Origin of the sequence: Desulfosporosinus acididurans (genome assembly GCF_001029285.1) — a bacterium.
Classification (GTDB): domain Bacteria; phylum Bacillota; class Desulfitobacteriia; order Desulfitobacteriales; family Desulfitobacteriaceae; genus Desulfosporosinus; species Desulfosporosinus acididurans.
Genome location: NZ_LDZY01000020.1, coordinates 1 through 57671, shown reverse-complemented (window position 1 = coordinate 57671; position 57671 = coordinate 1). Strand labels below are relative to the sequence as shown.

Genomic DNA, 57671 nt, shown 5'->3' with positions numbered 1-57671 from the left:
TACAGTTCAACAAGTTCCTAAATATTCCTTCTGCAAATGATAATATTCGAAAATAATAAACCAGAAAGTCAAAAAACATTCTGGTTCATTAATCACACAAATTCAAACACAATATGTAGTTTTTAAATCTATTTCTCAAGTATTTCCTTACGTTCTATATCTTCCTGATAAAACTCATTTTTGCCGAGCTGCCCAAGCAGATAGACTGAGGTATCCGCTATTTTGTTTGACAACCCATCAATCTTCAGATAAGAGTCTTTTAAATTTCACAACTCCTTTTCAAAACACATCACCATAAATTTATCTCCTAATTTCTCATGATAAAAGATAAATCCTCTATTAATCCAGAAATTCAACGCACGGTTATTTCCTTTGATAACGCCGAGGCGTACTTTCTTTAAACCTTTATTCCGCATTAAACACTCATATTTTTTCAGTGCTTCGATAGCGTATCCTTTTCTTTGATGCTGGGCATGTATCATCATCAAACCTAACCACGGCATGTTGTCAGACGGATTTTTGATGAGGTAATCAATTACCCCAACGGGGCAACCATCGTAATTAACAAAACACGTTACTGCACCTAGCCTTTTAGATGATTCATACATCTCTAGGATTTCTGCATCACTAAGTACAGCATGACCTTCAGATAACAAGTTATATTCATTATTTGAGTTGACTATTTCTTTAAATACCTCAAGATGCTTAGAGGTAACTGGTTGGAAATCTAGCAACGGCATCATGTTAATCTCCTAAACTTATTGAAATTTGTATTGTGAGTGGCAATTCCGCCTGGTTCTATAAATGTCCGTCCAACACTGGGCTGGTTAGAGCGGACGGATTTAACTACTGGGTTAAAGAATAATTGAACAATAATCCTTCGCTTTTTCTAATTAAAAAGATGTAATCATTGGCAAGTCAATCAACTTTACGTAGAATTAAGTATATATTGGTTACCTCATCAATAATTTAACGTTCATTTACTCTTTTATCTTTCCAATAATTTTTAAAGCATTGTAAATTAGTTTATTTCCTCTTGGGTCAGATTGGTTGTTTGCTGTGTTACCAGGGTATCCTGCTATAATATGTATTGTATTTTGAGCTAACGTCCATGTCCCCGTTCCGCCATACCACATACATGCTATTTCAAACGTTTTTATCTTTCTGTTAAATCACTTAAAATATCAAGTTTTAAGAATTCCTGGTATTCGTCATCCTCTAAATTCATATATGCAAAACGTTCATGAGAACAAATCGCTAATAATAATCTTTCTTCTTTATAAAAAGTTAAGTCTTCAAATTCTCCATCTTCAATTTGATAAGGGAATTCAAATAACTTATTCATATTTAACAATAATTTGCGATAGGTTTCACCTATCATAAAAAAGCACATTTCAAAGACTGGTCCCCTGTTTACAGGTGTCTTTCTTGTATACTTCACATATAAAAAATCGGCACTCATTCTTTTATACGGTTCATATTTCCCGTTCTCAAATCTCTCATAGTTTAAATTACAACTCATAATATCTTGTTCCAGAAGTCGATTAAAATATTTTTCGGCATATTCTTCGACGCTCATATCAGTTCTACAGAAATTATTAATTCTATCTCTATATCCATTCACGTTTTCCTTATAATGTAGTCTTTTCTTTTTATCTTCTTCAAGAATTGATGCTTTATATTCCATTTGCAATTGCTTAAATTCTTCTTCAGTAAGTTTACCTTTATAATATCTTGCAAAGGACATTCTATCACTGTATTTTCCAACAAACAGTAATAATTGTTTAAGATTGTTTCCTTTGATATTATGATATATATAAAACTTTTTCATATGTTCCCTCTGTTATTTATAAATAACTGATATGGACTAACCCCATATACAAACATTAGTGACCGATGGGGTTATTACCTTTATTTTACTTATGCATTTATTTGCCGTAATGGAATTAATCAACTTCATTTAATTCACAGAATTTCTTTTACACTTAGTTTAACAATAAAATTTATAGGTTTACCGTCATCTAGTGTACAGTTAAGAGAAAAACAGAGGTTATCTTTGATTGTTTTGATGTCATTGTCACTGAGTAGTTTCTCTCCACTTATTCCTCCAATATCTCTATTTAGTAATAGCTCATCAGGAAACGTCATCAGCGGGCCGTTATAATCCAACATAGAGTTAGATAAGATATGGTCTTGATGCCCTTGTTTATTCAGATAAATAGTCTTAGAATAAAATTTTATATTTCCTAATTTATTGCCTATATAGTGTATTTGCCCACCGTTAACAATCTGTTTACTAGGATAGATAATTATAATGCCATTGCTTAATCGAATATCTTTATTTTCGCCTTCGAATGTATATACTTTGAATACTTGATTATCAATTTTACTTTTATAGAAAACGGTTGTTGAAATAAATATTAGATTCGTAATAATTAATAAAATAATGATGAACTTGGCACAATTCTTTATCATATTACTTCTCCTCGTAAAATTCGTTTTCCTATTTTGTAATTACATTAATTTACTACGCTGAACAATTTTATGCTAGATTTCACAATTTTGAATACATAAAAAAGTGTCGCATTAGCTAACACCCGCGTCATTTAAATACCACTGTTCAAAATTAAAACCAAATATCATTTGGGTTAAATCATTTAGAGACTTTCTAAGTTCATTGTTTTTTCCATATCTATGAACGAATTCATAGTCTTTCCCATTGATGTTCAGTAACTCCATGAAAATGTTCTCCCTACATAAATTTAAAATATTTTGACTTCGCTCCTTGTATAAACTGGTAATTTACATATGTTTTAGGGGTTCCGTAAGAGTTGCCGACTTCTCTAGACTCCGCTTTATACGTCATGCCTTCAAATTGTGCTTTAGTGTACTCACCACTTGGAATATTGACGAAATATCCAGTATTGCTGGGATATCCAAACAAATAAGCAACTGGTTCCTTGTCTATGACAAATAAAATGTTATTCATTCCTTCGCTTAAGCCCTGTTCTAATTTTGGATACTTTAAGCCAATTTGTCTTTCCATTTCATCCATCGACTGATAAGGCTGAAAAACATACATTTTATCATAGTCAATAGTAATTAAATCCTTTACCTTTCCATTTGCATGATAAGTATTCTGGGATAAAAACCGTTCCAAATTCCTGGTATTCTTACTTGTCAAGGAATTATAATCGACAATTTTTATGGATATTACAGCAACTACAACAATGGCAATAACTAAACCAATCCATCTCATAACCTTTTTCATATTTATCCCAACCTTAATTTTGGAATGCAATGTCCTAAAGTCTTTCAAAGACTGCCAATTATCTCATCGTCATAACTCCCAGTGTAGTAAAAACAATAGCCCCAAACATCACTGCCCCGCCAATTGTGTGAAAGGCTATGTCTCTTTTTTCGATTATTCTTCTGATTAGAAACACGCTATTTATAAAGAACAACATTGAAGTAATTGTGGCTATTATTAAAAGTGCTGCTCCTTCCATACCATCCTCCCCAACTCATGTAGCGTAATACTCAATCCTTATAACAATTGCTCTACGAGTAGGAGTCAAGATGCCATAAATTTCCTTCATCTACAGTTCAACAAGTTCCTAAATATTCCTTCTGCAGATGATAATATCCTAAAATAATAAACCAGAAAGTCAAAAAACGTTCTGGTTCATTAATCATGTAAATCCAAACACTATATGTAGTTTTCCTAAACTATTTTAACACTACATACGGTATTGTTTTTGCAAAATTGTAATTTTGACGGTGTAACAACCATTTCTTTAGTATCTGCGCTGTATCTTGGCATTCCCTTTTTTTCTGACATAAAAACCTCCAATCGTATTTCTACCTACGACTGGAGGTTTTTTCGTTCAATGTCCAGTTTTCGTGCTATTTTTCGTCGTATTCGATACTAACCCCATTGATATAACAGAACACACTAATTTCCGTACTTTGGTCCAAAATATTATATACAGTGCAATACTTCTTGCTCAGTTTTATAGCACTGATTACTTTATTTTCCAAATTTTTATCCACATCAATATGATAGATCAAAGAAATTTTAGTAAATAGCTTCGGAGGTTCTGTTGCTCGCTCAGCTTCGGCTGTGACTTTGAGGCCATGAATATCAACTCTCATCTTTTCGCAAAGCATCGTAAAAACACCGGAACTACATCCTACGAGTCCTGCTAAGACTAAATCTGTTGCTTTGGGACCATTCTCATCGATCACAATTTTCCTGTCCGGATTTAATGATAGGGATACTTTTTTCCCACCTTGCCAAAGGCCGGATACTTTTTGCACTAAGATTACCCCCCGCAAAATTCTACTTTATTCTTATATTCAAAAACCCAAGGACATATAACCCCTGGGTGTCTGAGAATCATTAGACCATATTCATCTTAATCTTTTCATACTTTCGATATAACTCAATAACTCAAAAGTTAAACCAAAAATCGTATCATTTGAACATACTCGTCTTCTTGTAAGTAGACAAATCCGTTATTCCCATAAAAACTGATAAGCTTTTCCTTATTAGCACACTCAATCAAGATGATTCTACCGCCTACGTATTTAACAGCCTGTGTCACTAGGGGAAAAACGTATTTCTCAAGTATTTCCTTACCTTGTATATCTTTCTGATATGGCTCATTTTTGCCGAGCTGTCCAAGCAGATAGACTGAGGTATCCTCTATTTTGTTTGACAACCCATCAATTTTCTTTATTCGGGTTTTAGAAAGTGAATTATCTAACTTAAGAGACTTCAAAGCCAAGCTAAAATACGCCAATATTCTAAAGTCCCCATCATCCAAAGAATCTTCATCAACGATTAAAAAAGTCCTGCTCTTCGAAATTTGTTCGAATAAAATAGATTTATTAACTAGAAAAGACTGCACATCTGGGTCTTTGGCACATGAAAAAGTGGATAAAATAGCTTGAGCCTTATCTGCTCCTACTTCTGATAAGAGTTCTTCGAGCGGGATGAGAACCTTTTTAATGCGTTTTTGCCTCTTTGAAATTCTTGTGTAATGTCAACCGTAGAATAAGAGTTAGCATTCACTGGAGACTCTAACCCTTTCACGATAACATCCACAGCCGTCTTGTCTTTTATTACTATTTTTCTATCGAACGAAGCCGTTGCCATTTTCTTTCACCTCATTTGTAAAGTGCCCAGATTGTAACTTAAGTATAGCATTTTTACTTATTTTATATCAATAGAAGATTATTTACGAAGCATTGACTCGTGCTTCTTTAATATGACAACGTTAGACACGTCAAAAAGAAGGCTAGCATTGACTAACATCCAACTTGCTTTGGGACGCAGGAATTTTCTTCAAGTTCGTTGAATTACAGACATGTATTTGGGGGTATCAATAACCGAAGACTTTAATATTGGAGTGACCCATATGGATAATTTCAAGATTATAAATAACTTTTTAAATGATTTGAAAGAAAACAAAATACATTTTCGCTTAAATAAAATAAGGTCTGAAAGTATCACGATTGAAGTTGCAGTTCCAAGGCAAAGATGGGAAATAGATTTTATGGAAGATGGTACAATTAATATTGAAAAGTTTTTCAGTGATGGCACAATTTATGCAGATGACGAGTTAAAGTTATTATTTAATGAATTCCCAGATAATGAATCAGATTACCTCCCTACCAGTTTAATGGAAGGTGATAATAAACCAAACAATGTACGACCCATGTTTGAAAAAGCTGAAGTAATAACAGCCATGAACACTATTCTAAATGAGCGAGAAAAAAATATCATAATCGATAGTTGGGGTATTAATTCAAAGTTATTAAGACCTGAAGAAGTTTATTCTAAATACAATACAACGAACAAAGAAATGAGAGTAATTCAAAGAAGAGTCATAAATTACATAATATTGAATCGGAAATAGCATTTTTCAGGACACGACGAGGCACGATTATAGCGGAATTACTAATTTACTAATTTACTAATTTACTAATTTACTTATTTTCTTGTTTCCACTAATAAATACTTATGCGTTACTAGTATTTGTTTGGGTATACTAACTGCGAACATACCAAAAAAGGAGGTGTTGCTCATGACTACTACGAATAAACCCAATAGATTATCCAAGGAAAAATCACCCTACTTACTTCAACATGCCAATAATCCTGTTGATTGGTTTCCTTGGGGAAAAGAAGCGTTTGATAAAGCGATAGCTGAGAACAAACCCATTTTCCTTTCTATTGGGTATTCTTAGCGTCAATGTAAAATTCTACCTGTCATTGGTGTCACGTCATGGAACGTGAATCCTTCGAGGATCAAGAGGTCGCAGACCTCTTAAATCGCTATTTTGTCTCAATTAAAGTTGACCGCGAGGAGCGTCCTGATATCGATCATATCTACATGTCTTTCTGTCAGGCCTTAACAGGGTCAGGCGGTTGGCCGCTGACAATCATGATGACGCCTGAGAAAAAACCTTTCTTCGCGGGGACATATTTCCCCAAAAATGCGCATTATGGCCGCCAAGGACTGATGGAACTTCTGGAACAGGTCGGTGCCCTTTGGAAAGGCAACGAATCACATGTCCGAGAAACAAGCGAGCAGATTGTATCTGCCGTTCAATCTCAGCAAGCTGTCCCAACTAAGGCAGGATTCCAGCCTTCTTCAACGGATGGAATCCAGTCCTGGGGAAAAGATGTTATTGAAAAAGCGTATCAGACGTTAGCCCGAAGTTTTGATTCTCGTTATGGTGGTTTTGGTCAAGCTCCAAAATTCCCCTCTCCCCACACACTAACCTTCCTCTTACGTTATGCCCAAGACCATCCTCAGAGCAAAGCCCTTGCTATGGTGCGCAAAACTTTAGATGGAATGGCCTGGGGAGGTATTTATGATCACATTGGTTTCGGTTTTGCCCGATATAGCACCGATGAAAAATGGCTGGTTCCTCATTTTGAAAAAATGCTCTATGACAACGCCTTGCTCGCTTTAGCCTACCTGGAAGCTTATCAAGTTAGTCATCAGCCAAGAGATGCGCAAATAGCCAATAGCATTCTTACCTATGTGCTTCGTGACATGACTTCGCCTGAGGGAGGCTTTTATTCGGCAGAAGATGCCGACGCCGAAGGAATTGAGGGAAAATTCCATGTTTGGACGCCTGAAGAAGTAGAAAACGTGCTCGGTCAAGAGGCTGGTTCAAACTATTGTAAGGTCTATGACATAACTTCACAAGGAAATTTCGAAGGAAAAAACATACCCAATTTACTTCAGGGAGCTTTATGGAAACGTTTAATTGACAGTCCTGATTTAATTCCTGAAGAGCTGGAAGCACTTGAACCATCTCGGCGTGCTTTGTTTGACGCCCGCGAGCAGCGAGTTCATCCTCACAAGGATGATAAGATTCTAACAGCCTGGAATGGTCTGATGATCACTGCCTTAGCCAAGGGCGCACAAGTATTGGGCAACCCAGAATTTTTAGAGGCGGCGGAAGCAGCTGTCAACTTTATCCTTACTAACCTCCGACGCGATGATGGTCGGCTCTTAGCTCGATTCAGAAAAGGAGATTCAGCCTATTTGGGCTATTTAGATGACTATGCTTTTTTAATCGAAGGACTCTTAGAGCTCTATTCTGCCTGCGGAAAGTCCCATTATCTTGAAACTGCCCTTGAACTTCAAGATCAGCTTCAACGACTATTTTTTGACAACAACGATGGGGGATATTTTTTAACTGGTTTAGATGCCGAAGAGCTTCTTATCCGCCCTAAGGAAAGTTATGATGGAGCTCTTCCGTCCGGCAACTCAATTACAGCGCAAAATCTTATTCGCTTAGCGCGCCTCACCGGTGATGAACGGTGGAGTGAAAAAACAGAGCAGCTTTTCTTTTATTTCCGTCCCATACTTGAAGAACACCCCTCAGGCTACACGTCTTTTTTGCAAGCTTTGCAATTTGCCCTACGGCCTAGCCAAGAACTGATTCTAGCCGGATCTTTGAACTCTCCCCAACTTTCAGAAATGCGTAAAGCCTTTTTCTCAGACTTTCGTCCCTACTCATCAGTTCTTTATCATGAAGGCAACCTTGACTCTTTTATTCCTTGGCTCAAGGATTACCCTATAGAGACGGGCCAAACAACCGCCTATCTCTGTCAGGACTTCACCTGTCAACGCCCGGTTCATGCAATTGAAGAATTCAAAAGTCTTCTTACTTCTTAACTTATCATTTGTTGTTATACGAAATACGTTAACCTACAACCCTATGCGGAAAGCATGAAAAACACAGGGCTGTAACAAGTTTGCTACCATACTTGTTACAGCCCTTCATTCCTTGAGTTTGTTCCTTAAATATAAATGTAATAGCCTATTCGTTAAATTCAATTCAAAACTCGAAGTAAAAATTAACGATTCTCAACTGCTATAATCATTATCGACGGACAATCGGCTAAATTATAATCAATAGGTTCGGAGAGTTCTACCTCCCCTTGATAGAAAACTCTTACATAAGGACGATTAGGAAATAACGAATTTTGTTTAACAACATTTCCTCTTTGTCCATTACTTAACAAAATACCCGAACCGGAAGGGTAAACAGCTATATGCTTCTTGAACAGCTCTAACATTCTAGGGTCAAAATGAGAATTTGCTTGAGCAATAATATACTCATACGCCTCATTAGGCTCTACAGCCTTACGATAGACCCTGCGGCTTGTTAATGCTTCATAGACATCAGCAACCGCGGCCATCCTGCCGTATTCGTGAATTTCAGTACCCTTCAATCCCCGAGGATAACCGGAACCATTCCACTTTTCCTGATGCTGAAAAGCAATATGTGCAGAAAGCAAACTAAAATCATTATTTTTACGCAATATATCAAAACCATTTGTTGTGTGTTTTTTAATTTCCGTAAATTCTTCATCGGTAAGGGGCGTTTTTTTATTAAGGATACATTCAGGTATCATAATTTTTCCGATATCATGCATTAAGACACCCATACCAAATTCAAGCAAGCGTTGATCATTATAACCGGAAGCAATTCCCAGAACAAGGGCAATAATTGTTGTATTAATGGAATGGTGGAAGGTATAGTTATCATACCCTTGAATATCCGTCAAGTTGCCCAAAATATCTTTGCTCGACAAAAGATCATTAATCATTTCTTTAATCGTCAAACGAACTCCAGAAACAGGCAATGACTTTTCAGTATTGCACTCAATGTATTTGCTGATATTTTGAATTGTCTTATAAGCGACTTCACGGGTTTTCTCAGAAATAGTCGAAAATAATTCGACATCATCAAGGCGGTCGTCTTCGATAAACAGAACATCGTAACCCATAGCTATTAAGCGTTCAATATATAATGCCGTCACACGAACCCCGGATTGTAACAAAATCCTGCCGGAAGAGTTAATCACAGGACGTGCTAGGACAGATCCTTCTTTGACGAAATGTGTATTCACCAAGCGCATTAATCTACTCACCCTATCCAAATTTAGTGTGATATCACCCCTAAATTTTTTAGTTCGTCAAAATATGCGAAATAACCTCTTTTATTGATGAATCAAAATATAATTTTCCCTTTAGTCCTATTACTTTCTGGGGAATTTTATTTAGACATGAATAAAATTTAAACCTGTTAACAAGACAATGATAATCGCAATAGGGACTATAAACCTTACTAAAAACATATAAACATTAAACAAGCCTTCATTAGCTAATTGGCCTTCATTGGTCATCTCTCGTTTGACATTAGCAAAATTCCATTGCCAACCTACAAACAAGGCAATAAAGATTCCTCCCAGGGGAAGAAGCACATTTGAGGTCGCAAAATCAAAGAAATCGAAAAATGTCTTACCAAATAACAAAACATGTGATAACAAGCTGTTTGACAAAGTAGCCGTTGAACCAAGCAACCCAATCCCAATAATTGTTAATAGCGTTGCTCTGCGGCGCGACCATTGATACTCTTCCGTCAAATAGGCTATAGGAACCTCTAATAGCGACAACATTGCACCAGTTGCGGCGAAAGCAGTTAATAAAAAGAATAAGACCATAAAAATTCTGCCTAGAGGCATGGAATTAAACACTGTCGGAATTATGATAAATAATAACTTGGGACCAGCATCCGGTTTAAAGCCAAAAGCAAACACTGCCGGAAAAATAGCAACTCCTGCCATTAAGGAAACTAAAGTATCGGAAAGAGCAACCTTAATTGCCATTTTTGGCAAGTTTTCTCGGTCATCAACATAACTGCCATAGGTAATCATAGCTCCCATGCCAACACTCAGCTTAAAGAATGCCAAACCTAAGGCTGCCAATACAGCACTGACTGTAATCTTAGAAAAGTCCGGTTTGAACAAGAAGGATAATCCGGCTGACGCTCCCGGCAAGGTTAAAGATCTGATATCGATAATGATGAGCAGGATAAAAAGCATCGGCATTAAAAATTTTGTTGCTCTTTCGATACCTTTTGTGACTCCTGCCATAATAATAATTCCAATCACTATGAGGACAAACACTTGCCAGAATAAGGGTTCGCCGACTCCTGAAACCAAAGAGTTAAAGACTTGAGTTGTTTCCTGTGGTTTAGTCGTCAAAAGTGCGCCACTGGCAGATTTAAAAATATACGCATAAACCCAGCCCGACACCGTTGTATAGAAAGCCATAATCAAGAAAGCACTGACTACCCCGGCTCCGCCAACTAAAAACCAGGGCCGTCTTGGCTCAAGTTTCTTAAAAGCAGTGACGGCATTGGATTTCGTAGCTCGTCCTATGAGATGCTCTGATAGCATTACCGGCAAACCAACCAGCGCTAAGCACAGCAGATATACGAGAATAAAGGCAGCGCCTCCGTTCGCTCCGGTTACATAGGGGAACTTCCATATATTCCCCAAACCAACAGCTGAGCCTAATACTGCAGCAATGACACCAATGCTACTTGAAAAACCTTCTCTTTTTACATGCGACTCTTGTTTCAATAATACACCCTCCATTCTTTGCTCAAAAATCGTTTATTCGACGTATTATTCTCATAATCCTTCAATTGCTCAGACCTAAGCCTTCTCAAATCATTCCTACTCGTTTCATGACTCGATTTAAGCTTTGAGTTGCGCTTTTTTTAAGTTCAGGAACGTCGATTGTCAGCAACTGACGGTCTTTCATCACAATTTGCCCATCCACCATCGTGAGACGAACATCTGAGGGATAAGCCTGATAAACTAACTGAGAGTATACGTCCACATGTTGATTGGGCCAGGTATGCAGTCCCTGAAGGCTGACAACTGCCAAATCAGCTTTTTTCCCGACCTCCAGACTGCCAAGATCTCCTTCGCGTCCCAGAGCACGAGCTCCCGCAATAGTTGCCAGTTCAAATACTTTTTGAGCCGGCATTGCAGTTGGACCATGTAAGGGTTTTTGCATTAAGGCTGCGTGGCGCATTTCCCGAAATCCATCCAGATTATTGCTGCAGGGGGCTCCATCGCAACTGAGGGAGACTTCAGCGCCTCGCTCTAAGAGCTCTGGAATGGCAGCTATTCCAGAAGCCAATTTCAGATTTGATGACGGACAATGTGAAATTCGCGTTTTGCTCTGAATGAGGATATCTTTTTCAGTCTCATCCAGCCAAATGCAGTGAGCAAGAATAAGTTTCGGGCCAGTTAAGCCGACCTTATCTAAATAGACAACATTGCGCATTCCTCGAGTACTTTCCACGACTTGAATTTCGCCCCTGTTTTCAGAAGCATGGGTATGTACGAAGGCCTTCTTTTCCCGTGCCAAGCGTGAAACTTCTTTTAATAGGGTATCGGTACAAGAAACGACAAAGCGCGGTGTAAAGGCAACTTCCAGGCGTCCGTTTCCTTGTCCATTAAATTTCTCAAATAAATCCACACTTTCTTGTAAAGAAGCCTCTGTCGTTTCCTGCAAGGAAAGAGGGACATCCCCGCTGGGATCATCCATCATGACTTTCCCGGCCAGAGCTCTCAAACCGCTGGACAGTATAGCTTCGAAAGCATGCTCTGTATGATGTACTGTTTCCATATCGACTATTGTTGTCGTTCCGCCTAGAAACAGTTCTCCAATTCCCAGCAAGGCGGAATCGTAGATCGATTCTGGATCATGTCCGCCTTCCAAGGGCCAAATTCTAAGTTTAAGCCAATCCAAAAGTTCCAAATCATCGGCCTGTCCCCGAAACAAGGTCTGGCAGAGATGAATATGAGTTTGAATCAAACCAGGAATGAGCAAGTCACCATTTAGATCAAGCACTTGATCCGCAGAAGGCTCCTTAACCTCCCCAACCGCTGCAATCCTTGAGCCATCCACCAACAGATCGCCCTTAATAACATCACGCTGAGCATTCATAGTAACAATAGTCGCGTTTTTAAACAAAATACGCATTTAAAATTCCCCCTTTTTCCTAAGTTTTAAACACGCCTCTCCACATTTCCCATAACTTCTTAACCGCCGCCAAGGATAAAGTGAACGATAAACAAGACAGTTAAAATATAGGTAACAGCATTATTCTCTTTATGCCTTCCGGTAATCAATTTAATAATGGTATAAGACATAAATCCAAATGCCAAGCCTTGAGCAATAGAATAAGTTAAGGGCATCATGATGATGGTGATAAAGGCAGGAAATGCCTCTGTAAAATCTTCGAAATTGATATGAACCACTTCGCTCATCATCAAGACACCAACAAGAATAAGAACTGGTGCTGTTGCTTGACTTGGGATCAAGCCAACAAGTGGAGCAAAGATAATGGAGAAAACGAAAAGAACTGCAACGGTTACTGCGGTTAAACCACTTTTACCGCCCTCAGCTACGCCTGCCGTACTTTCAATATAGGACGTTACTGTTGGAGTTCCCATAATAGAGCCAAACATCGTACCTATCGAATCGGACATCAAAGCTCTGCCGACTCTTGGCAGATTGCCGTTTTCATCCAAAAGTCCGGCTTTACGGGAAATCCCCAGTAAGGTCCCTATATTGTCAAATAAATCGACAAAGGTAAAAGCGAAAAGAATTGAGATTAAGCCATAATTAAATACGCCTTTAAGATCAAGCTTGCCCATAATCGGTGCTACAGCATGGAAAGGATTGGAGAAGACAACAAAACTCTCTAGGCCTGTAGGAAACGGCTTAACGCCCATAAACATACTAAAAATAGTAGTCAGAAAAATCCCATATAATAAGCCGCCTTTAATCCGTCTAGCCATAAAAAATCCGGTCACAATTAACCCAAATACGGTCACAAGGACACCAGGAGACTTCATATTGCCTAATTGAACCAAAGTATCTTTATTGGCTGTGACAAGTCCGCCATCTTGCAAGCCGATAAAGGCAATAAATAAGCCAATGCCGACACCGATAGAAAGTCGTAAAACCGTGGGAACTCCTTCCATAATCCATTCCCTGACTTTAGTGACGGTTAAGAGAAAGAAAATCAATCCGGAAATAAAGACCGCTCCGAGAGCAGTTTGCCAAGGAAGTTTCATTCCAATGACTACGGAGTAAGTAAAAAATGCATTAAGCCCCATCCCGGGAGCCATAGCAATAGGATAATTGGCATAAACGCCCATGATTAAGGTTGCTACCGCCGCGGCGATTGCAGTGGCCGCAAAGGTTGCATCCATGGGCATACCGGCATTTTTTAAAATAATAGGGTTAACAAACAGAATATAGGCCATAGTGACAAAGGTTGTCACTCCGGCAAGAATTTCGGTCCGTACATTGGTACCCAGTTCCGATAAATGAAAAAAACCATCGAGAAAGCCATGATCGGCTGGAGGCGAAGAATTTTTTGACACGCTTGACATGAAATAGCCCTCCCTAAAATCGACATATAATGCCGCATTCTGACTGACTTTGATGTCAAAACATAAAGTGCAGCTATTTTATATTCTACCCCAATTCCTCCTTTTTTTCTGCAAGGGCCTGAAGGATTTTTTCCGGCGTCGCTGGTAACGAAGTGATCCTTACACCTACAGCATCATCAATAGCATTAATAACTGCTGCAACCGTCGGCAGCATTGCTGGTTCACCGAGGCCCTTAGCGCCATACGGGCCGCTCTCTTCAGCTTCTTCAACAAAGTATGCTTCTATTTTAGGCACATCCAGTGCTGTGGGGATCAGATAACTGGAAAAGGCCGGATTTTTAATCATTCCCTTTTGTAACTCAAGTTCTTCCAGCAGGGCATAACCGATACCCTGCGTCACTCCGCCTGCTATTTGCCCCTCAACTTGGGTGGGATTTAAGGCCTTCCCTACATCATGAACGGCTATAACTTTAAGAACTTTCACTTTGCCAGTTTCCGTATCCACTTCTACTTCTGCTGCCTGACAGCCAAAGGAATAGGGCCAGTAAGGCGCTCCTTGTCCGGTAGTGAGATCGACGGGAGTCGAACGGGCTGTGGAACTTTCCGCGCTGATCAAGCGCTCCCCATTTAATCGAGCTTTAAAGACCATATCGCCGAGAATCATCCGCCGGGATGGATCACCCTTGACTCCGATATATCCTGACTTAAGCTCAATGCCCTCCGGTGTCGGGCAGGAAAACTCACGGGCAGCATAGATCAGCAAACGAGATTTCGCTTGTCGCACTGCTTTGAGAACTGCATTACCGGTATTGTAAGTTTGGCGGGTTGCGGCAGAAGTTCCCGAATCAGGAGTTACATCCGTATCAGCCGTATTGACACAAATATCTTCAGCCCTAAGCCCTAGTTCTTCGGCAGCAATTTGGGCAAAAATCGAATTGCTGCCCTGTCCGACATCCACAGCCCCGGTAAGAACCGTAGCAGAACCATCGTCATGAATTTCCACAAAAGCACTCGAAACATCCGGGAAGCCATTGCCATACCCGGTTCCATACCAGGCACAGCCTAAACCTATTCCCCGTTTTTTCATGGAGTTTCCACCTCCCTTCTGAAATATGGGGCTATCTTGGCTAAACATTGGTCTAAAGGAACGCTGCTTGTCAGCTCTTGTCCCGTTGCCGTGATGCTTCCCACTTGGAAACAATTGCGCAAACGAATTTCTAAAGGTGATATTCCCAACTTCTTTGCTAAAAGATCCATTTGGCTCTCATAGGCCAGAACCGTTTGAGCCGCACCGAAACCCCGCATTGCTCCAGTATAAGGATTATTCGTAAAAACTGCAAAACTGTCAATTTCGACGTTGGGTATCTCATAGGGCCCTGTGGCATGAACGGCGGATTTGCGCAGAACATTGATACTCCAAGAGGAATAAGCGCCTGCATCACCTATAATCTTAGCCTGCATAGCAACGAGCTTTCCATCCTTGGCAGCCCCTGTCTTGTAATACATAGTCATAGGGTGACGTTTACTATGTGAATAAAACGATTCTTCCCGAGTATTCTCCATTTTGACAGGTCTCTGGGTCTTCAAGGCCAGCAAGGCCGCGATAATCTGCAGAGAGATATCTTCTCGTCCACCGAAAGCACCACCGACAGCCAAAGTCTTCACTTGCACCTGGCTGTAGCGAAACCCGAGGGCATGAGCAATTTCACCTCGATCATAGTGGGCATATTGAGTTGCGGTCTGAACCACCATATGCCCACGTTCATCCAAATACGCAAGAACAGCCTCAGGTTGTAAAAAAGCATGATCCACATGCTGGGTCTTATAGACTTGTTCGACGACAACATCTGCTTTGGCCCAGCCTTCTTCCATCGATCCCCGGCGAATAGGCAGATGGTATAGAACATTGGTGGACTGAAGTTCCGGGTGCAGAGGCGGAACCTCCGGCTTCATGGCCTCTTCAGGATCAAAGATGGCCGGCAGAATTTCGTAATCGACCCTGATTCGCTCCGCTGCTTCACGGGCGATCTCCATGGTTTCGCCTCCCACTACGGCAACCGGGTCCCCTACCATGCGTACATAGTCGGCGATAACCGGCTGATCCCGGAACAGAACGCCATGTGAATTATGGGGCACATCGTTAGCCGTCAGGACAACTGCAACACCTTCAAGCTTCATTGCTTCTTCGCTGTTAATGTTCAGAATCCGAGCATGGGGATGAGGACTGCGTACAACAACACCGTAAATTTGGTTGGGAAGGTTGACATCTGCCGGAAACTTCGTCTGACCAAAGACCTTTCCCCAAGAATCTTCCCTCAATGCACGAGACCCTACTACTTCAGTTTTCATTATTTTCCCTCCTCAGCAGCCAGCTTAACAGCGCGCAGAATCTTATCATAACCTGTACAGCGGCAGAGGTTTCCGGATAAAGCAACTCCAATTTCTTCATCGCTGGGATGAGGATTCTTATCCAGTAAATTTTTCGCGGAGAGAACCATCCCAGGAGTACAAAAACCACATTGTACGGCGCCAACTTCTACAAAAGCCTTTTGAACAGGATGGGGACTCTGACGATTCCCGACGCCTTCAATCGTCGTAATCACAGAGTTATGCGCTTGGCCCGCTAGAACGAGACAGGAGTTGACGGTTTTCCCGTCTAAAATCACGGTGCAGGCTCCGCATTCTCCTTCTCCGCATCCTTCCTTTGTTCCCAGCAGGCCTAAATGATTGCGCAGCACATCCAGCAATCGTTCTTGCGGGTCTACTTCTAAGACATACTTTTTATCATTAACGATACATTCGATGACCATCATTTATCCAACCCTCCTTGCCTTCTCAAAGAAGCAACAGCTTCGCGAAAAACGCCGGCCACAGCAACCCGTTTATAAGGAGCTGAAGCCCTGTCCCCCAAAGCAGCGCGGACAACACCTTGGATTTGACTTATCCCCAATTCCAGCCATGATTCATTAAACTCCCGCTGGCTTAAAACGTGAGCCAGCGAGTCACTAAGAAAAGCGCGTCTGCCGACGGCACCTAAGGCGACCCGAACATTTCCAACCTTTGAACCATCAAGTTCCAGGGCCACAGCAACACTTAAACGAGCAATGGCTAAGGCTTCACGCCTGCCTAGTTTGGCAAATCCACTCAAAAGATGAATTTTAGGTATTTTAAATCCCACAATCAGAGTACCTGGAGAAAGTAACGGCGTCTGCCCTAATAAGTCAGCAAGAGGCATCTGCTTTTCTCCTTCGCCGGAAATTAAAACGGCCTCAGTCCCCAAAGCTAAGAGAGGAGGCAAGCCATCGGCTGCCGGCGAACAATTCCCAAGATTTCCGCCAATGGTTGCTTGATTTCGAATCTGCGGTGAACCCATAGTCTGGCAAGCCAACCAGAGAGATGATGCCTTCTCAGCAATTAGTTTACTTTTCCCCATTTCAGAGAAGGTTGCCATGCTGCCAATTTCTATATACTCTTTCGTTTCCTTAATTTCGTGAAGTTCCGGAATTCTGCCAAGGTCAATCAACGCCTTGGGTTGGATCTTTCGTTTCTGCATCTGAAGTACCAGATCCGTTCCTCCGGCCAAAAATATCCCTTGAGATGAATATGCTATTTCTATGGCTTCATTGACACTTTGCGGTTGATAATACTTCATGGCATTGTCCTCCCTTGCTTAATGCCCCATAAAGATAGTTCACAAAAATGCAACCGTAATTGTTTCTCCATAAACCAACATGGCTCATAGAGAAGCAATTACGGTTGCCTCGTAGACACCCTTGATCCGATTATCAAGGATATATGAGTTTAAGCAGAACTATTCATTTTTTCCTACTTACTACCCTGAAAAGACTACTCTTAAATGCCAAAGACCCGTAAGTAGGGCAGACTCGCCCAACAGCAGTGAAACCCATCGCATGGAGAGGCGGTAAGGACTGCAAAGCTTGCGTGGGATAGCGTAGCCACGGTTCACTTCAGGTATTACCCAGAGTTTGGCGAAGCTGCCCGGCCCACCGGGACCTAGACTCATTTTCATCCTCTGCTGGTGCTGCGACAGCGGCATGGGGGTCTATTTATCTTTATCTATTCGTCAGTCTCAGTAAAATTCCTACTTAATCTATAGAAAGTAATCTATAGAAAGTAATTTATAGAAAGGCAAATAATTATTGCCAATATTCTATAAACAACTCTCCCTGAAAAACTTCCTTTGGGGAAATTTACCCCAATATATTGATTCAGAGTACGGATATATGCGCGCTGCCGTTTATTCGGTGGTAAGGTTTCATCTTCTATAAGTCATCTATTATATTCCAATAACTCTATATTAACTATTCCGCTTTAAGACTTATAGGATTCAACAGATTACTCTCCATAATCCCAAGCAGGACTGCAGCGCCAATAGCACGGGCCTTTTCAGAAATCGTATAACAATATTCTTTTTTCCCGCGGGGATCAATATCGCCAACTTTGACCGCAGCATCAATTGGTGTGCCATCCAGCAGCAGTCCTCGTAAAACTCCGTCAATAGAGCCTGCTACTTCCTGGGAATTAAGTCCGTCATCAATGATTCCTAAACATTCTCCCGCCTGAACTTCCTCACCGATAATTCGTTTCGCCCGAAAGACTCCTGCCTGTTGGGAATATACGACACGTTCTTTGGTATATCCGCCAATATTGCCCGGAATTCCAGTATTCGGCTGGGCCGGACCTGTATAGATTAACCTGCCTAAGTCATGTCCTCGCTTCGTTTCTATGACCAGGTCCACATCATCACCAGCCGTAAAACCAGGACCTAAGCCTATAGTCAATTGTGCCATATCGCGGCGTGTCCCTATGTTCCGTTTCGCCAAAATGCCATCAACCAAGAACGTCGGCTTCAATCTTGCTAAGCACTGAAGCTCGGGGTCAATCAAAATAGGAATAGCACCGTCTTCCCATACACTAGCGCATGTCTCTGTTTCAGAAACGAGATGCGCCGCAATTCCTTCAACTTGCCAACTGCCCTTCACGACAGCCGTGCCAAAACATACCGGCCAGCGAACCATTAAGGGTTTGGGGACTTCCGTCATGACGACTCGGAATCCCGCTTTGGCCAAAGTCCATCCGACCCCTGTAGCTTGCTCTCCGGCTCCGCGGACTAAGACGACGGGTCCATTCAGCTTAAGTTTCTTAACCATAACGTGATTCTCCTTACCATATTCTTTAATTAAGATAGAGTTTTAATCTCTTTTTTGAATATAGTCCATCCAGGCCTGATACTCTTCAGGGGTGTCCACATCCTGCAGGAAAGTATCTTTTACTCTCTGCCGAGTCCAGCGTTCAGGATAGCGGTATAATACCTTCCTTCCCCCTTCTTCCCCTTGCAGCTCACGGAGTTCCGAAACATAGCGGCGGTGGAAAAAAACCGGAGAACCGACTCCTGTCTGAGAGACCGGCACTAAAAAGTCCGGAGCCTCTCTCAGGGCCTGTTCAAAACATCCTGCCAGTCCTTGAGCGGTAATACCCACCTGATCCCCGGGTAAAAAGCCCACCATCAGAGTAGTTTCCTGTAAATCCCTTAACCCTATGCGAAGAGTTTCCGAAAGCGGAATTGCTTGAGGGACTTGAAACCAATCCCCCCCCATTTCCAGGAAAAAACGCAGCGTATCCTGAGTCAGATAGTCTTCCGGAGGCCGTCGCGTGACCACATGAATTTCTATTAATCGTTTAGGCGGCGTTATCCTTGGCAACAGGTCTTGAACCAAATCCCGAGCTTGAGATAATTCTTGGGATAAACCCTGAGACAAGCTCAGTGATAACGTTTGCTGCAGCATAACCCCTTCTAAAATGGTATTGATGACATGACCGAGGACGGTAGTGTTTATGTAAGGTAACGCCAGTTTATCCCGTCCCATGCGAGTTGCTTGTCCGGCAGCCATTACCACAAGTCGAACCATTGCAGCTCTCCCCCCTTAGCATCGCCTGCAGCCAGTCTTAAGCTTCTGGGCTTTGTCTCTCCTTTAAAGCGCATCTCTTCCGCCCCTTTGCGGTAAAGAGCATCGAGCAGGACTTCAGAGTCAGGGACACTTAAACCAGAGAAATACGCTCCTTCGGAAGACTCCGCTTGTATAGAGAGTCCATGAACAGGCCGTCGAGGAATATTAAGGAAGATAACCCACGCTAGATGTTGATACTGAGGGTAAAATACCGGAGACTTCCCCAAATATCGCCAGGCGTTTTCCTCGGTGAACTGATTATGAACCAAATAAGGACAATATTCTGAGCGATGGATATCCTCGTCTTTCAACTCCTGCCCCCACAGTCTGCCATCCAAAATCAAAACTCCGCAATCTGAACTCCGGGGAATTTGAGGTTCATGGGACGCCCAGCACTTTAGACGGCGCTCCCGTGCCCCATCGCCTTCAATAATCCAATAACGTCGATATGCCGAACCATTTTCGTGAGAAATCAGGTTTTCGCCATCCCTCAAGACTGCTTTATCGACCATAGACGGAGAATTTCCCAGCCATTTTCCGCTTCCTTGTTCTTCGCCCGTATACCAAAAATAAATACCATGAGACTCAAAGGGCGGAGGATTTGCATGACGCCATGGCCGCACTTGGTTATCCGGATACACTTTCGTTGTGGTTGTGGCAATCACCGGATATCCGGCAGCATGGATTTCTTGGGTCAGAATTTGGAGACAAGTAGTTTTGCCACCTGCCCCAATTAAGGTAACGACTTGCGCGTGCTTCGTCATTTCCCAGAGGCTTCCTCTTGCGCATTTTTTTCGAGAATTATTCTTAAATTCCACCATATTTATTACCTGCACCTATTTGAAGATTAACCTTTTTCTGAGCTGATATCAATATAGTTTAATTATTTTATCAAAAAATTATTAACTTTACCCTTTTTCTAATTATAAGCGTAAATTTACTCAGTCGCTAAACATGGACGCCGGGTGTCTTGAAAGTCAGGGATGGCTTAATTAGACACTCGGCGTTGGTCTCTTTAGCTTATTTCTTATAGGGCGTCTCACGCAGCGGAAGCGTACAGCGCACCTTGCCGTCAAACTTATGATAAGCTGAGGCAACAGCGGGTGCCGCGGGAATGGAAGAAATCTCTCCGATACCTTTAGCTCCGTAGGCCAAGGGGGAAGAATTCTTTTCGATAATAATTGTCTCGATTTCCGGGACATCTGTTGATCGTAATAACCCTAAGGTGCCAAATTTTGCAGTTGGAACGCCATTTTGCAAGGGGAAATCTTCTCGCAATGCGTAACCCAGCCCCATAACAACTCCGCCTTCAATTTGTCCTTCAACAGCTTTAGGATTAATAGCCCGCCCCACGTCGTGAGCTGCAACAACCTTTTCCACGAAGCCCTGCTCATTGAGAATTACCACTTGAGTAGCGTAGCTGTAAGCAACATGGCTGACCGGATTTTGTTTATCGGAATTGATGGGGTCCGTCTTTCCGAAATATTCTCCGTAAAACTCCATACCCTCCAACTCTTCCAGAGACGATTTATATAAAGCATGCTGAAGTTTTAGAGATGCCTGGCGAATAGCCTCTCCCGTGAACAGGGTTTGCCGGGAGGCTGTGGTGGTTCCCGAATCAGGAGTCAAAAAGGTATCAGGGGCGCCGAAAGAGATCTGTTCCAGAGGCAGGCCGGTAGCCTCGTTGACGATCTGGGTCGCCACAGTAGCCAATCCCTGCCCGATACAGGCGGCGCTGGTGAGCACTACTACTTTTCCGGCTCGGACTTGCAGTTTTACCCGACCCGTATCCGGCAAGCCGACACCAACACCCGTATTTTTCATGACAGTAGCAATTCCTGCATAAGGATTGGATTCGTACACCTCACGAACTGCTAGGAGTGTTTCTTTAACAGCCGTCCCCTCATCGGTAATCTGGCCTGTCGGATTAATCATTCCGGGCTCCAGGGCATTGCGGTAACGAATTTCCCAGGGAGAAATACCGACTTTTTCAGCCAAAAGATCAAGATTTGTTTCCGAGGCAAAAGCCGCCTGTGGAACTCCAAAACCTCTGAAGGCTCCAGCAGGAGGATTATTGGTATAGACACAAAGTCCGGTAATGTCGACATTGGCAATTTGATAGGGGCCGGCCACATGAGTACAGGCTCTCTGCAAAACGGCGGTCCCCAAGGAGGCATAAGCTCCTGTATCCGCTACAATCTTTGCTGTCAGAGCAGTCAATCTTCCCTCCGCATCACACCCGGTTGTAACCTCCAATTCCATGGCATGCCGTTTCGGATGAACAAGAATGCTCTCCTTGCGCGAAAGAGTAAGTTTTACGGGCTTTTGAGTGATATATGCCAAAAGAGCAGCATGGTGCTGAACGCTTAAATCTTCTTTCCCCCCGAAGCCGCCGCCCACAAGCTTACTAATGACCCGAACTTTTTCCGCGGGAAGTCCCAAAATCCCCATAATTCCATGTTGATCGTCATAAACGCTTTGGTCTCCGACGTAGACTAAAATTCCCCCGTCGTCCTGCGGAATCGCCAAAGCGCTTTCCGGTTCCATATAAGCATGTTCCGTAGGCGGTGTCGTATAACGCTGAGTGACCACATGCGCAGATTTTGCTAACGCTTCCTCAACATTACCCCGTTTAATTTTCGTGGTGCTTAACAGATTTCCTTGAGTGTGAATTCTCGGAGCTTCCTCTGCTAAAGCTTCTGTCGGGCTAAGAACGGGTTTAAGCTCTTCGTAATCAACCTTGATCAAAGCCAATGCTTCGCGGGCCTGCTTCTTTGTCTGCGCCGCTACTAAAGCGATGGCGTCCCCAACGTAACGGGTTTCTTGTCCGACAGGGATCAGAGTCGGCCAATCATGGAATATATGACCGTGTTCATTAATCCCAGGAATATCATCTGCTGTCAATACTGCCTCGACACCGAGATAAGCACGTGCTGCAGAGGTATCGATCGCTTTAACCAGAGCGCGGGGATAACTTGTGCGCAGAACTGCAGCATGAAGCATATTATCAACGAATAAATCATCCACGTATTCGCCGGTTCCCAGAACCTTTTCTCGAGCATCCAAACGCTGAATGCTCGTCCCCACTCCAGCTCCGGTGAGGTTCACCGCATTAGGCTGAAGCTCACCGCGCAATACCTTAGCTGCTAACATAATTCCTTGTTCAATTTTGACATATCCGGTACAGCGGCAAATATTGCCTCGGATCGCCTCTTTGATCTCTTTGGAGCTCGGATTGGGAGATTTGTCAATTAAGGCTTTGGCACTTATAACCATTCCGGGAATACAGAATCCGCACTGGACAGCACCTGCTTCAGCGAAGGCCCAGGTATAGGCCTCCTTTTCCCGTTCGGACATCCCATCAACGGTTAAGACATTTTTCCCTGTCACTTTAGCCAATGTTTGCGTACAAGCGCGCACCTTCTTGTCATCAACAAGTACAGTACAGGCACCGCATGCGCCTTCACCGCAGCCGTTTTTTAAGGAAGTGATGTGCAATACGTCCCTCAAATATTCCATAAGGTTCATATCGTCCTGGCAAGAATACTCTGTTCCATTGACATTAATCTTAAACATTCTTCCCATCCTTTCTCCTCAGAAATGGATTCCGGAACAAATACTTTCCTGCAGGTAATTCTTGGGTTAATTGGCCATCTCGACACACCTGCCTGCCTCGTAAAAAGATACGAATCGCTTTTCCCTGCTGTTTAAAGCCCTCAAAAGGGGTGTAATCAACGTCCTGGTGCAGTCTTTCGACTGAGATTTCAGAGGAAATACTTGGGTCCCAGACCACCAGATCTGCATCACTGCCCGGGGCGATCGTCCCTTTGCGGGGGAATAACCCAAATAATTTTGCGGCATTAGTAGAGGTTAAAACAACAAATTCGTTAAGGTTTAATTTACCCGACTGTACGCCATAAGTGTACAGTAACCCCATCCTGGTTTCCACGCCGGGTGCTCCGTTAGGAATCTTACTAAAATCTTCAAGACCCAGCTCTTTTTGACCTTTATAATTAAACGCACAATGGTCGGTGGCGACCGTCTCTAAAATCCCCGTTTGCAGAGCTGACCATAAGGCTGCTTGGTTCTGAGCCGGACGCAAGGGCGGAGATATCACGTATTTGGCACCATTAAAGCCTTCGGAACTGTAATAACTATCATCGAGCAGCAAATACTGAGGGCAAGTTTCCGCATAGACTTCCCTCCCCTGTAATTTAGCCTTCGTTACAGCCTCAAGGGCACCACTGCAAGTAAGATGAACAATATAAAGAGGCGCATCGGCCAATTGTGCGAGAGTAATTACCCGCGACGTTGCTTCAGCTTCTACCTCGGGTGGTCGAGTTAATGGATGATTGCGAGGTGCGGTTTTCCCTTCCTGGCAAGCCTTTTGCACAAGATCATAGACTACATCTCCATTTTCGCAATGCACACAGACAAGTGCTCCGCATTTCCCAGCCTGACGCAGGGCCTGTAAGAGCGAACCGTCGTCGACTTGCAAAACATTCTTATAAGCCATATACAATTTAAAAGAAGGCACACCTTCCTGGTGAACCATTGTTGTCATTTCTTGAGCGATGGTATCGTTCCAATCAGTAATAGCCATATGAAAACCATAATCAACAAAACATTTACCATCGGCTTTTTTATGCCAGTTTTCTAAACCTGTTTGGAGACTTTCCCCTTTAAACTGAGTGGCATAATCTAGGATCGTCGTAGTGCCTCCCAATAAAGCGGCTTTAGTCCCCGAATAAAAATCATCGGAAGTCGTAATATCTCCTGCCGGGAGGTCAAAGTGGGTATGGGGGTCAATACCACCCGGAAATATCAAGCATCCATCCACCTTGATGACCTGATCACCAGGCTGCTTGATCTCGCGGCCAAGGGCCGCGATTCTCTCGCCTTCAATCCGGACGTCTGCTTGATACACATCGGCAGCTGTTACAACTGTCCCGCCATTTAAAACAATACCCATTCTAAAATCTCCTTAAGGCTTATTTTAGATGTTCGTAGAATTGGCTCCCATCCTTGCGAGCTTACTAATCATGAACTAACATTTATCGAAAACCTTCAGAGGATTCTAAAAGTTTGAGACAGAGTGCTTTCCAAGGAAAGCACTCTGGTTGACGAACTATTGTTACTCAATCTGATTCAATGTGAAAACTGAATTCTAAGGATAGACGTGAGTTCCTGTTTTGCCGGCTACAGCATCTTCAAGGGATTCCGGATTAGTAATGATTGCTTCTTTACCGCCATTCTCCAAGAATTTGATCACCGCCTGAACTTTTGGCAGCATACTCCCAGGGGCGAAGTGATTTTCAGCCATATATTGTTTGAGTTCGGCCAGAGACACGTTCTTTAAGGCTTTTTCGTCAGGTTTCCCATAGTTGAGGTAAACCGTCGGAACACCGGTTGAAATGATTAAGAGATCGGCTTTAATGTCGGAGGCTAAAAGGCTGGAAGCAAAATCCTTGTCAATCACAGCGTCAATGCCCTGGAACGAATTATCTTCCCGTTTCATGACAGGAATTCCGCCGCCTCCAACGCTCACAACGCAATAGCCGTCACGGGCCAGGCGGCTAATGACGTCTTTTTCAACAATTTCTTGGGGCAGTGGTGACGGTACAACTCTGCGGTATCCCCGTCCTGCATCTTCAACCATCACCCAGGAAGGATTTGCCCTTTTGATCAGTTCTGCCTGTTCCTGTGAATAAAAGGAGCCAATGGGTTTTGCCGGCTTTTGAAAAGCCGGATCATCCGGGGAAACCACGACCTGAGTCACTATGGTGACGGCAGACTTTTTGACGCCTCGTTTTTTAAACTCATTATCCATGGCCTGCTGAATTTGATAGCCAATAGCACCCTGGGTATCGGCCCCACAGCTCACTAAAGGCACCTGGTGCATTCTAGCAACGTCTGTAGCAATTTCAGACCTTCTGAGAATAAACCCGACCTGGGGACCATTGCCATGAGTAATGATCACTTCATACCCTTGCTCAATCATGCCCACAATATGCTTAGCTGTTTCACAGACCGCCTGATATTGATCCTCAACGGTTTCATGTCCTTTATCCCGAATCAGAGAATTCCCACCGATAGCAACAACAGCTAACGTACTCACGTTTATTTTCCACCTACCAATAGAGTCATCACTGCTTTAGCAGTATGCAAGCGGTTTTCAGCCGCATCATAAACAATGGAATGAGGTCCGTCAATAACCGAATCTTCAACTTCGTTATTGCGGTCAGCCGGCAGAGCATGCATATACATCACATCTTTACTGGCTGTAGCCATTTTGGCTTCCGTACATTTCCAGCTCTTATTAGCAATTAAAGCATCATCAATCACTTTGCTGGCACCGGTTTCGGTAGCTCCTGTTTGGTCTGTAACCCAGTTCCCCCAACTCTTAGGGATAACGATATCGGCATCTTTGTAGGCTGCTGCCTCATCATGGGTAATCGTCAGAGTGCCGCCGTGCTTCTCAGCGTTAGCTCTGGCTTGATCAATAACCCAGTCAGGAAGTTCCCAGCCCTCGGGATAAGCCAGCCAAACATCCATACCATAACGTGGGAAGAGCAACACTTGGGTAACCGGTACAGAAATAGGTTTTTTATGGCTTTCAGCATAAGCCCAAATGATGGATATTTTTTTGCGGCGTAAATCAGGAAGTTTTTCTTTGATGGTCATAAGGTCAGCCAACCCTTGGAAAGGATGGTAAAGGTCGCACTGCAAATTCATAATAGGTACCGATGACCAACGAGCCATCTCATTTAAGTAGGCATTTCCTCTGCCCCAGTTGCAGTAGCGGCAGGCGATCATATGCCCGAAGCGTGAAAGGATGATAGCGGTATCTTTGGCTGTTTCGCCGTGAGCAACCTGCATCGTGCTGGAATCGAGGAAACCTGCATGCCCGCCTAATTGAGCCATCCCTGCTTCCATGGAGTTTCTGGTTCGGGTCGATTGTTCAAAGAACATTAAAAAACCGGTTTTGTTCGTAAGATAAGGTGTATCTTCACCCATAGCAAATTTCCGCTTCAGTTCCATCGAGACTTCGAGCATTGTGTCGATTTCTTCTTTGGTAAAATCCTCTAAATTGATGAAATGACGTCCTCTGAATACTGTTTGCATTGTATTGGTTCCTCCTACTAGTTAATTCTTTAAGATCAGTAAATGTGTTAAAATTCCTTGTCCATTTTGCAGTCGTTCAAAGAGAGATTAGCTTACAGCTTCACTAAATTTTCCGTAGCGCTTGGCATGAGATCGACATACTTTTGGACATATAAACTTGGAATGACTGCATACATAGCGGCACAATCCACGAGTTCCTTTTTCCAGGTGCGCTCATTGGGCGCATGAGCTTGATCCTCATGACCGGGTCCAAAACCAATGCAAGGAATTCCATAACGACCCATGATGGAAACACCGTTTGTGGAGAAGGTCCACTTATCAACAACAGGATCCTTGCCAAACAGTCCTTTGTAGGCCTCTTCTAAGGTCGTGCTTACCGGATGTCCGGCCTCAATCAACCAGGTTGGGAAATACGCCTCGGTAGGATAAACGAGATTCGTATAAGACGGCCTTTCATAAGTGTACATACTCACTTCGGCATTGGCCGCTTTGACGGAAGGAAGATTTCTTATTTGTTGAAGAGCGAATTCCCAGGATTCTCCGGCTGTTAAACGACGGTCGACCGAAATCCAGCAGCTGTCAGCCACGGCACAGCGTGATGGCGAAGTGTGGAAAATCTCTGAAACCGTTAAACTGCCTTTACCTAAGAAAGGATGATCCGTCAAATTTTCATGTAAACTGCGAAGTTCCGTCAGAATCGGGGCCATTTTATAAATAGCATTATCTCCTCGTTCAGGTGCCGAACCATGGCAGCTAACGCCTTTCGTCATCACTTTAATTTCCATTCGTCCCCGATGCCCGCGATAAATTTTGCCATCCGTGGGTTCAGTTATGACCACAAATTCGGGGACAACTTTATCTTCATTAATAATATATTGCCAGCATAAGCCATCGCAGTCTTCTTCTTGCACAGACCCGACAACCACTAATGTATATTCATCTTCTAAACCGAGATCTTTAATAATCTTGCCGGCATAAACCATGGAAACCATACCACCGGTTTGGTCCGATGCACCGCGGCCGATTATAATCTCTTCATCTTCGTACCCTTGATAGGGATCATATTTCCAAAGTCCCGGATCGCCGACTCCCACGGTATCAATATGAGCATCCATGGCTATAAGGTGTTTACCATGACCGATATACCCAAGAACATTTCCCATAGGATCAATATCTACTCGCTCAAACCCTACTTTGAGCATTTCTTCTTTGATTCGCAGTACGACGTCCTTTTCAGCACAACTCTCGCTTGGTATGGCGATGAGATCACGTAAGAAACGGCTCATTTCAGGTTCATACTTTTTAGCCAATTCCAGAACTTTTGCAAAATCGGTATCCAAAATAAATTCCCCTTTCACTACGTTTGGATTATGGATTGCGGTTTTCGATCGTCATAGGTATTATGATCGTTCCCTTATTGATTAATGCAAGATTCATGCCATTTCCAGACACCTTGTTCCTTTATGTTTTAGGGCTCTAAGCAGATTGAATTTAGTAAATAACATAGATTTATTCATTGTAATCTCAAATTGAGACTCAATATTTATTGAAATAAACGTTAAAAATTTCTCGACGAGTGCCACAGGCAGAATTGAAGTCTCTAATCTCATTTTGAGACATTCGTCAAGTTTTGATACAGAAAAATTCCTCGTTATCTTCACCATCAAACCTAAAAAAAGGTTTTATTTTCTCCAATTTGATACTCTTTTATCTTTCGGTAAAGGGTAGCCCGGCTTATCCCAAGCATATTAGCAGCATCTTCTTTATGTCCCTCGGTTTCGGCAAGGGTCAGGGCTTTCGTAATTGCCTCTCGCTCAAGCTGTTTTAAGTTTAAAGAGCTGCTTTTAGGCTCTGATTTAAGACCATCTCTAATACGTTGGGGTAGATTGTCCAAAGTAATATAGTCTCCTACAACCATCGTTACGCAGTATTCGATGACGTTGCCTAATTCCCGAACATTACCCGGCCAAGGATAATGAGTTAATTTTACCATTACCTCAGGTGTTAGACCTTTAACCGCTTTTTCTGTAACGGACGAATAATAATCCAAATAGAATTGAACGAGAACAGGAATATCTTCCTGACGCTCGCGCAAGGGAGGAATCATTAAAGGAATAACATTGAGCCGATAATACAGATCTTCGCGAAATTCGCCAGTCTTCACCATCTCTTCAAGATCACGGTGGGTTGCGGCAATCACTCGAACATCTAAAGGAATCGAACGTGTACTGCCAATACGTTCAACTCGGCGCTCCTGTAAAACTCTTAAAATCTTAACCTGTAAATGCAGTGGCATGTCGCCAATTTCGTCCAGAAAGATTGTCCCATTATGAGCCAGTTCAAATTTTCCCATCTTACCGCCCCGCCGTGCACCGGTGAAGGAGCCCTCTTCATAACCGAAGAGTTCACTTTCCAATAAGTTTTCAGGAATTGCCCCACAGTTAATCGCTATAAAAGCATGACCTTTACGATTGCTGCTCTGATGAATAGCCCGGGCCAGCAATTCTTTACCTGTCCCGCTTTCCCCTTGAATTAATAGCGTAGCCTTGCTGGGGGCAACATGCAAAGCCATGGTTTTAAGCTCATTCATTTTAGCCGAATTGCCGATAATCTGGGAAAAATGGGTTTCAATTTCACTCACAGTGGCCTCTTTAACTAACTTTTTAATCTGCTGAATATCTCTAAGGGTAATAACGGCACCTTCAATGACTTCATTGTTCTTAATGGGAACAACATCGCAATAAAGCTGAGTAGCCACGCGTTTTCCTCGAATTGGACCGGAAAACTGTTCTCCTTTTTCCACCGCCAGCCATAGCTTTTTATCATCCAATAACTGATAGAGCTCCAATTCTTGGTTCGCTTCAATATCCAGCAGCTTTCTGGCATGAGTGTTAAAATGGGTTACTTTCTTCTGATCGTTAATTAATAAAATGCCGTCAGGCAATAGATTAAGCACTGTCAGCAACTGACTTGTCAGAAGCTCTCGTTCACGGTTTTGGTGACTTTCCACCACTTTGCCGACAAGAAGCTCAGACATCTTTTCCAGGAAGCTCAAAAGCGATTGTTTATTATCCATCAAGCGCTTCGTCTGTTCTTCATCAAAGCTTACCAGGCCTATCACACCAATAATTTGATCATCAGCGCGAATAGGAATCGCGACTTCGGCCAACTCAAGGCAATTCCCTCGGCAAGTACACGGCTTACAAAGCTCATTGTAACCAGGATTATCAATAATTACCGGCTCGCCGGTTTTCATAACATGACGATAAACAAAGCCATCATTCATTGGACTCCCAGAACGAATCTTATATTTGCCCGTTCCGGCAACCCTAATTAAATCGGCGTCGGCAATTTCAACCTCGATTTTTAAAGCCGCAGCAATAGCATCTGCGGTCTGCTGTACTGTTGTTTTTATGTCACTTAGGTGATACATCTTAGCACCTCAATAATAATTCACTACCTGATTACATTATATACAACTCTTAGTCTCATTTCGAGACTCGAAGTCCATTTGCGACAAAATTAAAAAAACAAAGGCGGTGAACTCATTCAGCCAAAGCTGAACCTCGAGGTTTCGGTAACGAAATGTCCTGTAGACTCTTTCGCCAAAAGTGCCTAAACCATAACAAATTTATCACGTTGAAGGGATGGACTCTTCCTTATATTCAAAACTGCCGTGCACTTAAGAATTGCTGCCTTAACGGCCCGTTGACGGCAATTCTCCATCCCAAACAATGCTTAGATATTTATAAGGATCCGTATTCCCTTCCGTGTTGAAGATGAGAATTTGTGATTGATCATTGATATTTAACTGCTCTCTAGCTGCTTTGAAGGCCTTATCCCTTAAAAAGGAGCCTAAGAGGCCTGCCGTCACTGCTCCAGATTCTCCGGATATAACCCTGGGATCTCCAAGCAAGGGATTAGCCAAAACTCTCATCCCTCGGGCAGCAACCCAGTCCGGAGAAGAGACAAACATCTGGCTGTAGTCTCTAAGAATATTCCAGCCAATAAGATTCGGTTCGCCGCAAGCCAATCCGGCCATAATCGTCGACATATCTCCACCGACAACCCGTGGCCTGCCATCTCCGGCAAGAGCAGACTTATATAAACAATCCGCTTTATTAGCTTCAACCACTACTGTCTTAGGGCGATCCTCCTGAAAGAGTGAGGCGAAATACCCCTGCACCGATCCGGCCAAGGCCCCCACACCGGCCTGCACAAAGATATGAGTCGGTTTCTCTACGCCAAGATTATTCAGTTCTTCCAGCGCTTCAGCCGACATAGTACCATAGCCCTGCATAATCCACGAGGGAATTTCTTCATAACCTTCCCAGGAAGTATCCTGCACAACCACCCAGCCATTTTTTTCTGCTTCCTCAGCCGTCATGCGAACGGCATCATCATAATTCAAGTCCGTAATCGAAGCTTCTGCGCCCTCTTCCCTGATTTTATCCAAACGAAACTGGGACGATCCTTTCGGCATATACACAACTGATTTTTGTCCCAATTGACGGGCAGTCCAGGCTATACCCCGGCCATGATTACCATCCGTCGTTGTGGCAAAGGTTATATCGCCTAATTGTTCTTTAACTTCCGGGGAAGTTAGAACTTGATAAGGAAGCTCACTGATGTCTTTATGGAGTCGTTGGGCAAGATATCTCCCAATAGCATAGGAACCCCCTAAAGCCTTAAAGGCATTCAGACCAAAGCGAAAAGATTCATCCTTGACATAAATGCCTTTCACCCCATAATTTGAGGCCAATCTATTTAACGCCCGCAGAGGTGTAGGCTGATAATCAGGGAATGTCTCATGAAATCGTCTCGCTTTCTCAATTTCATCTTTACTGAAAAGTTTGGTGGAAGAACCTTTGCCATAAGTTTTTAACATGTTATTTTGAATCCATTTAATTTCGTCACTCACGATAATCGCTCCTATTCCAAAATTACTATCGAAAACAATTTCTTGTTGAAGCCCTTAGATTTTATCTCCCCCTAAATTGAATTGTTCTCACTAAAATCAAGGAATATTTCATGCAATTATCGTGCCACCTTTTAACGTGTCAGAGGGACGGTCCTTTTGACACGCTTTTTTCTTCTGACACGCTTTGATAACATTCTATTGACGTTAATAATTTTTTCCTGCGTTAAATTTTAGATTTCTGCATTGTTTAATATTTCCAATAGAGTAAATCTGGAGATATACCTCTAGAACGAACTAAACTATTTTGTTTACCGAAATTAATATCATTACAAAATCTAAATATAGCAAAGAACCAGAACCAATCTTATGTTAAAAAAACAAAAAAGACGATCCGCTTAATTTATCAAACTGATCGTCCCAATCTACTGATTTTTAAACTGATTCAATAGGCAAACTCTTTAAGACCTGACTCTCTCAACCATTCCTCTATTAATTCCGAGCAATTTGGCAATAGAAACCACCGATAGATTTGTGTTGGTTCGTAAATTTCTTATTACTGAAGTTCTAAAATTTTTTTCCGTTTTAATCATGTCTAAACTCATTTCTGACCAATTCTGGTTCAGGTAGTTATGCAGATATACTTTACCATCTTGGATAGTTCGAATTGTACCATTACCTTCATTGTCGTCCAAATAGGGATTAGTATCCTTATTATTTTCGTTTGAGAATTTAATAAACTCATTGATTGCATCCTTTTGATCTTCGGCAAACATTTTTAGGATATATAGAACATCCACAATCGTTGACCCTTCCCTGTTCCGGTCTAAGTACCATTGATAACTGCTCCACTGATACTGTTCGGCACGTTGTACTAAAAAGGCCTTTTGAGGATTCTGGTGAATATAGCGAATAACTGCTAATAGGGACCTGTCATTTTCAATTACCTCACTTCTATAGCGGCCCTGAAATACATGCCCTACACGACCATACTTTTTGTTGAAATGCATCGCATAACTGGTTGCAATTCCTTTCAGTGAAATTGAAACGTCATTGTTAGTATCTTTTAGGGCTAAATGAACATGATTGTCCATAAGGCAATAAGCATATAAAATCAGCATATTGTCAGTTTGCTTTTTATTAACAATATTAATAAATCTTTGACGATCTTCATCATCTAAGAATATATTTTTGCGTTCGTTCCCTCTGAGCATAATATGATAACATCCAGAATTACTATATCTCCGTTGTAATCTGGTCATTTAGATTCTCCCTTTCATCCCCTTTCCGTTCAGCATATCCACTATTTACCATGATGTCAATATGTGTCAGGGGGACGGTCCTTTCAACACACAACATTCACTGTTTTAACAGAATATCAAATTCAATAAGGGGTTTTCGAACCGCTATTTTATCCGACCCTTACTTATCGCTTTATATTTAACTAATACGATGTACTTATAAAGTGAATTACCGTGATACCAAGACGAAATATTTTTGCTATCATCAGAGCGGTTAGCGCTCACCTAACTCTATTCGCGTCCCTTATATCTGCATCAGGTGCGCATAGTTTGTTATTGTTTATCGTAATTTAGCCCAAGATAAATGTAATCTGGTTCTCCGCGCTTACTTTCAACTTGATATTCCTTTACATTACTAAAATAGTTCTTTAAGCGATTATGAAAATTCTCTGATGCTGAGGAACTCCAAAAAGAGACTACTCCAGATGGATTAAGAATCTTAGAAAGTGCATAAAGTCCTTTTCCCGTGTATAAACGACAATTAGATTCCATAACCGTCCACTCAGGACCGTTATCAATATCTATGCAAATGATATCAAATTTGTCTTCAGTAGAATCTAGCCAGGTCAGTAAGTCCTCTTGTATAATCCGAATCCGAGGATCTTTTAAAAAATTACCCATTAGCGGAGAAAAGTAAGTATAATTCCATTCAATAATCTTAGTTTCAAGTTCAAGAACTACAATTTCCTTAACTTGAGTTTCGCCAAGCATTTCTTGAAGAGAATAACCAACACCTAAACCTGCAACTAAAACTTTTTGGGGATTGGATGAGAATCTTAAAGCTAGGGTAACCAATTTCCGTTCAGAATCGCCATTATACGTTGAAATTAAGAATACTCCATTACTTATTATCTCATAATCCTGATTACGTTTTTGTAACTGTAGTTCTCCTCTTTGGGTTAAGCAGCGTTCTATTACCATAATATTATCTTGCATAAATTCAGTCTCCTTAATTTTGGATTACTAACAAACGTTGCGTTGAGCAAGCGTCGAAATAATACATTGTCTCGGATTGAACCTACTTTTCCTCACACTGTCTTAATCCTCTCTTTTCCATAATTCTGGAGGATTCATTTCATAGATCCCATTATCTCGGTACATGTAGCCCCATATAATGAACTCACGCCGAATGGTTGCGTAATCCGGGTGAAATGTTTTAATATGCTCGTTAATCTCGTTTTCCAAATACTTTCGCCCTACCGTTAATCCGTCTAACATCCGTTCTAAAACAAATCGCCTTTTCTTGCATTGAACAGGAATTTGTTTCAGTTTGCCATCAGGAGTAAAGAAATTCCTGAGAACGCGATCACGTTCTTTTTCACGACTATTTGACATGCCTTCCTCCCCTTCAGTTTTCATGAGCCCATTTACTGATTCTAGAATAAAATTCAAAGTTGCCTGAGCATCCCGTTGTAATGTCATCTCCTCCAAAGAAAAATAAATAGTGTTCTTCTCTCGTCTAGTTTTTATGAGACCCGCATCGCGAAGTCTTGCCATGTGGTGAGTTATCGTCGAAGGGGTTATCCCAAGGCGTTCTGCAAGTGCCTGACCATGTTGAGGCTCCTTCGCCAAAAGCGCAAGAATACGAATACGTGTAGGATCAGATAATGCCTTATGAAAATTAATAATTCGATTTAGCTGCAATAGTTAACCACTCCTTTTCTACAATCTCTAAAACCGCTGTTTTAGGATATCTAATAAGAATCAAAAAGAGATTCGATGATTATCTAATTAGATTATAATCTAATTAGATAATCTGTCAAGTTTTAACAGCCAAACAAAATTCCAAGTATAGAAAAAAACTAGCTAACATGTTATGTTTTTAAAACTAAAAAAACCTGTTGCAAAATTCATAAACGCTTCTAGTAAATAAAATCCTGCATAAATAGTGGTTTTATCCTCTACCTATACAGGATTTTATTTATAAAAACAGATAGATATTTATTATGCAACGTTCCCCTAATTAGCTCCTTTTGAACTCGATTCAGGGATTTGAAAGCAATTATTCACAAAAAATGGTCCTCAATTACCACAATGAAGTTCTTTGATATTATCCATTAACTCTTCTTTACTCCCATTACATGCCGCAGAAAAATACTGTCCTTGATATTCCCAAGTAATCATTTTCATAGCCGAACCAAAATTAAGCTCGCGAAATACCCCTTTAACTTCACTTCCTGCAAACGTAAAATACATAACCTCACCAGATTCTTGAGCAGGACTGTTCGTTTGAGAAGTTTTTCCTTGGGTAAGTGTTAAATAGGCTATTGGTTCTCCTATCTTCTTGTAAAGGCTCACTACCGCTTCTTGCTTATCAGAAAAACGAACCCATTGGTGTTTGACGCTAAAATTTTTGGTTTGAAAACAATACATTGGACATGACAAACGCCGGCTTGCTTCTTCGAGAGAAATCTCTATGAACGGATGAATCTCTTCGCTCTCATCTTCATCAATCTTAACCCCTTCAGGAATCTCTAATTCAAAATAAGAGTCGGGAATACCCTGATTTAGTTTCAATTCTTTGACAAGTGTTCTGAGTATAAGCTTTCCTTCTGAATTATAACGTTCTGTTACTAAGAGCATCCAGGAAACCTTATCCAGCCATACATGAGTATTCATGTCCTTCATATTATCTACTTTTTCCATAAATTGAATGTGCAAGGCAGGACGGCCTTCAACATAATCCGTTCCTAATACTTTGCAATTCTTATCAGCGGCCAATTTCTTCAGAGCATCGAGATAATTTGGGCCCATTTGCTTACTTATCTCTTGATTAAACTTTAACCTTCTAGCTTTTTGACTCGATTTTGTCCAACATAACATTTCCTGCCCGCGAACGGTCGTGATCGTTTTATCAACCATTGGATTGGAAGACTCGATTCGAAGTTGTCCAGGTCGCTTAAACCAAACATGATAAGAAATCGTGCTAGGTCCTGTTTCTTTAAAATAAGTTTGTTCTTGCACCATCTCATAATCTTGGATCTGATCATTTAGTTTCCGAGCTTTCTCCGCAATCTCTTCGGAGGAAAAAGTAAGTCGTCCTGTTAGGGAATGAAGCAACGTTAAAAAGTTTTTATGCCTGGACAACTCCATCAACCACTCAGAATTATTTGACCATTGTTTTTCAAAATCCGCCCTCTCTTCCGAGGGCATTGTGCCTTCTAAATAGTCATAAAATTGTTCCATTGTCGGCCATTTTTTTTGTTCAGTACTCACGATCCAACTCCCCTTGTCATAGTTATTCTCCAAAGTGCAGCGGTTCTTGACCGTTTCCGCTCCTAACCAATCCCGAAGCTCCTTTCGCAAACGTTCTCTTGCCCGAAATAGCCGGGATTTAACCGTTCCCAATGGTAATCCATATTCTTTTGCCGTATCATTAAGAGATTTGCCCCACACATCTACCTCGATGAAAACTTGTTGTTGTTCAAAAGGTAACATCTGAAGAACACGAAAAAGTTCAACTTTCAACGTTACACGTTCATCAGGGGCAGCGCATTGATCAACTAGAAGCTCGGCATTTAGGCCTTCCGTTTCTTTCTGCCTCATTCTAAGGATTAAATACACTTCATTCATCAGTACTCTTCGAAACCATGCCTTGAAAGCTTCCGGTGTCTCTAATGTCGGGAGAAATTTAAAAACTTTAATCAGGGCATTCTGCAAAGCGTCTTCCGCGAGATCCTGATCACGAAGCAGCATCTTTGCTTGACTTAGAGCTGAGGGATAAACATTTCGCAGAAGAGACTCCCACGCTTCTTTATTGCCGCTTTGTACATCCCTAACAAATTCTGAGACCTGATCCAAAACCTTGTTTCTCTCCCTTCGTCCTGAGTTCATTCTTAAGATGCTTTTATCGTTTAAAAAGTTCCGTTCTTTTTAAAAAAAATAGTGATAAATATCTTCTCGATAATATCACCAAAACTATAATATGAAAATTAATGTCTTTCCAAAAACATATTAGGAAGCGTTTTGCAAACGTGTTAGAAGGACCGTCCCACTAACACAAAGAACGGTCCCAGCATCACGGAAAGCGTGTTGCTGGGACCGTCCCCCTGACACGGCAGATGTTACTCTGCCAGGCCGGTTCTGGCGTTAAACTGTTCAATAAGCTTGTCTAATTCGTGTCCCATCTGATGGAGTCGGCCCCAGTAATTATCATAATCGTACCATTGGGCGTTTAGTTCATCTAAATCATACATTTGTTGTTCAATCCAAGTGTAATACTTCAGATTGTGAATGCGTTTTTTGCTTTGATAGGTTAATTCCTCCATGCTGTCTGTTCTGACACCTAAGACATTGCGGTTATGGTCGATGGCAGCATGAATCAGGCTATATTCTTGACCTCTTTCTTCTTCCATCTCTTTTAAGCGGGATTGATACATTTCAGCCGAATCGGTAAGGACGGTCATAACAATATCGTCCTCTGTCAGCTCATAGTATTTAGCGAATTTAATTGCCGATAAAATATTAGCCGCTCCGGAAATTCCGACCCATGGAAGTTTTGCTATAACGTCATCAGCGACACCTTGCTCTTTCAAATAAGTTTGTCCTGCAGGTTCGCTAAAGAGCCGGAACATTCCCAAGCTATCATTGTCATCGATGGCAATCACCATATCGGTGTTCTTAACATTATGGATCCAAGGAATATGTTTGTCACCGATCCCTTCGATTCTATGATCACCGAATCCATTATTTAACAATGTTGGACATTGCAAAGCTTCCCCGACGGCTAATTTGGCTTTGGGATATTGGTCCTTCAAGTAATCACCGCAGCCCAAAGTACCTGCTGACCCGGAGGTTAAGCATACTCCGGCAAGTCTTCCCTTAGGACCGGCTTCGGCTTTGATAATCTCCTGCATAGCATTGCCGGTTACTTCATAGTGCCAAAGATGATTGCCTAATTCCCCAAATTGATTGAAAATCACGACGTTATCGCGGGTTCTTTTCAACTCCCAAGTTTTATCATAAATTTCCTTAACATTGCTTTCACAACCAGGAGTGGCAATAATTTCACCCGCCACTGTTTTCAGCCATTCAAAACGCTCTTTACTCATGTTCTCAGGTAAAATGGCAATCGATTTACAGCCCAGCAAGGCCGAATTATAAGCACCGCCGCGGCAATAATTGCCTGTTGAGGGCCAGACAGCCTCATGATATTTAGGATCAAATTGGCCGGTTACCAAGCGCGGGACTAAACAGGCAAAGCTTGCCCCAACCTTATGGGCACCTGTCGGAAAATACTTGCCTGCCATGGCAATAATTCTTGCTTTAACACCAGAAATAGCAGAGGGGATTTCAAGATAGTTCGGCAAAGAATTATAAAGCCCGCCTTCTTTAACCGGCTCATTTTTCCAGGAGATTCGAAAGAGGTTAATGGGATCAACATCCCATAAACCAGTCTTTTTCAATTTTTCTTTCACTTTCGCAGGAACTTTATTAGGATCTTTCATTTGAGCCAGCGTTGGAATCAAAATATTCCGCTCTTTAACACTCTGGGCTGTTTTTGCGAGCTGCTCTTCATTAATCGTTAAATCAATTAAGTTTTTCATTGTCTTTCCTCCTTTATGGTAACGCGTGAACTCGTTCAGCTAAAGCTGAACATCGGGGCTTCAGATACAATAATGTCCAGTGGACATTATTGCCGAGCCGCCTTTACCAATTGGAATACTTAGCGGCAAAGGAGGACTCTACCCCACCTGAAGTTAACGAAGGACCCACCCCCACTTATAGAAGTTGGGGCTTATAATTTTCCCATCAATTCGTCCAGGGACGGCTCCACTTTTATTGGTTCACCCACTGCAGCTATAGCATTTTTGACATCTTTAAGACCATTACCTGTAACTATGGCCACAACCTTTTCATCGGCCCCTATGACACCTTGTTTAACTAAGGCTTTAAGTCCTGCCATTCCAGTTACCCCTGCCGGTTCGCCGAAAATCCCGCTGGTTCTTCCCAGCTCTCGCATGGCTTCCAGGATTTCCTCATCGGGCACTGCGATCATCGTTCCCCCCGATTCGCACACAGCACGCAAAGCCTTGTCCGGATTACGCGGCACACCTACAGCGATACTGTCCGCTAACGTGTTTTCCTCCGCCGGCTGCCAAGGGCGATTTTCTAAGAAGGCATCGACAAGGGGGCAGCATCCCGTTGATTGAACCCCGACAATCTTGGGCAAGCGCTCGATCCAGCCGGCTTGATAGAGATCTTTAAAGCCCTTCCAAACTCCGGCAATCGTGCATCCATCACCGACAGAAAGCACAACCCAATCAGGAACCTCCCAGTGAAACTGCTCAGCAATTTCCAAAGCCACTGTTTTTTTGCCTTCCACAAGATAGGGATTTATGGCAGCATTGCGGTTATACCAGCCGAAACGCTCAATAGCTTCGGCAGATAATCTAAAGGTGTCCTCATAAGAGCCCTGAACACTGATAACCTTGGCCCCGAAAATTAACAATTGCGCCACTTTTCCCTGGGGAGCGCGGCTGGGCACAAAAATAACACTTTTCAGTCCCATGGCAGCTGCACTTCCGGCCAAAGATGAGGCGGCATTTCCCGTCGAAGAGCAGGAAACTGTTGGCGCCTTTTCCTCTACGGCTTTGACAACGGCAATAATCGAAGCGCGGTCCTTTAAAGACGCTGTAGGGTTTTGCCCGTCATCTTTAATGTACAAATTACTCATTCCCAACTGCTTGCCAAGTCCCGGCGGTTTATACAATGGACTCCAGCCTACTCTTAGATGGGGCCGGGGAGTTTCCGGATGGATTGGAAGAAACAGCAGATAACGAAAGATTGAGTAATCTTTCGATTGCGATAATTTTTCCCGTGACGTTATCTTGTTTATTGCTGAATAATCATAGATAACATCCATAATTCCAGCTTTCGAACCACAGGCCGGGCAAGTATATACTCCCGGTTCAGGGGCTAATTCTTTACCACATTGAATGCAGCGCAATCCCAATACATTTTCCATCTCAGTCACCTCAAATCCTATTCCAAATGGCTTGGGCCAATTCACGGGAACGAGCACAGATCGCTTCTTCATCAATATCAACAAGTACCCTGTCCAGCATTCGCACTCTGCCGTTAATCACCGTTGTTTCCACGTTATGACCGGAAACACCGAAAAGAAGATGTCCGCTCCAATTCGTCTCGTTCAAAGGCGTTGCGGGAATATAATCAACAACAATCACGTCTGCCCAGGCTCCTGGAGTGAGTTCGCCAAACGTTCCGCCAAATAAATCGGAAGCGATTAGGGGGTTATTGCCATATAACATTTGAGGAACTTCTGCCCAGGCCACACTGGGGTCTGCGGCAGCATGCTTTTGCAGGACATTTTCCACTTTTGCGCTTTCAAACATATCACAGGTATACCCATCTGTTCCCAAGCCGACTCTTACACCCCTATCCAACATTTTAAGAACCGGTGTTACACCAACTGCATTTCCCATGTTGGACTCAGGATTATGGACAACTTGAGTTTTTGAAGCTTTTAGGAGTTCTATTTCCCGATCATTGACATGAACACAATGTGCCGCTATAGATTTAGGCCCAAGGATTCCGAATTTCTCAAAACGCTCGACAACCCTCATCCCGTGATTCGTCAAGCAATCGTCAACATCTTCGATACCCTCGGCCACATGAACGTGAAATCCTGCTCCCAGTTTTTTCGCTTCATCACTGCACTGCTGCAACGTTTTGTCTGATAAGGTCAAAGAAGCGTGAAGCCCAAACAATCCGGCAGCCATGGCATCGGAAGTTCCTTGACAGGCTTTAATGAAGTCAGCATTCTCCTTAATTCCTTCTTGGGCGATAGACTCACCGTCGCGGTCCGAAACCTCATAGCAAAAAGCGGCACGTACCCCCATCTCTTTAGCGGCTTTAGCTAAGGTTGACAGGCTGCCTGTTACCGCATTTGGGCTGGCATGGTGATCAACAATCGTGGTTGTACCCGTTTTAATACACTCAATAAGCGGCGTCAGAGCGCTGTAGTAAACATCCTCCATCGTCAGCAATTTATCCAGTTTCCACCAAAGGCCTTCCAGAATATCGCGGAAATTGCGCGGTGGTTTGCTTTTAGCATCCATCCCCCGAGCGAATGTACTATAAAGATGCATATGAGTATTAATCAATCCCGGCATAATCAACTTTCCCCGAGCGTCAATAAACCGGGCTTCAGGAAAACGTGTCCGCAGCTCTTGAGAGGACCCAACTTCGATAATCTTGCTGTCCTGAATCAGCACTCCGCCTTGAGGAATAACCTGGTTGCTCTTGCCTAAGGTTAATACCATTCCATTCCCAATGATAAGCATTACTCAACTCATCCTCTCTTTAATAGTTCACTTAAGATATGATTAATTAGATTTATCTATCCTATCAGGAGATAAACGCTCTCCCATCAACCTGGTTAGCGAAATCGCCTGACTTGAACACATTGCCTGACATAGCCCGCAGCCAATACATCGCCTTATATCAACTTCCGGAAACCCCTCTGTCCAAAAAACAGCCTCATGGCCCCCGGTTCGGCAGACATCATAACAATCACCACACCGATTGCAACGGTCCGCCTTAATATGAGAAACTACTTGTATCCCTCTCGGAAGGTGAGAGTGTCCCACAAGATACGGCAGCGAACGCCCAATCACATCTGTTAGACTCTGAAAGGACTTTTCCTCCATCCACCCTTGCAACCCTTTGATTAATTCATCAATAATTCCGACGCCAAAGCGTAAAACAGCCGTACAGAGCTGTAAAGAACTTGCTCCCAGCAGAAGAAATTCTGCACCATCCTGCCAGGTAGTAATTCCACCGCTCGCTGCAATGTCGAGATTTAACTTCTGCGCAATTTCCGCAGTACATCTCAAGGCAATGGGCTTTAGGGCCGGTCCGGAAAGTCCTCCGTATGTAGAAAGCCCAGCAATATTTGGAGTGGGAATCAGGGTATCCAAATCTACTCCAGAAATGCTTTTCAGGGTATTTAAGGCACAAACGCCCTCTGCTCCGCTGCGTTCAACTGCCGCAGCAGTAGCAATAATATCCGAGTCTTGCGCCGATAACTTGACAACAACAGGAACCTTCCCCGCCGCTTCCTTAACCCAGCCTGCGATTTCTTCCGTGCTGGCCGGCTCTTGAATTTTCGCACCTAGTCCCCAATCAGCGCCATGGGGAAAAGAAATACTGCATTCCAATAAGTCTGCTCCCGCCGCCGCCATACGGTGAGCCAGCATTTGCCAGTCACCCTTATTGTTGGCGATAATGCTTGGTATCACAGCCTTAAACGGAAAACGTTTTTTTAAATAACGAATAGTTTGTTCAATCTGTTCAACGGAATGTTCTGAGATTAAATCAATATTCTGGAGGCCCATAAACCCTTTAAGATGTTCCACCTTCATGACTAAAGGAAAGACACGCCTGACTACGCTGGAGTCAATACTGACAGTCTTTAAAACAGCACCTGCCCAACCTGCTTCAAAGGCCTTAATTAACTGGTCGACTTGATCTGTACTTGGAGAAGGAGCCAAAACAAAGGGGTTTTCAAGTTGAAATCCGCAATAATCCACTGATAAATCAACTGACATTTTTTAATTCCCCTTTTAACACCCATTATTCGAAATCATTATAACGTGGGAAAGAAGCAGCTTCTTTCCCACGCAATGTCCTAAGCGTTCATTCCTGCATTATCGGCCAGTTCCTTTTGGGCCTCTTCGCCGCCTTTGCTGCCGTTAAACAGGGCATTGAGGATAACAGCCGCTATGGAACCCAGGGTAATACCACTGTGCAAAATAGTCTGACTCCAATCAGGGAATAACTTAAAGAAATTCGCGTCAACAACTGGAATGACACCCAAGCCTATACTAATGGCTACAATAAAAATGTTGTTGGGTCTTTTTTCGTAGTCAACTTTGGACAATGTTTTAATTCCATTGGCAGCAACAATACCAAACATAGCAATCCCAGCACCACCGAGTACAGCATTTGGCAGGGAAGCAATAATCGTTGCTAATTTAGGGAAGAAACCCATAACCACTAAAATTGCGCCTGAAGTAGCTACTACGAAACGACTTTTAACTCCAGTCAGGCCGACAAGACCAACGTTCTGGGCAAAAGCGGTGTAAGGGAAGGCATTTAAAATCCCGCCGAGAGCCGTAGCCAAACCGTCTGCCCGTAACCCAGCCGTTAATTCCTTCTCGCCAATTGGTTTATCAACCATTACACCAATTGCTAAGAAATCTCCCGTTGACTCGACCATAACCACTAACATAACAATGATCATAGCGATGATAGAGCCAAGATCAAACTTCGGCATCCCAAATGCAAACGGATAATCGATGCCTAGCCAAGCGGCCGAGGAAACTCCTGAAAAGTTCACAAGCCCTACAGGCATGGCGATAATAAGACCGATAATTAATCCCAGAAGGACTGAGATGTGCGCAACGAACCCCCGGAAAAACTTATTGATTAAAAGGATAGCGATAAGAACTATACTCGCAACCCCAATATACGTCATACTTCCATAATGAGGGTCTCCAGTGCCGCCGGCCGCCCAGGCAATACCTACAGGCAACAGGGAGATGCCAATAACTGTAATAACACTCCCTGTGACAATAGGCGGAAAAAATCGGATCAACTTACTAAAGAAAGGGGCTAAAAGAAAGGTACAGATACCGGCTATAATAATTGATCCGTAGATCGTCTCCATGCCTCCTGTTTTGGCCATAATAATCATCGGAGTCACAGCAGCGAAGGTCACACCTTGGATAACAGGAATTTTAATTCCAATTTTCCAAATTCCCAACGTTTGCAGCAAGGTGGCAATCCCACAAGTAAACAGATCTGCGTTAATCAGAAAAGCAGTTTGAGCTTTAGTTAACCCAGCGGCTCCGGCAATAATCAAGGGCACCGCTACCGCCCCGGCATACATCGCCAGTACATGCTGCAAGCCAAACACAAAGAGTTTAGCTGCTGGCATCATTTCGTCAACAGGCGCTACAGAATGTTGTGTGTTAGCCATTTTTTTCCTCCCAGTTGTTTTTTATATAAAGAGGTCCAACAAATCGTTCGACCCCTTTATATATGTCCCTAAAATTAAACTTTATACAGATAGGGATATTGCCGAATAACTGTCCAAATAAAGGCTGCAAGGGAGCTATCAATAGGAGCATCTGTACGCCCGGTTTGATCAAAAGCCACTTCCATGACTTCTCCCTTCAGGCGAAGTTTAACGATAGGCTCATCCCCATCTCTAAGGATTACAAAGCCAGTATTCAAGGAATCTGCAAATTCCTTTTCACTCCAATATAATGTCATCTTCACTTTATACGGCGCATCATCATAAGGACAGAAGGTCTCACAATTGCCGCATTCATTACACATGCCATCAACATGGAGAATTTGATTACGATTCGTCAGCCCTTCCCCCTCCAGCGGAATCATTAAATTAGCACGGTTCGGACATACCTCCGAACAAATATTGCAGATATAATTGCATTCCAGGCAGCGTCCTGTTTCTTCTTCTCCATCACAGACCGGCTGCAGAACTGCTTTTTTAGTCCGTACTTCAAGCAATTGTTTTTCCTTATCGAAGGAAATCCTGGAAGCGAATTCCTGACTGAATTCCAGATGTTCTTTGGAAAGGATCGCTTTAGCAATTTTCGTACCATGAGAAATTGCACCAACCACAGTCCAAGGACCAGCCAGGGCATCCCCACCGATAAAGACATTGTCGACATTCGTTTCCAATGTCTCTTCATTAACCTTGATTTTCCCCTTTGCTCCGACGTCAATCCCATTCGTCCTCAGGAGGTCATAATCAATCAGCTCGCCGATTGCCGACAAGACCGTGTCAACCGGAAGCTCTTCATAAATCCCTTCCCGCGGAACCGGGCTCCGTCGTCCGGAAGCATCGGCCGGCCCTAACTCTATAACTTGGCACTTAAGAACCCCGCCGCTTAAAGATACCGGAGCCAGAAGCTCCTTAAAGATCACGCCATCCTTTTGAGCATAGGCCAATTCCTCCTCGTCAGCAGGCATGTAATCTTTCGTTCGGCGATAAACGATGCAGACTTCTTCAACTCCCTGAACCCGAAGGGCTGCTCGCGCAGCGTCCATAGCCGAATTTCCGCCTCCGACCACGGCCACCCTCTTGCCTAGATTTAACCCTTGACGATCCGTATTAAAAGCTTCCAGGAAAGGAATAGCTCCGCGGATACGCTCCATATCGCCTTGGATCGCTAAAGCATTTGTTCTTCCTGCACCTATGGCTAAAACGACATAATTAAACCCTTGTGCCTTATAATCAGCCACCGAAACATTCGGGTTGACTCCAAATTTAAACTTAACCCCCATAGACTCAATAAGTTCGATATCCTTCTTAATCGCCTCTCTGGATATGCGAAAATCCGGAATAACAAATTCGACTGTTCCTCCAGCCTTTTCCCGCTTATCAAAGACGGTGACATCCATCCCTGCCTTGGCTAAAAAGTAAGCTGCCGAAAGTCCTGCCGGTCCCGCACCGATCACAGCAACACTGGCCTTTGACTGCGGTTGGCGTTGGGAAACCTTTTGCATATAATCAGCATAACCTTTTTCAGCTGCTACAAGTTTCTGGCCTCGAATGTGCACCGATTCATCGTAGTCCAGGCGAGTGCACTTCGTCATACAGGTGTGTGTACAAATCGTTCCTGTCGTAAAAGGCAGCGGATTTTTAGAGACAATAACGTCAAAGGCTTCCTCATAACGTTTTTCGCCGACCAGGCGCAAGTACTCAGGAACGTCTTGTTCGATAGGACATCCCTTTTCGCAGGGCGCAATAAAGCAATCTAAAAGCGGCAATTTGAGAGCAGTTTTCCTGCTTAGCATATCCCGAGACTCTTTGATGTGATTGGCATCATCAAAAGCACTTTCCGCTAAGGCTTTAAGCATCTTCATATCTAAGCGGCTTGATTCTTGATTATCCAAAAGCGGTTCCAGCCGTTCAGCTAATTGTTGGAACCGTTGGTAACCACCTGGTTTGAGCAGTGTTGTAGCTACAGTTATAGGACGAATCCCTGCAGCGAAGATACGTTCAATATTAAAAGCATCCGCACCGCCAGAGTAGGAAATTTTAAGCTCCCCATCAAACTCAGCCGCAAGTTTATAAGCCAAATTAATTGTTAAAGGATAGAGCGCGCGGCCGGACATATACATTTCTTCTCCTGGCAGCTCATCCCGAGTTATCCTCACCGGCAGAGTATTAGACAGCTTCACGCCGAAGTCTTTCTTATTATCCGCAGCAAAAGCTATCAGCCGCTTTAACATTTTTACGCCATCGCCAAATTGCAAATCATGAGTAAATGAAGCTTCTTTTAATTGAATATAGTCATACCCCATCTTGTCAAAGGTCTTGCGGACATACTCAAACCCTAATAATGTCGGATTCATTTTGACAAAGGTATGAAGCTTCTTTTCGCTAATCAGATATCGAATAATTGCCTCGATTTCGGTTGGCGGGCAGCCGTGCATCGTCGATAGAGTGATGGAGTTACATATCTGCGGAGAGATCTGGTCTACAAAGGTGCGGTCCACATGTTGAAAAAGCCCTAATTCTTCCCGCAAGACGTCTTGACATTCTTGAAAAATCTTCGTTTTTGCTGCATCTTTCAGGCCTTCAATAAACTCATCAACTTTAGGGGACTGAATGCCTTTTAAGTCATAGCCAACGCTCATATTGAACATAAAGCGCCGCTCAGATTGTTTAAAAAACTCTTTTTGAATAACATGCAGGATAAACCAAGCTTTCACATATTCTGCAAAAGCACCCATAATCGGAAGCTCTGTTGACCATTCTGTATTATAGCACTCGTCTTCAGCTGAAATACAAGGCTTGGCAATCTCCAACTCATCCATAATCTGAACCGATTTCAGCTCGAAGAAACGACTTCCGCTCATATAGGAAGCAATAATGTTTTGAGCCAATTGAGAGTGCGGTCCTGCTGCCGGTCCGACAGGAGTAGCGATGGCTTCCCCGAACAACTCCATATAACGATCGTTTGATTTTTTGAAGAATTTCTCTTCCGGAATACCAAATACCATCCCACTGTGCTGATATTCCTCCATAACCCAAAGAAGCAATTGTCGAAAAGGAATCAGAGCCATTTTATCGCTCATAATTATTGTCTCTCCTTAAGTTGTTCTTGTTGCTGCTTGTAATGAGGGCTGTCCACACAGGTACAAATATGTCCTTCCAAAGACTTCTCCGCTGCCTTAAGAATATTTTGGTACCCTGTACAGCGGCATAAATGCCCCGAAAGCTCCCGCTTAACTTCCTCACGAGTGTAGTCATTACCGCTTTCTGTCATAGCTGTAGTAGTTAGGATAAGCCCGGGCGTGCAAAAACCGCACTGAACAGCACCTTCCTCAACAAAGGCTTTCTGAACCTTGGAAAGTTCCCCGTTTTTAGCGGCTACCCCTTCGATGGTTGTGATCGCTTTACCATCCGCCCAAACGGCTAAATAAATGCAAGAGTCATAAGGAGTCCCATCAATTAAAACACTGCAGGCCCCGCATTCGCCAACACTGCACCCTTGTTTAGCGCCGGTATACCCCAGCTGATTCCGCAAAAGTTCCAGCAGAGACATTCGGACATCAACTTCCAAGGTATAAGATTTCCCATTAACCGTAAATGAAATCTTTTTAAACAAAATCTACACCTCCCGCCCTCACAATAGCCGTCTGTAAAGCCCTTTGCGTCAATTCCTCCACCAGATGTTCGCGATACTCTTTAGAAGCTCTCCAGGAAGTTCGGGCCTTGGTTGATTTGACAGCCAGTTTACCAATTTCCCCAATTGTTTCCAGGGAAATTTTCTTCCCACGGGCAAACTCTTCCGCTTCCACACAGCGCAAAGGTGTCGGCCCCGCAACTCCCAGCCCGATACGTATCTCACCGAAGTTGCCGGAATCTAACTTACAGAGAACAGCAACTCCAAGTGTGGCGATATCCATAGCCTCCCGCATAGCAAATTTAATATACTGTCCTCCAAACCCCTGATAATCCTCCGGATAGATCAGGATATCAGTCAGAACTTCTCCAGGCTTCAAGTCTACCTTGCCTGGTCCGAGATAGAATTCCTGAATGGGAATTACCCGTTCCCCTTGGAAGGTCTGCAATTTCAAGCGGGCATTGAGAGCAAACAAGGATGAGGCACTGTCGGCTGAGGTTGCTCCATTGCAGACATTCCCGCCGATGGTGGCAATATTCCTGATCTGCGGCCCCCCCATAGAGATCGCCGCTTCTGCAAGGATAGGAACATACTTATTAACGACTTGATCATTAAATACGTTAGTAAACGTTGCCATCGGACCAACAGCAATCGTTCCATTTTCCAATTTGCGAATATCTCTTAACTCTTGGATCTTGCGAATGCTCAACAACTCAGCGTCCTCTAACTGCCCGCCATGCATCTTAACAAGTACATCCGTACCGCCGGCAATAATTTTCAGCTTTGGATTCGCCCTAAGAAGTTCTGTTGCTTCGCGAACTGTTTCCGCCTCGTAGTATCCCCTAATGTCGTACATCATTTCACCGCCTTTATAATAATCCAGCTTTTTTAAAACTCTCAAAGACTCGTTGAGGATTCATCGGTATGCGATTGAAGGCAACGCCCGTGGCGTCTAAAACCGCATTACGAATAGCCGGAGCCGGGGAAATAACGGGAGGTTCTCCCAAAGCTTTTACGCCAAAGGGCCCGGTAGGATCGTCAATTTCCACAAAGGCAGCGCCAATCTCCGGCGTATCCATGATGGTGGGAAGTTTGTAGTCCAGCAGATTATTATTCAAAGGCCTCCCTGTCGCTTCATCAAAAAGCAATTGCTCAGACAAAGCATATCCTATGGCCATACTTACACCGCCATGGACCTGTCCCGCCGCCAGCTGGGGATTAACAATTTTACCCGAATCATGAACGTTGTAGATTTCCAAAACTTTTATCTTTCCTGTTTTAAGATCCACTTCCACCTCAGCAAAGGTTACACCAAAGGGTACGGCATTAATTCGGGCATTATTAGAAACATCGCTCGTTATCGGCTGGGCATTGACCCGATCATAAAAGGACTGCATCGCAACTTCCCAGAGAGGCAGGACAGGTTCTCCCGAATGTTTATAGACGATCATTTGGTCTTTAAGATCTAAACTATGCGCAGGTAGATCAGTAATTTTTTGCGCAAAGGCTAAGATTTTGCTCTTGACTTCTAAAGCAGCTTTTTCAACCGCCATCCCGCTGACATAGGTCTGACGCGAAGCGTAGGAACCCGTATCAAAGGGAGAAATATCTGTATCTTGTTGAGAAATTACATGGACCATAGACACCGGGAGTCCCAAAATTTCCGCTGCCATTTGTGCAAATACCGTATCACTTCCTTGGCCAATTTCCGTAGCACCAAGCTGAAGCTGAACTGAACCGTCCTGATTAAGGACAATGCGGGCAGCTGCTAGTTCCAAAGCGACAGGATAAGTTCCCGAAGCATAGCTGAAACAGGCCATTCCTACCCCACGGCGGATATCTCCCGTCTGATTTTGGTAACGTTCCTTCTTTTCATCCCAACGGATAAGCTCCTTACCTTTGTCAATACATTCGCGAATTCCGCAGGTGAGAACTTTATTTTTGCTGAAGGGTTCAACATAACCAACATCCACTAAGTTTTTCCGGCGCACTTCGATAGGATCAAGGTTAAGCCTTTTGGCAACATCTTCAATGTGAGACTCAAAGGCAAAAAAGATCTGCGGAGTTCCATAGCCGCGCATAGCACCGGCCACCGGCAGATTTGTATAAACCGTGACCGGTGAGTATTTCATGGCTTTTACAGGATAGAGATAACGGAACTTGCTTCCTCCGCTCCCAGCAATTGAACTTCCATGGGAGGCATAAGCTCCGGTATTGGAAATTGCTGAAATCTGAATAGCATGAATTGTTCCATCCTTATCGACACCAGTTTTAATCTTAAATTTAAAGGCATGACGTGTTCGAGTATCCACCATCCCTTCCTCGCGGGAAAGTTCCAATTTAACAGGCCGGCCACCGACGGCCAGGGTCAAAGCTGCATTCAAAGGCTCATAACAAACATCTTGCTTATTGCCAAAACCACCGCCAACATAAGGCTTGATCACTCTAACTTTTCCCCAAGGCAAACCCAGAGATTGTGCTACAATACGCCGTACAATCTGGGGAATTTGAGTCGAGGTAACAATCACAATTCGGCCATCCGCATCCACATAAGCATGGGACGTCTGAAGTTCGAGATGACAATGTTGAACGATACTCGTCTCATACTCTCCCTCAAAAACATAATCCGACTCTTGTAACGCAGCCTCCATGTCACCTCGTTCAAAGCCGCCTCCCGTAGAGAGAACGTTCCCCTCACTCTCCTCATGAATTCGAGGGGCACCTTCCCGCATAGCTGCTTCAGGGGTTGTTAACGCCTCAAGAACTTCATACTCCACGCGAATTAGTTTCAAAGCTTTAGCGGCAACAATTGCATCCTCAGCAACAACTGCCGCAATGGCATCTCCGACATAACGTGCTTTTTTAGCTAAAATAAATCGGTCCTCTTTATCCCGATGCCCCGGATCTAAAGAATAAGGATGTCCAGCAGTGGCAAACAAAGGCAAATCCACCTCTTGTTCATCATCTAAGACATCGTTCATGACACCAGGTAAGGCGGTGGAAAACTTGATGTGTGGTAAATCTTGATACGTTATTACCGCTTCAACACCTGGCAAAGATTTAGCCTCACTCACATCGATCGATTTAACAACGGCATGAGCATAAGGACTATGCAAGATTTTGGCGACTAACATATCCCGTTCCGAAAAATCATCCGTATATTTGGCCTTGCCGGTTACCTTAGCGACCGCATCAACTCTCCTGACGCTTTTTCCTACAACATCGTAAGCCAATTTTACCCCTCCATCCCTAAACATTTATTTTGAATCACAATCTTAACAAGTGAAGATAAGACATAGTATATTCTTTAACGACAAGTAAAATTAGCTACCCACATTCTTATCTAACCGTGCAAAAAACATGCCAGATAACAAAAATCTCTGAAAAATAGCATTTTTACAGAGTTTTTACGAAAAGGCAAAAAAGTATAATGAATTCACATTCTCAAATTGATAAAAATTAAACGTTAAACCTTTTGATTACGAGTCTTTAAAGACTTCTCAAAAATATAACTAATTATCATTTTGAGAAATTACACTAACAAAAAAGTTTCCGCTTTTCAGTATTCCCTGAAAGCATCATTTTACTTCAGTTATTCAATATTGTAACGCGCTAACTTGCGATATAAAGTTGCCAGGCCGATCCCTAAAGCTTTAGCTGCCTTTTCTTTCCCTCTAGCCCCTCCCTCTGTCATCTGGTAACAGCGAAGAATAGTTTCCCGTTCGATCCTCTCTAAATTAAATCGATCTTGATATTCTTCCTGCAATTCTTCTTGTTTCATTCTTACAGGCAAATGGTCTTCCGTTAATCTTGAATCCTCCGCTAGATTCATAGCATACTCGATAATGTTTTGTAGCTCGCGGACATTACCTGGAAAAGCATAGCCCTGAAGTCTCCGGCGAAAACCTTCCGATAGGTCATGAACATTCTTATTCAATTGCTGATTGTACACTTCGATAAAATGCTGAATCAAAATCGGCAGGTCTTCTTTCCTCTCCCGCAAAGGCTTGATATAAATAGGAATAACATTGATCCGATAATATAAATCCTCCCGGAATTCCCCTTTAGCCATCATTTCCTCCAAATTACGATGGGTAGCTGCTATAATTCTTACATCGACAGGACTTGCCGTGATACCGCCGATGCGCTCAATCTTTCGTTCTTGGAGAACCCGTAGAATCTTAGCCTGTAAATAAAGAGGCATATCCCCGATTTCATCCAGAAATACGGTTCCTTTATTGGCTAATTCGATTTTACCAATCTTCCCGCCTTTGCGGGCTCCGGTAAAGGCTCCATCTTCATAACCAAAAAGTTCACTTTCCAGTAAATTTTCAGGAATAGCTGTACAATTAATGGTCATGAACATGCCTTGGCGTCTCGGACTAAGATTGTGAATCGACCGAGCCAGTATCTCCTTCCCAGTACCACTCTCACCCAGAATTAAAACTGTAGACTTACTTGCAGCAATGACTCTAGCCTGTTCTCGAATTTGACACATGCACTCGCTCTCTCCCAAGATATCTTCGATTGAATAGCCGACCTCCCGGGAACTCAGGCGATGAACAATACGACTGATTTCGTCGAAAGGCCGAAGAATCACGGCAAGACTTTTAACCCCACCTTCGCCTTCCATAGGCAATGCCCGCAAAAGCATATGCTGCTGATTTTTCTTAGACTCAATATATACTTCTCGCTCAACAACATCTTCCGCACTTTTTCCAACCGTTAGAATTTCCGCAACGATCTGCAGAGGAAAGAGAGAGTCTAAACGACTGCTGGGATGAAGCAGATTTGCACTAAAAAGGCCTTGTGCTGCCTGGTTAAAATGAAGAATCGTTCCGTCAAGATCTGTTGTCAGCAGGCCCTCATCCAAACAATCGATAATCGAATTCAAATAATGGTTTGCCGAAACGAGTCCCGCCAAGAATTCCTGTTCTTTAAGTTTTAAGGCAATCGTCTCAGCCATTTTCGTTAGAAAAATGAGATATGAATGTTGATTCTCAGCAATTAATTTGGCCTGCACTTCCGTAAAACAGATCATTCCAATAGCGCCCACTGCCTTACCATCAACATTGATTGGCGATACCACCTCATACTTCTCTGAACAATTGCCTCGAGCCTTACAAGGACCACATAGAGGATGGATACCCGGGGTTTCAATGACAAACTGATGACCGGTGCGAAGAACTTCACGATACACATACCCTTGTCGGTCCATAGACTGCCCGACTCCTTTATGATAGCGGCCCGTTCCGGCAATACGAATTAACGTTTTATCGGCTATTTCGATATCAATTTTCACAACAGTCGCGATTGCTTCAGCGATCTGCTGAGCATAATCTTTTACATCGATCAGTTCAACCATCTGATTAACCCCCATTAGCTTCTTCGAATCGAAACAGTAAACTCATTCAGCTAAAGCTGAACATTGGGACTTCGCTGACGAAAGTGTCCTGAGGACACTTTCCCAAAAGCGCCTGGCCCATAACAAATGCTATCGCACTAAAGGATGGACTCTCCTACAGAAGCAAGGTATAGAAAAACTGCTTCCGCTTCTAGAAGTGGAAGTTTCACGATTGGATAAGTCGATTGCTCATTCAATCTCAGACAATAATATGCTTGTAAATCAAGAAACCCAGAATAGCTGTATTAAAAATCACAAATACAGGAGCAGCAACGAGAAATTTGGGATGAGAGGTTTTATGGTGAAAATACTTCATACCAGCGAACAGTCCTACTCCGCCAAATACCCCCATCCAGAGCAACGTTGCTTCCGAAATTCTCCATTGTCCCATTTTTGCCTTTTTCTTATCTCTTCCCATGGTGATAAAAACACAACAATTCCAGAGAATATAAATCAAAATGACATATTTAATAGGAAGCAATTTTCGCTCTCCCCTTTCACTGAGATCTTGATGTCTAACAACTTTCTAGACGCCGCTCCAACGTTCAAATAAAGTATGATCTACTCCAAATTGATCCAACACTCGTCCAACCACATGATTCACTAAATCCTGTATCTCCTGAGGATGATGATAAAAGCCCGGTGAAGCAGGCATAATTGTTGCTCCAGCTCTTGCCAGCCGCAGCATATTTTCTAAATGAATAATGTTGTAGGGCATTTCACGCGGCACAACCACTAGAGGCCGGCGTTCCTTTAACGTTACCTGGGCCGCACGTGCTAAGAGATGATCTCCTGTACCGGTTGCCATTAAACCTAAAGTATTCATAGAACAGGGAATAACAACCATCCCATGAGTTCGAAAAGAGCCACTTGCCAGAGAGGAAAACAAATTCGTATTTTCATGGATATGAACATTATCAGGAAAGCTCTGGCGATCAGCCCCCGTCTCAAAGGTCAACACCTTTTCGCCCGTTGACGTCATAACCAACTCAACCTGCCATTCCATTAACGCCAGAACCTTAATCAGGGTTAGTGCATAGATTGAACCACTTGCTCCGGTTACACCCACAATTATCCGTTTAGTCATGATGCCCTCCTATTGTCTAATCCTCTAGATAAATCGATGCCAGGTCCTATTGCGGCTCTCTAATCCTCTATCATCGAAATCTTATCTTTGCGTATAAGACGAATTCCCCCGAAAATGATGACTGCTCCTACAATCTGCAAAAGATGAATCCTTTCTTTAAGGATCATAGCGGCCGTGATGACAGCAACAGCGGGGACAGCATACATATAAGCCATCACCCGATTTACTCCAATCCTGCTTATAGCATAATACCAAACCACCAGGCCATAAGCTGTGACGAGGAGCGTTGAAAACAACACCGAACCCCAGGCAGATAAGGGGATTGTTGACCATGATAACTCGGTAACACCTTTCAGACCAACAAGCAGAAGAAAGACGGTCCCAAAGAGAGAGGAAAAAGTAATCGTTTTCAAGGCAGAATACTTACTTAGCATGCGTTTGGCAAGTACAGGATATAACCCCCAGATACAAGAAGACAACAAAGCAATAAGATCGCCTCGCAATACTTCCCAGCCAAGGGCTATTTTATTTGTTCCAAATAATAAAACGAAAACCACTCCCACTATTGATAAGGCACTCCCTCTTCGCCCTTGTGAACCCAAACGTTCTTGTCCCGCCAGCCAAGCAAATATAGCCGTAAAAACGGGAGAGACCGCTAACATCAAGGAAGCATTTGTTGCAGTAGCATATTTTACAGCAGCCATAAACAACGTTTGGTAGACCGTAACTCCCACTAAGCCAATTAGAGCTAAACTCCAGCAATCCTTTAATTCAACTCGTATATTTTTTTCCAGAGCATACAAAAGCAAAAGAAGGATAGGTGATGCTCCTACAAAGCGGAGCACAGTAAATGACAGCGGATCAAATCCAGCCATTCCCCATTTACCAACAACATAGTTTGCTCCCCATACTAAAACAACTCCCCAGATCACCCACTCTGGAAAATCTCCCGTTGACCGATTCCTCATAAGAAACTCTCTCTTCCCTCTCTATACTAAAGACCCCTGGCATAATTGGTTATGATGCCAGGGTCTGCTTTTTCCTAGAAAACTAGGTACAACGTTTTGTAATAAGTTTTATAAAGTTAATTCATAATAAGTTTTGAAACATTAATAACTAATTCTTTAAGCTATAATTGTACCATAGAAAATCAGAACGCGAAATATTGAAGTTTCATTATACAGAATACAGAAACATTAGGTTAACATTTATGAACACTACTAAAAATTATTCACAAAATAGGTTGACAAGATGAATGTCATCCCCTATAATAATCAATGTTACGCGGTCGTGGCGGAACTGGCAGACGCGCTAGATTCAGGTTCTAGTGCTCGCAAGGGCATGGAGGTTCAAGTCCTCTCGACCGCACCAATACTGGATTCTAGGGTAAATTGAGAAAATCAATTTACCTTTTTTGTTTTTCATGGTATGAACTTGATTCGGTAATCTGTACCGCACTAGATTTTCATACCATGCACCTATTAAACGAAAAATCTAGCAGGGAACAACTAAAAAGCAGGAGGTTTTTTATGGCTAGAAAAACTGCAGTTGTTACCCCTGTCAAACGGAAATCAAGAAAGATAAAATCCCCTACTGATTACTCAATTCAATTTGATGATTACTTAATTCTAGGTAGGAGAGGGTGGCCTTAAGATCATTAAGTAACGTTTCTTTGGTTACTTTGAAGTCCTTTAAATAGGTCAAATTGATCTCCTCAAGACAGGACTCAATTTTCAGGAACATCTTGGCCTCATTTTTATTAACGACTTTCTTCCAGACAAATGTATAACGGTTAGCATTCGCTTCGATTTGTCCCATCGACAAAGAGGTTCTTAAGCTCAACCTCACCAAGCTTGTGTAAATACTTTACCATTTGGAAGAAGATGTCTTCTATTGATTCTTTCAGACAGTCCTTTCGAAATCGTGCAATGGTGCTGTGGTCTGGCGCCTTGCATCCTTCTAATAACCACATGAAGTTAATGTCTCTTTTACAGGCGACTTCAATCTTTCGGCTTGAGTAAAGGTTGCTTATATAGGCATAGGTTAGTACTTTGAAAAGGATTTTAGATTCGACTACAGGTTTTCTTCCAGTGGAAGAGTAGGCCTGATACAACGCTTCGTAATTTAATCCCTCCAAAATGTGGCTTAGTAGTCGAATGGAGTCATCCTCAAGTATTAACACGTCAAAATTAAATGGCAAAACTACTTGATAGTGTCCGCCTAATTCGTTATAATTCTTTGAGTGTAATTTGGTTTTGAGCATAACTTAAGTTATACGCTAGCTGCGAGTTCTTTGGGACCCGCAGTTTTTTATTTTTAGTAAGAAAAAGGGCCGTTGCTTGCGAACTATTTTAGTTCGTTTTGCAACGGCCCCATCGCAGCTACTAATTTCTCTGTCCCCACAATATTTATGGCCCTTTTTAAATTATAATCAAGAAAACTAAGCCCCAGCTCGCCTGTGGCTTTTTCTATGCCCTTGCATAGAAGATATTTGGCTCCGTGGTACCATTTAACCGTCCCAAAGAGATGCTCATTATTCACCTTCCTCTATAATCTGGAAATTCGCCTATATGTATTTAAAATAGGTTCTCAGCATATCTAGAATAACCTTTGATTTCCCCTTAAAAATCAGCGTATATTCTGCGACGAAAAAGTATCCGCATTGTTCACAGAGTCTTGGAACATCAATACATCTACCGCAAACACTTAACTTTCCATTGTCCATGACCACGCACTGGCGACAAGGTGTTGGAAACGTAGAACTCACCTCCATGAAATTAATACTATAATTATAAAGCAAAAAGGTATAACTTCCTCAATATTATGAGGTGTTATATCTTTTTGCTATAATGGGATTCTTCAGTGGCCTCCACTTTAACTGGAGTAGTTTTTTGCCTATATTACTCCTTAAACAAACGATTAAATAATTTAAAACTTAAGAAAATAACTCCTCATGAAGACAATGCCCTCAGATAGAATAGGTATGATACTAGTTTAGTTTACTTATTTCGTATATATAGACGTCCGTCCCCTTAATTCCATTTATTTTCAGATAACTTGCCTTCGGATCACTCGAAATTTCTGCGGTATAATCGTTTTTGGCCCCCGGCTTTATTGTCAAGTAATTACTGGAGGAGATTGGAGAAAATTCACTGTCCAGATATTCTAGCTGGAGCTTATGGTTTGCCACTTCATTACTACCAATCGTGTATTTTACCTGACTCCCCTTCGTCAAACCAAGATCAGACAGCTTGTAAATAATATAACCGCCGTCAAAGATATTTGCCGAGGTCGTATCATTCTTATCATAGGCTTCCTTTAAATTACTCGCCCCGCTGGACATTTCTACATTACTTGCTGACGGGGTCGTTGTCGCC

General features: G+C 42.8%; 46 protein-coding genes, 1 tRNA gene, 1 pseudogene and 1 riboswitch. Of the genes and pseudogenes, 4 read left to right on the top strand and 44 right to left on the bottom strand.

What is annotated here, in order from left to right; all coding sequences use genetic code 11:
- Positions 1 to 266: 266 nt before the first annotated feature.
- The 7 genes from DEAC_RS20415 to DEAC_RS20385 all read right to left on the bottom strand — a co-directional run bounded on the left by DEAC_RS20415 (position 267) and on the right by DEAC_RS20385 (position 4829).
- Complete coding sequence (locus DEAC_RS20415; RefSeq protein WP_242847231.1) at positions 267 to 740, bottom strand: GNAT family N-acetyltransferase; 474 nt, start codon at positions 738 to 740, stop codon at positions 267 to 269.
- A gap of 416 nt (positions 741 to 1156) precedes the next feature.
- Complete coding sequence (locus DEAC_RS20410) at positions 1157 to 1831, bottom strand: hypothetical protein (protein WP_047811942.1); 675 nt, start codon at positions 1829 to 1831, stop codon at positions 1157 to 1159.
- 134 nt (positions 1832 to 1965) lie between these two features.
- Entirely contained in the window at positions 1966 to 2475 is a 510-nt protein-coding gene (locus DEAC_RS20405) for a hypothetical protein (protein ID WP_047811941.1), read from the bottom strand.
- Between the two features lie 277 nt (positions 2476 to 2752).
- Positions 2753 to 3271, bottom strand: a complete 519-nt coding sequence (locus DEAC_RS22440) for a hypothetical protein (protein WP_053006547.1) — start codon at positions 3269 to 3271, stop codon at positions 2753 to 2755.
- Positions 3272 to 3329: 58 nt separating this feature from the next.
- The gene (locus tag DEAC_RS20395) at positions 3330 to 3509 is read right to left on the bottom strand and encodes a hypothetical protein (protein ID WP_047811940.1); all 180 of its coding nucleotides are present in this window, start codon (positions 3507 to 3509) and stop codon (positions 3330 to 3332) included.
- Between the two features lie 397 nt (positions 3510 to 3906).
- Positions 3907 to 4320, bottom strand: a complete 414-nt coding sequence (locus tag DEAC_RS20390) for an OsmC family protein (RefSeq protein ID WP_047811939.1) — start codon at positions 4318 to 4320, stop codon at positions 3907 to 3909.
- Positions 4321 to 4460: 140 nt separating this feature from the next.
- The gene (locus DEAC_RS20385) at positions 4461 to 4829 is read right to left on the bottom strand and encodes a hypothetical protein (RefSeq protein ID WP_083996379.1); all 369 of its coding nucleotides are present in this window, start codon (positions 4827 to 4829) and stop codon (positions 4461 to 4463) included.
- Positions 4830 to 5423: 594 nt separating this feature from the next.
- Between DEAC_RS20385 and DEAC_RS23990 the strand changes: the two genes are divergently transcribed.
- From DEAC_RS23990 to DEAC_RS20370, 3 genes are all read left to right on the top strand, one after another.
- Positions 5424 to 5924, top strand: coding sequence for a hypothetical protein (locus DEAC_RS23990; RefSeq protein ID WP_200903172.1), 501 nt, complete (start codon positions 5424 to 5426; stop codon positions 5922 to 5924).
- Between the two features lie 168 nt (positions 5925 to 6092).
- Positions 6093 to 6254, top strand: a complete 162-nt coding sequence (locus DEAC_RS24735; protein ID WP_200903171.1) for a DUF255 domain-containing protein — start codon at positions 6093 to 6095, stop codon at positions 6252 to 6254.
- Positions 6255 to 6292: 38 nt separating this feature from the next.
- Complete coding sequence (locus tag DEAC_RS20370; protein ID WP_047811936.1) at positions 6293 to 8203, top strand: thioredoxin domain-containing protein; 1911 nt, start codon at positions 6293 to 6295, stop codon at positions 8201 to 8203.
- Positions 8204 to 8385: 182 nt separating this feature from the next.
- Here DEAC_RS20370 and DEAC_RS20365 read toward each other — a convergent pair whose 3' ends face one another.
- From DEAC_RS20365 to DEAC_RS20190, 35 genes are all read right to left on the bottom strand, one after another.
- A complete protein-coding gene (locus tag DEAC_RS20365; RefSeq protein WP_047811935.1) occupies positions 8386 to 9453 on the bottom strand; it encodes an HD-GYP domain-containing protein in 1068 nt (355 codons plus the stop codon).
- A gap of 141 nt (positions 9454 to 9594) precedes the next feature.
- Positions 9595 to 10977, bottom strand: a complete 1383-nt coding sequence (locus DEAC_RS20360) for a sodium-dependent transporter (RefSeq protein WP_047811934.1) — start codon at positions 10975 to 10977, stop codon at positions 9595 to 9597.
- A 70-nt stretch (positions 10978 to 11047) separates the two neighbouring features.
- Entirely contained in the window at positions 11048 to 12379 is a 1332-nt protein-coding gene (locus DEAC_RS20355; RefSeq protein ID WP_047811933.1) for a 5'-deoxyadenosine deaminase, read from the bottom strand.
- Between the two features lie 59 nt (positions 12380 to 12438).
- Positions 12439 to 13800 (bottom strand): NCS2 family permease, encoded by a 1362-nt coding sequence (locus tag DEAC_RS20350; protein WP_047811932.1) that lies wholly within the window; start codon positions 13798 to 13800, stop codon positions 12439 to 12441.
- A gap of 85 nt (positions 13801 to 13885) precedes the next feature.
- Positions 13886 to 14887, bottom strand: coding sequence for a xanthine dehydrogenase family protein molybdopterin-binding subunit (locus DEAC_RS24655; RefSeq protein ID WP_047811931.1), 1002 nt, complete (start codon positions 14885 to 14887; stop codon positions 13886 to 13888).
- Positions 14884 to 16149 carry a xanthine dehydrogenase family protein molybdopterin-binding subunit gene (locus DEAC_RS24650; protein ID WP_047811930.1) on the bottom strand — a complete coding sequence of 422 codons (1266 nt, stop codon included), beginning with the start codon at positions 16147 to 16149 and terminating at the stop codon, positions 14884 to 14886. The genes DEAC_RS24655 and DEAC_RS24650 overlap by 4 nt, the downstream gene beginning before the upstream one ends.
- On the bottom strand, positions 16149 to 16613 hold the full coding sequence (locus tag DEAC_RS20335; RefSeq protein WP_047811929.1) for a (2Fe-2S)-binding protein: 465 nt from the start codon (positions 16611 to 16613) through the stop codon (positions 16149 to 16151). Before DEAC_RS20335 ends, DEAC_RS24650 begins: the two co-directional genes overlap by 1 nt.
- A complete protein-coding gene (locus DEAC_RS20330; protein ID WP_047811928.1) occupies positions 16610 to 17452 on the bottom strand; it encodes an FAD binding domain-containing protein in 843 nt (280 codons plus the stop codon). The genes DEAC_RS20335 and DEAC_RS20330 overlap by 4 nt, the downstream gene beginning before the upstream one ends.
- Positions 17453 to 17519: 67 nt before the next feature.
- Positions 17520 to 17619: riboswitch (purine riboswitch) on the bottom strand.
- Positions 17620 to 18122: 503 nt separating this feature from the next.
- Positions 18123 to 18971, bottom strand: coding sequence for a selenium-dependent molybdenum cofactor biosynthesis protein YqeB (gene yqeB / locus DEAC_RS20325; protein WP_047811927.1), 849 nt, complete (start codon positions 18969 to 18971; stop codon positions 18123 to 18125).
- Positions 18972 to 19013: 42 nt separating this feature from the next.
- A complete protein-coding gene (locus DEAC_RS20320; RefSeq protein WP_047811926.1) occupies positions 19014 to 19730 on the bottom strand; it encodes a nucleotidyltransferase family protein in 717 nt (238 codons plus the stop codon).
- On the bottom strand, positions 19712 to 20533 hold the full coding sequence (gene yqeC, locus DEAC_RS20315; protein ID WP_242847229.1) for a selenium cofactor biosynthesis protein YqeC: 822 nt from the start codon (positions 20531 to 20533) through the stop codon (positions 19712 to 19714). The genes DEAC_RS20320 and yqeC overlap by 19 nt, the downstream gene beginning before the upstream one ends.
- A gap of 256 nt (positions 20534 to 20789) precedes the next feature.
- Positions 20790 to 23345: a selenium-dependent xanthine dehydrogenase gene (gene xdh, locus DEAC_RS20310; protein ID WP_047811924.1), complete on the bottom strand. Its 2556-nt coding sequence runs from the start codon at positions 23343 to 23345 to the stop codon at positions 20790 to 20792.
- The gene (gene hydA, locus DEAC_RS20305) at positions 23338 to 24741 is read right to left on the bottom strand and encodes a dihydropyrimidinase (RefSeq protein WP_047811923.1); all 1404 of its coding nucleotides are present in this window, start codon (positions 24739 to 24741) and stop codon (positions 23338 to 23340) included. Before hydA ends, xdh begins: the two co-directional genes overlap by 8 nt.
- 195 nt (positions 24742 to 24936) lie before the next feature.
- Positions 24937 to 25887, bottom strand: a complete 951-nt coding sequence (gene arcC / locus DEAC_RS20300; protein WP_047811922.1) for a carbamate kinase — start codon at positions 25885 to 25887, stop codon at positions 24937 to 24939.
- Positions 25888 to 25889: 2 nt separating this feature from the next.
- Positions 25890 to 26894 (bottom strand): ornithine carbamoyltransferase, encoded by a 1005-nt coding sequence (locus tag DEAC_RS20295; RefSeq protein WP_047811921.1) that lies wholly within the window; start codon positions 26892 to 26894, stop codon positions 25890 to 25892.
- A 92-nt stretch (positions 26895 to 26986) separates the two neighbouring features.
- Complete coding sequence (locus DEAC_RS20290; protein WP_083996376.1) at positions 26987 to 28234, bottom strand: YgeY family selenium metabolism-linked hydrolase; 1248 nt, start codon at positions 28232 to 28234, stop codon at positions 26987 to 26989.
- Between the two features lie 329 nt (positions 28235 to 28563).
- A complete protein-coding gene (locus DEAC_RS20280; RefSeq protein ID WP_047811919.1) occupies positions 28564 to 30327 on the bottom strand; it encodes a sigma-54-dependent Fis family transcriptional regulator in 1764 nt (587 codons plus the stop codon).
- A 264-nt stretch (positions 30328 to 30591) separates the two neighbouring features.
- Positions 30592 to 31815, bottom strand: a complete 1224-nt coding sequence (dpaL, locus tag DEAC_RS20275; RefSeq protein ID WP_047811918.1) for a diaminopropionate ammonia-lyase — start codon at positions 31813 to 31815, stop codon at positions 30592 to 30594.
- Positions 31816 to 32273: 458 nt separating this feature from the next.
- The gene (locus DEAC_RS20270) at positions 32274 to 33074 is read right to left on the bottom strand and encodes a transposase (protein WP_047811917.1); all 801 of its coding nucleotides are present in this window, start codon (positions 33072 to 33074) and stop codon (positions 32274 to 32276) included.
- 312 nt (positions 33075 to 33386) lie between these two features.
- On the bottom strand, positions 33387 to 34049 hold the full coding sequence (locus DEAC_RS20265) for a spermine/spermidine synthase domain-containing protein (RefSeq protein WP_047811916.1): 663 nt from the start codon (positions 34047 to 34049) through the stop codon (positions 33387 to 33389).
- 102 nt (positions 34050 to 34151) lie between these two features.
- Positions 34152 to 34757, bottom strand: a complete 606-nt coding sequence (locus tag DEAC_RS20260; RefSeq protein ID WP_047811915.1) for a DUF2087 domain-containing protein — start codon at positions 34755 to 34757, stop codon at positions 34152 to 34154.
- Between the two features lie 378 nt (positions 34758 to 35135).
- On the bottom strand, positions 35136 to 36947 hold the full coding sequence (locus DEAC_RS20255; protein WP_083996373.1) for a sigma-70 family RNA polymerase sigma factor: 1812 nt from the start codon (positions 36945 to 36947) through the stop codon (positions 35136 to 35138).
- A gap of 230 nt (positions 36948 to 37177) precedes the next feature.
- Entirely contained in the window at positions 37178 to 38659 is a 1482-nt protein-coding gene (locus tag DEAC_RS20250; protein ID WP_047811914.1) for a pyridoxal-phosphate dependent enzyme, read from the bottom strand.
- 191 nt (positions 38660 to 38850) lie between these two features.
- Complete coding sequence (gene thrC, locus DEAC_RS20245) at positions 38851 to 40080, bottom strand: threonine synthase (protein WP_047811913.1); 1230 nt, start codon at positions 40078 to 40080, stop codon at positions 38851 to 38853.
- A gap of 10 nt (positions 40081 to 40090) precedes the next feature.
- Positions 40091 to 41419, bottom strand: a complete 1329-nt coding sequence (gene ssnA / locus DEAC_RS20240; RefSeq protein WP_047811912.1) for a putative aminohydrolase SsnA — start codon at positions 41417 to 41419, stop codon at positions 40091 to 40093.
- Positions 41420 to 41461: 42 nt separating this feature from the next.
- Positions 41462 to 42685, bottom strand: coding sequence for an NAD-dependent dihydropyrimidine dehydrogenase subunit PreA (preA, locus tag DEAC_RS20235; RefSeq protein WP_047811911.1), 1224 nt, complete (start codon positions 42683 to 42685; stop codon positions 41462 to 41464).
- A gap of 80 nt (positions 42686 to 42765) precedes the next feature.
- Positions 42766 to 44118: a nucleobase:cation symporter-2 family protein gene (locus tag DEAC_RS20230; RefSeq protein WP_047811910.1), complete on the bottom strand. Its 1353-nt coding sequence runs from the start codon at positions 44116 to 44118 to the stop codon at positions 42766 to 42768.
- Between the two features lie 74 nt (positions 44119 to 44192).
- Entirely contained in the window at positions 44193 to 47252 is a 3060-nt protein-coding gene (ygfK, locus tag DEAC_RS20225; RefSeq protein WP_047811909.1) for a putative selenate reductase subunit YgfK, read from the bottom strand.
- Positions 47253 to 47254: 2 nt separating this feature from the next.
- Complete coding sequence (gene xdhC, locus DEAC_RS20220; RefSeq protein WP_047811908.1) at positions 47255 to 47785, bottom strand: xanthine dehydrogenase subunit XdhC; 531 nt, start codon at positions 47783 to 47785, stop codon at positions 47255 to 47257.
- Positions 47778 to 48659, bottom strand: coding sequence for a xanthine dehydrogenase FAD-binding subunit XdhB (xdhB, locus tag DEAC_RS20215; RefSeq protein ID WP_047811946.1), 882 nt, complete (start codon positions 48657 to 48659; stop codon positions 47778 to 47780). Before xdhB ends, xdhC begins: the two co-directional genes overlap by 8 nt.
- A 13-nt stretch (positions 48660 to 48672) precedes the next feature.
- Positions 48673 to 51036, bottom strand: a complete 2364-nt coding sequence (gene xdhA, locus DEAC_RS20210; protein ID WP_152671455.1) for a xanthine dehydrogenase molybdenum-binding subunit XdhA — start codon at positions 51034 to 51036, stop codon at positions 48673 to 48675.
- A 359-nt stretch (positions 51037 to 51395) separates the two neighbouring features.
- Positions 51396 to 53168: a sigma-54 interaction domain-containing protein gene (locus DEAC_RS20205; RefSeq protein WP_047811906.1), complete on the bottom strand. Its 1773-nt coding sequence runs from the start codon at positions 53166 to 53168 to the stop codon at positions 51396 to 51398.
- A 238-nt stretch (positions 53169 to 53406) separates the two neighbouring features.
- Entirely contained in the window at positions 53407 to 53688 is a 282-nt protein-coding gene (locus tag DEAC_RS20200) for a DUF1294 domain-containing protein (protein ID WP_053006544.1), read from the bottom strand.
- A 45-nt stretch (positions 53689 to 53733) separates the two neighbouring features.
- The gene (locus DEAC_RS20195) at positions 53734 to 54294 is read right to left on the bottom strand and encodes a UbiX family flavin prenyltransferase (protein ID WP_047811905.1); all 561 of its coding nucleotides are present in this window, start codon (positions 54292 to 54294) and stop codon (positions 53734 to 53736) included.
- Positions 54295 to 54353: 59 nt separating this feature from the next.
- Positions 54354 to 55262: a DMT family transporter gene (locus DEAC_RS20190; RefSeq protein WP_047811904.1), complete on the bottom strand. Its 909-nt coding sequence runs from the start codon at positions 55260 to 55262 to the stop codon at positions 54354 to 54356.
- Positions 55263 to 55578: 316 nt separating this feature from the next.
- Between DEAC_RS20190 and DEAC_RS20185 the strand changes: the two genes are divergently transcribed.
- Positions 55579 to 55665 (top strand) — tRNA-Leu (locus DEAC_RS20185).
- Positions 55666 to 55920: 255 nt separating this feature from the next.
- Here the strand turns inward: DEAC_RS20185 and DEAC_RS20180 are convergent.
- Positions 55921 to 56557: pseudogene (locus DEAC_RS20180) on the bottom strand (transposase); the annotation flags it as partial.
- Between the two features lie 726 nt (positions 56558 to 57283).
- The coding region (locus DEAC_RS23695) for a hypothetical protein (protein ID WP_047811902.1) at positions 57284 to 57671 on the bottom strand (388 nt) is incomplete at its 5' end.

Coding starts and splice junctions, on each gene's coding strand:
- hydA (WP_047811923.1), bottom strand. CDS start 24,741: ATGGGTATTGTTTTAAATGGCGGGACAGTTGTAACAGCTGCCGATGTG.
- xdhB (WP_047811946.1), bottom strand. CDS start 48,659: ATGTACGACATTAGGGGATACTACGAGGCGGAAACAGTTCGCGAAGCA.
- DEAC_RS20330 (WP_047811928.1), bottom strand. CDS start 17,452: ATGAAGTATTATCAACCGCAAAGTGTCAATGAAGCCATAGAAATAGCA.
- DEAC_RS20265 (WP_047811916.1), bottom strand. CDS start 34,049: ATGCAAGATAATATTATGGTAATAGAACGCTGCTTAACCCAAAGAGGA.
- DEAC_RS20335 (WP_047811929.1), bottom strand. CDS start 16,613: ATGATGGTCATCGAATGTATCGTTAATGATAAAAAGTATGTCTTAGAA.
- DEAC_RS20405 (WP_047811941.1), bottom strand. CDS start 2,475: ATGATAAAGAATTGTGCCAAGTTCATCATTATTTTATTAATTATTACG.
- DEAC_RS20270 (WP_047811917.1), bottom strand. CDS start 33,074: ATGACCAGATTACAACGGAGATATAGTAATTCTGGATGTTATCATATT.
- DEAC_RS20415 (WP_242847231.1), bottom strand. CDS start 740: ATGCCGTTGCTAGATTTCCAACCAGTTACCTCTAAGCATCTTGAGGTA.
- ssnA (WP_047811912.1), bottom strand. CDS start 41,419: ATGCTTATCATTGGGAATGGAATGGTATTAACCTTAGGCAAGAGCAAC.
- DEAC_RS20355 (WP_047811933.1), bottom strand. CDS start 12,379: ATGCGTATTTTGTTTAAAAACGCGACTATTGTTACTATGAATGCTCAG.
- DEAC_RS20295 (WP_047811921.1), bottom strand. CDS start 26,894: ATGCAAACAGTATTCAGAGGACGTCATTTCATCAATTTAGAGGATTTT.
- DEAC_RS20250 (WP_047811914.1), bottom strand. CDS start 38,659: ATGAAAAACTTAATTGATTTAACGATTAATGAAGAGCAGCTCGCAAAA.
- DEAC_RS20410 (WP_047811942.1), bottom strand. CDS start 1,831: ATGAAAAAGTTTTATATATATCATAATATCAAAGGAAACAATCTTAAA.
- DEAC_RS20280 (WP_047811919.1), bottom strand. CDS start 30,327: ATGTATCACCTAAGTGACATAAAAACAACAGTACAGCAGACCGCAGAT.
- yqeB (WP_047811927.1), bottom strand. CDS start 18,971: ATGGTTAAGAAACTTAAGCTGAATGGACCCGTCGTCTTAGTCCGCGGA.
- preA (WP_047811911.1), bottom strand. CDS start 42,685: ATGTCAGTTGATTTATCAGTGGATTATTGCGGATTTCAACTTGAAAAC.
- xdh (WP_047811924.1), bottom strand. CDS start 23,345: ATGTTTAAGATTAATGTCAATGGAACAGAGTATTCTTGCCAGGACGAT.
- thrC (WP_047811913.1), bottom strand. CDS start 40,080: ATGGAAAATGTATTGGGATTGCGCTGCATTCAATGTGGTAAAGAATTA.
- yqeC (WP_242847229.1), bottom strand. CDS start 20,533: ATGACGAAGCACGCGCAAGTCGTTACCTTAATTGGGGCAGGTGGCAAA.
- DEAC_RS20320 (WP_047811926.1), bottom strand. CDS start 19,730: ATGGTTCGACTTGTGGTAATGGCTGCCGGACAAGCAACTCGCATGGGA.
- ygfK (WP_047811909.1), bottom strand. CDS start 47,252: ATGAGCGATAAAATGGCTCTGATTCCTTTTCGACAATTGCTTCTTTGG.
- DEAC_RS22440 (WP_053006547.1), bottom strand. CDS start 3,271: ATGAAAAAGGTTATGAGATGGATTGGTTTAGTTATTGCCATTGTTGTA.
- DEAC_RS24735 (WP_200903171.1), top strand. CDS start 6,093: ATGACTACTACGAATAAACCCAATAGATTATCCAAGGAAAAATCACCC.
- DEAC_RS24655 (WP_047811931.1), bottom strand. CDS start 14,887: ATGAAAAAACGGGGAATAGGTTTAGGCTGTGCCTGGTATGGAACCGGG.
- DEAC_RS20255 (WP_083996373.1), bottom strand. CDS start 36,947: ATGAACTCAGGACGAAGGGAGAGAAACAAGGTTTTGGATCAGGTCTCA.
- DEAC_RS20360 (WP_047811934.1), bottom strand. CDS start 10,977: ATGGAGGGTGTATTATTGAAACAAGAGTCGCATGTAAAAAGAGAAGGT.
- DEAC_RS24650 (WP_047811930.1), bottom strand. CDS start 16,149: ATGAAAACTGAAGTAGTAGGGTCTCGTGCATTGAGGGAAGATTCTTGG.
- DEAC_RS20395 (WP_047811940.1), bottom strand. CDS start 3,509: ATGGAAGGAGCAGCACTTTTAATAATAGCCACAATTACTTCAATGTTG.
- DEAC_RS20190 (WP_047811904.1), bottom strand. CDS start 55,262: ATGAGGAATCGGTCAACGGGAGATTTTCCAGAGTGGGTGATCTGGGGA.
- DEAC_RS20230 (WP_047811910.1), bottom strand. CDS start 44,118: ATGGCTAACACACAACATTCTGTAGCGCCTGTTGACGAAATGATGCCA.
- DEAC_RS20370 (WP_047811936.1), top strand. CDS start 6,293: ATGGAACGTGAATCCTTCGAGGATCAAGAGGTCGCAGACCTCTTAAAT.
- DEAC_RS20350 (WP_047811932.1), bottom strand. CDS start 13,800: ATGTCAAGCGTGTCAAAAAATTCTTCGCCTCCAGCCGATCATGGCTTT.
- DEAC_RS23990 (WP_200903172.1), top strand. CDS start 5,424: ATGGATAATTTCAAGATTATAAATAACTTTTTAAATGATTTGAAAGAA.
- DEAC_RS20205 (WP_047811906.1), bottom strand. CDS start 53,168: ATGGTTGAACTGATCGATGTAAAAGATTATGCTCAGCAGATCGCTGAA.
- DEAC_RS20365 (WP_047811935.1), bottom strand. CDS start 9,453: ATGCGCTTGGTGAATACACATTTCGTCAAAGAAGGATCTGTCCTAGCA.
- DEAC_RS20195 (WP_047811905.1), bottom strand. CDS start 54,294: ATGACTAAACGGATAATTGTGGGTGTAACCGGAGCAAGTGGTTCAATC.